Here is a 46,114-nt window from a genome sequence, read left to right as displayed (position 1 = left end):
TCTGCAGCGCACCGCTGAAGTAGTGCTGCGCTGCGTCCGGGGCACGCGAGCGCAGAGTTCGCGTTGACGATGCCGAGACACCATCGCCCAAAATGAAAAGGGCACGCCTTCGCACGAAGGCATGCCCGTCAAAACTCTATTCGTGCGACGCGTGCGCTCGGTGCACGCTCACCGTCTGCAGCTCGTTGCTCCAGGCATTGGCGATAGCGGCTTCCCGGCTGTCGGTCAGCATGATCGGCGTGCCGTCGACCGCGAACGCGCTCTCCCGACCTTCTGTGGCGATGGAACGGCAAGGGCTCCGGTTTGTCGAATATCCCAACGCATGCGAATTGGGATGCTCGCCGCGACAAGACCAGCGTTGATGTCGTTGCTAAGTCGAGATCGCTTGCCGTTCCGTCCGATCTGGCCACGTCGCCAACATCCTGCCCGCACGAACGTAGCTGCCAAGAAACAGTGCTGATAGCGCAAGTTGCAGGACAAACGTCGGCACGACGGAAGCAAAGGGCAGGAATTCCGCACGGATGGCGGCGATCTCGCTCGCTGCGAGGCCGGCGATGACGGGAAACACGGTGAGTACCAAGACAAATCGTCGTTCCAGGGGGGCGCGATCTGCCCATACTAGGAGCGCGGTCCAGCCCAACATGAGAGATGCTGCCGATCCCATGGCGTAGCGATAGTCGGCGCCGGGCGTGAAATTGGAAAGACCGTAGACCATGCTCCCGAGGCTTGGAAACAACATGGCTATTGCAGCAAGAGCATCGGTCACCGCCCCGATCCAATAGCTGACCCTCAACAATAGAATAGTGCGACGCATCCCTTCCCCCGTATTGTTTTCCCGAGCAATTCACTGACGAGCTTGGCCACCGTGAAGCATCCGTACCCGCTTGATATGACACGGAGACGGCCTCTAGACCTGTGAGGAGACCTGAACACGATATGTCATGTCCCTCTGCATATCCGGTGGCGCCTCAGCTTGATCTCAATCAATACGCTCGAAAGCAGTCGTGCGCTCTCATGTGAAGAACACATGGCCCAGGGAATGTTCGTTTTCAGACACAATGGCATCTGTTGTCCAGGAAAGGAGGCACCTTTGGCTTCTCCGAACCCAAAGCTCGTCGATCGCCGCGTGCAGCGTACGCGACGAGCGCTCCGGGATGCATTCCATACGCTGATGGCAGAGCGCGGGTGGGACGACGTCAGTATCCAGAGCATCTGCGAGCGCGCGAATATCGGTCGCTCGACTTTTTACCTGCATTACGACAGCAAGGAGCAATTGCTGGAAGGCGGATTGGACGACCTTCGTCAGGCGCTGCGCTGCAGGCCAGCTTGGACAAGCGAGGGCGCCCCGATGTGCTGCCGTTCCTGCGCGGACTGATCGAGCACGCTCACGAGCAACGCAAGCTGCTTCGAGCGCTCGTCGGTCGGCGCAGCGGTCATGTGGTAAAGATGCGCTTCAAGGATATGGTGCTTGGACTCGTCCGAGAGGATCTGGACCGGCTTGCGGCGAGCTGGCGGCGAGATGCCGCAGCGCATTGTCTCACGGGTGCGTTGGTTGAACTGCTGGCTTGGCTCGCGGAGAAGAGGCACCCAGTTCGCATTGATGAAGTTGAGCTTCAATTCCGTCGATCGATCCGGCCGGTGATCGCCGGACTGGAGAAAGCCGGTCGCTAGAACCGATCGTCTATCTCCCGCGTTGAACGAGAGTGGGGCGCGTGTTTTCAGCTCTCGTGTCCCGGACAAAGCAGCAACGCGTAAGCGTTGCTGCGCAGAGCCGGGACCCCAGTGCCACACGGATTGTCATCAGCCGCATGGGCCCCGGCTCTGCAGCGCACCGCTGAAGTAGTGCTGCGCTGCGTCCGGGGCACGCGAGCGCAGAGTTCGCGTTGACGATGCCGAGACATCAAAATGAAAACGGGCACGCCCTCCTGCGAAGGCATGCCCGCCAAAACTCTATTCATGCGACGTGCGCGTGCTCAGTGCACGCTGACGGCCTGCAGCTCGTTGCTCCAGGCGTTGGCGACCGCGGCTTCGCGGCTGTCAGTCAGCATGATCGGCGTGCCGTCGGCGGCGTGGAGCGCGAAGAGCTTGAGGCCCGGCGCGATTTTCGGCGCTTCGGGAAACAGGCCCGGCACGTCCTCCGAGCGGATCTGCTTCACATAGGCGATATGGCCTTCGCCGAGGGTTGCCAGCGTCTCGGGCGAGACGTTCTTGGCTTCGTATTCGAACGCAACGTGACCTTCACTCATGGTCTCGACTCCTCTGGAACACTAAGCGGTCGAGTCCGCTACTCGTTCCATTATTCGTGCTCATTGATAGCGATTGTCTTAACGATCCTCTCCGGTTCAGGCCGGGCCAGATCGATCGACAACAGCCCGTTCTTCAGATCCGCACCCAGCACCAGCATCCCCTCCGCCAGCACGAAGGTGCGCTGGAAGTGGCGCGCGGCGATGCCGCGATGGATGTATTGCCGGGTCTTGTCGTCCTGCTGACGTCCGCGGATCACGAGCTGGTTTTCCTCAATGGTTACATCGAGTTGGTCGCGCGTAAATCCGGCGACCGCCAGCGTGATGCGCAAGCGCTCGGGCTGGCCGTCCGATCGGTCGCACCTCTCGATATTGTAGGGAGGGTAGCCGTCGGCGCCTTTGACGACGCGATCGAGCACGCGCTCAATCTCGTCGAAGCCCAGAAGGAACGGACTGGATAACGTGGGAACACGAGACATAGTTTACAAAGTCCTCGCAGAAGCGACTTTGGTGCATCAGGGCCCGCACGCGGCACCCCTTGCTCAGCAATATGGGCATGTTCCCGTGTGGGTTCAAGCAGGTAGCCAAGAGGCTGTGGATGCGCGATTCAGCCGCAGCGCAGTCACTCACCGCACCAGATGGTCCCGGATCGTCATGGCCGACATGATCAAAACGCGGTGCGATTTATCCCAATGAAAACAAGCCCCCTTCTACTGTGCATGGGGTTGTTTTCGCGCTTTGTGTTGTCAGGCCCTTCGGAACCGCTCAGGCTTCCAGGCGCTTGCGCCCGTCGCCGCTGAACAAATGCAGCTTGTTGCGCAAAGCCGCGACGCGGATCTTCTGGCCGATGGCGGGGGCCTCGGTTCCGGGAATGCGGACGATGATCTCGCCGGGCGGCAGTTCGCCGGGGGTTGCGGCGACACGCTCGCCTTCCTGCTCGCGGCAGCCATAGACGAAAGTTTCCGCGCCGACGCGCTCGATCGCTTCCACGGTCAACGGCAACGCGACGCCGCTGGCGGGGGTCTGGTCGGTGATGACGAAATCTTCCGGGCGGATGCCGAGAATGCCGGCGTCGGCAGCGTTGCTGCCGGCGAGCTGCGAGCGGATCTCCTCAGGCCGCGTCGACATCAAATTCATCGGCGGTGCGCCGATGAAGGAGGCGACGAAGGTGGTCGCGGGCTTCTCGTAGATCGCAAGGGGATTGCCGACCTGCTCGACCTGGCCGCCGTTCATCACGACGAGAATGTCGGCGAGCGTCATCGCCTCGAGCTGGTCGTGGGTGACGTAGATCGAGGTCGTGTTGAGCCGGCGCTGCAATTTGCGGATCTCGACCCGCATCGCGATGCGCAGCTTGGCGTCGAGGTTGGAGAGCGGCTCGTCGAACAGGAACACCTTCGGCTGGCGCACGATGGCGCGGCCCATGGCGACGCGCTGGCGCTGGCCGCCGGAGAGCTGGCGCGGCTTGCGCTCCAGCATCGGCGACAGCTCGAGCACGCGCGCGGCTTCCTCGACGCGGGTCTTGATCTCGGTCTCCGCCATGCCGCGGTTGCGCAGGCCGTAGGCCATGTTGTTGTAGACGCTCATATGCGGATAGAGCGCGTAGTTCTGGAACACCATCGCGATGTCGCGATCGGCGGGCTCGATCTGGTTGACGACACGACCGCCGATGTCGATCTCGCCGCCGGTAACGGTCTCGAGGCCTGCGACCATGCGCAGCAAGGTCGACTTGCCGCAGCCGGAGGGGCCGACCAGCACGCAGAACTGTCCGTCGCCGACATCGACATTGACGCCCTTGATGGCCTCGAAGCCGCCGGGATAGGTCTTGCGGACGTTGCGCAGGGTGACGTTAGCCATAAAAACTCGCTTCTTACTTTTCCGTCTCGACCAGTCCGCGCACGAACAATTTCTGCATCACGACGACGACGAACACCGGCGGCAGCATCGCGAGTACGGCGGTCGCCATCACGATCGGCCATTCGGTCAGGGCATCGGTGGTGGTGATCATCTTGCGGATGCCGACCTGGATGGTCTGCATGTCGTCGCGGGTGGTGATCAGCAGCGGCCAGAGATATTGATTCCAGCCGAGGATGAACAGGATCACGAACAGCGCCGCCATGTTGGTGCGCGACAGTGGCAGCAGCGTATCCCAGAAGAAGCGCAAGGGACCGGCGCCGTCGATGCGCGAGGCTTCTAGCAATTCATCCGGCACGGTCATGAAGAACTGGCGGAACAGCAGCGTTGCCGTGGCCGAGGCGATCAGCGGCAGCGAGAGGCCGGCATAGCTGTCGAGCATGTGCAGGTCGGCGACGATCTTGTAGGTCGGATAGATGCGCACCTCGACCGGCAGCATCAGGGTGATGAAGATGAGCCAGAAGATCGGCATCCGGAACGGAAAGCGGAAATACACGATCGCATAGGCCGAGATGATCGAGATTGCGATCTTGCCGACCGCGATCGCCAGCGCCATCACCAGCGAGTTCAGCATCATGTTGCCGACGGGCTCGCGGGTCGAGCCGCTCGTGCCGACGAAGATGGTCTGGTAGTAGACCTCGAAGAAGTGGCCGCCCGGCAGCAGCGACATCTGCCCGTTCGCGATCAGCGCGTTGTCCTGGGTCGAAGCGACGATCGCGATGTAGACCGGGAAGGCGACGATCGCGATCCCGATCCAGAGGATGACGTGGGCGACGTAGCGCCGGAAGCCTTCTTCCTCGACCATCAGTAGGTCACCTTGCGTTCGACGAAGCGGAACTGGATTCCGGTGAGCACGATGACCATGATCATCAGGACCACCGATTGCGCCGCCGAGCTGCCGAGATTGCCGCCGAGCAGGCCGTCGGAATAGACCTTGTAGACCAGCGTGACGGTCGACGTGCCGGGTCCGCCGCGGGTCATGGTGTCGATGATGCCGAAGGTGTCGAAGAAGGCGTAGACGATGTTGACGACCAGCAGGAAGAAGATGGTCGGCGACAGCAGCGGGAAGGTCACGGTCCAGAACCGCCGCATCGGGCGGGCGCCGTCGATCGCGGCAGCCTCGAGCACGCTTCGCGGGATGCTTTGCAGGCCGGCGAGGAAGAACAGGAAATTGTAGGAGATCTGCTTCCAGGCGGCGGCGAGGATGATCAGCGCAGCGGCCTGGTCGCCGTCGAGCATCGGATTCCAGTCGATGCCGAGGGTGCGCAAGTATCGCGAGAGCACACCCAGCGAGGGATGCAGCATGAAGATCCAGAGCACGCCGACGATCGGCGGTGCCACCGCATAGGGCCAGATCAGCAGGGTGCGGTAGAGCATGACACCGCGCAGCGGCTTGTCCGCCATCACGGCGAGCAGCAGGGCAAAGGACAGCGACGAGACCGCGATGGCGAACGAAAAGAAGAAAGTGCGGAGGATCGCCTCGAAATAAGCGGGATCCCTGAACAGCTCGACGTAATTGTCGAACCAGACGAAGGTGGTCGACAGACCAAAGGCGTCCTGAAGCAGGAAGGACTGGATCACGGCCTGCAGGGCCGGCCAGTAGAAGAAAATCAGGACGATCGCGAGTTGCGGCGCAACCAACGCATACGGCAACAGCTTCGATTGGAAAATGGCTTGCTTTTGCATGATGCCCGCAGGAGCGGCAGGCCGGCTTGCCGGCCTGCCGTCCGTCACCTTACTTGACGGCGGTCTTTTCGAACTGGCGCAGCATGGTGTTGCCGCGCTCGACGGCCGCGTCCAGCGCCTGCTTGGCGGTCTTCTTGCCGGCGAGCGCCTGCTCGATCTCTTCCGACCAGACGTCACGGAGCTGGACCATGTTGCCGAGGCGGAGGCCGCGCGAATTCTCGGTCGGCTCCTTGTTGGTCAGCTCGAGCAGCGGGGTCTCGAGATAGGGCTGATCCTTGTAGAAGCCCTCAGCCTTGGCCTTCTCGTAAGCCGCCTTGGTGATCGGCAGATAGCCCGAGGCCTTGTGGATGTAGACTTGGCGATCGGTGTCCGAGAGGAAGCTCAGGAACTTGGCCACGCCCTTGTAGTCGTCGGCCGCCTTGCCGCCCATCACCCAGAGCGAAGCACCGCCGATGATCGAGTTCTGCGGCGCGCCCTTCGCGTCCGGATAATACGGCATCGGCACTGCGGTGAAGTTGAACTTGGCCTGCGCCTTGACGTTGCCGAAGAACGCCGAGGAGGTCAGGTAGAGCGGGCATTCGCCCGAGGTGAAGCGGCCTTCGCCGGTGTTGGTGCGGCCGGCATAGTCGTAGGTCTTGTCCTTCTGGAGCTCGACCAGCTTCTCGAGGTGCTTGACCTGGAGCGGGCCGTTGAACTCGAGCACGGTGTCGAAGCCGTCGAGACCGTTGGCCTTGGTCGAGAGCGGCACGTTGTGCCAGGCAGAGAGCTGCTCGAGATTGACCCAGGTCACCCACGAGTTGGAGAAGCCGCAGGTCGCATGACCGTTGTCGTGGAGCTTCTTGGCCGCGGTGAACACGTCGGGCCAGGTCTTCGGGATCTCGACATTGGCCTTCTTTAGCTCGTCGAGGTTGACCCACATGACGGTCGACGACGAGTTGAAGGGGAAGGACAGCATCTCGCCCTTCGAGGTCGAATAGTAGCCGGTGATCGCGGGCAGATAGGCCTTGGGATCGAACTTCTCGCCGGTCTCGGCCATCAGCTTGTAGACCGGCTTCACGGCGCCGGTCGCAGCCATCATGGTGGCGGTGCCGACCTCGAACACCTGCATGATGTGCGGCGCGTTGCCGGCGCGGAACGCCGCGATGCCCGCGTTCATGGTGTCGGCGTAGTTGCCCTTGTAGGTGGGGATGACCTTGTAGTCGCTCTGCGCGGCGTTGAAGTCGTTCGCGAGCTTGACGATGACGTCGTTGTTGGCGCCGGTCATCGCGTGCCACCACTGGATTTCAGTCACGGCCAGAGCCGGCGAGGCGCTCATGCCGACCGTGATTGCAAATGCGGCAGCCGCGCCAAAGTGTCGAAGAGTCATCAAGAAAACCTCCCTTGCCCGTCACTAAAGAAGCGCTTGCGCTAGCAGCGCCATATGACGTTCACATGACTGTGTAAGCGGCCGAAACGAAAGCGGCAAGCGCTGGAAAAGGGAAGCTGTCAAATAGGCGAAGACGAAGCGGGCAGCCTCCTCCGTTCGCGGTGCACTATCGTGCCCGCGCCGCAGTGCGGCATTACTTATGTGAGCTGACGATCAAGCCGCGGGCCCCAAACCTCTCCCGCGTGCGTGCGGGAGAGGGCGGCGCGAAGCGCCGGGTGAGGGCTCTTTCCTCTTGGGGACTGTCCCATTGCGGAGACACCCTCTCCCCAACCCTCTCCCGCAAGCGGGAGAGGGCGCGCACCTGCGCCGCCGCTTGATCTCTGTCCTAGCTTAGCGCTTGCGCTCGGGGCCGCAGACCGTGCCCTTTTCGACCATCGCGTCGATCTCGGCCTTGGAGTAACCGAACTCGCCCAGCACCTCGGCCGCGTGCTGGCTGAATTTCGGCGGCAGCCGGCGCAGGCTCGGCTTGCTGCGGTCGAGCCGGATCGGCGAGGCCACGCCTTTGTACCAGTCCTTCTCGATAATATCGCCGCGCGCGATCGTGTGCGGGTTGGTCAGCGCCTGGTCGATCTTCTGCACGGGCCCTGCGGGCAGGCCCGCGGCAAGCAGGCGATTGCACAGCGGCTCGGCTTCGTGCTGGCTGAACACGGCGGCGAGTTCGGCGCGCAGCGCCTCGCGGTTGGCGATGCGGTCCTTGTTGCGCGCAAAGCGCGGATCGGTGCCGAGCTCCGGCTTGCCGATCTCCTTGGCGAGCTTGCGGAAGGTGCCGTCATTGCCGACGCCGATGAAGATGTTGTCGGTTTTCGTCGGGAAGATCGCGTAAGGCACGAGGTTCGGGTGCTCGTTGCCGGTGAGCGAGGGCGGCTTGCCATGCATGAAATAGTTCGCGGTGTGCGGATGCATGATGGCAAGGCCGGTCTCGTACAGCGTCGTCTCGAGGAATTGGCCCTGGCCCGAGCGCTGCCGCTCCGACAGTGCCATCAGGATTCCGATCGCCGCGTAGAGTCCGGTGGTGATGTCGACCAGCGGCACGCCGATCCGCATCGGCCCGCTCTCGGGCGAGCCGGTCGCGGCGATCATGCCGGTCATGGCTTGGATGATGGCGTCATAGCCGGGATTGCCGCCGCGCGGACCGTCGGCACCGAAGCCGCAGATCCGGCAATGCACGAGGTGCGGAAATTTCTTGCGCAAGGTCTCGTTGCCGATGCCCCATTTCTCCAGCGTGCCCGGCTTGAAATTCTCGATCAGGACGTCGGCCGTCTCCAGCATCTTGAGCAGCACGACGCGGCCGCCCTCGGAGGCGAGGTCGAGGCCGATCGAGCGTTTGTTGCGGTTGATGCCGACGAAATAGGCCGCGTCCTCCTCGTGGAACGGAGGACCCCATTCGCGCACCTCATCGCCTGCAGGCGGCTCGACCTTGATCACGTCGGCGCCATGGTCGGCGAGGATCTGGGTGCAGTAGGGACCGCCGAGCACGCGCGTGAGATCGATGACGCGCAGTCCGCTCATTGCGCCCGTGGCAGCTCCAGAACTGACGGCTTCAGAACTCATGCCTTCGCTTCCCTGTGTCGACGTTTGGTCACAGGCCTAGCGAGGTTTGCAGGGAGCAGCAATGGCTCCCGGCGTAGGGCCGCATGCGCCCGCCATGCGTCAATCCCGCGGCGTGGCAAATGCGGATTCTAGCGGAAGCGGCCGGCCCGAGGGGGATCCCGGGCCAGCCAATCCGCCGTTCGATCAGACGACCGTCAGGCGAACGTCGACATTGCCGCGCGTGGCGTTGGAATAGGGGCACACCTGGTGGGCCTTCGCGACCAGCGCTTCGGCCTCGGCGCGGGCGACGCCCGGCAGCGAGACCGCGAGGTCGATATCGAGACCGAAGCCGCCCTCGGAGCGCGGGCCGATGCCGACGGTCGAGGTGACGGAGGCGTCCGCTGGAACCTTCGGCCCGCCCTGCGAGGCCACGAACTTCATCGCGCCGATGAAGCAGGCGGCATAGCCGGCCGCGAACAGCTGCTCGGGATTGTTGCCGGCGCCGCCGCCACCGCCGAGCTCCTTCGGCGTGGTGAGCTTGACGTCGAGCGCGCCGTCGAGGGTCGCAGCATGGCCGTCGCGGCCGCCGGTGGCCTTGGCGCTGGTCTTGTAGAGCACGTTCACTGACATTGTCGTCTCCCTTGGGGGTTCGATGGGTGCAATCTTTATTGCAGGCAATTAGATTGTGCGCAATTGAAATTGCGAAGCCTCACATTTAATTGTTCGCAATTGAATGTGCCGGCGCGCGGCGCCAGAATGAGACAAATCCAAAGAGAGTCTCCATGCCCCGAAAATCATCGGCAGCGGACGCGCCGCTGCGGCTCGACAACCAGATCTGCTTCGCGGTTTATTCGGCCGCGCACGCCTTCAACCGCGTCTACAAGCCGCTGCTGGACCGGCTCGGCCTGACCTATCCGCAATATCTGGTGATGCTGGTGCTGTGGGAGCGCGACGATGTGCCGGTCAAGGACATCGGCGAGCGGCTGTTCCTGGATTCGGGCACGCTGACGCCGCTGCTGAAGCGGCTGGAGGCCGCCCATCTCGTCAGGCGCACCCGCTCCAGCGAGGACGAGCGCCAGGTGTTGATTGCACTGACGGCGCAGGGCCATGCCTTGAAGGAAAAAGCCCGCAGCGTGCCGCAGTCGATCCTGGCGGCCTCGGACTGTTCGGTGCCGGAACTGGTCGCGATGAGGGACGAGATCGTGGCGCTACGGGATCGGCTGAATGCGGTGATCGGGGAGTAGGGGAGCTTAGAGGCGCTTCTTGGCGAAGGCGCGGCCGGACGCTGATTTCAGGTACTCGAATGCGACGGCCTGCTTCTCGTTGCTGAACGCAACGTAAGTCTTGAGACGCCAAGGTCCGTACTTCGAGGTGTGAGGCACCTCGCCAGCATTGTGTTTTGTCAGTCGGGCGCGCAAGTCGTCGGTTATCCCGACATAGAAGTGAAGGGAATCGAGGCTCTCAAGGATGTAGACGTACTTCACGGCACGCTCCCCGGCTGTCGAGGGAGAACTTACACCCGCTTTCGATCTGCTGAAGCCCGGCTTCGCCCTCCGGGCTAAGCCGCGGCAGCCTTCGCTACGATAGAGTTCGGCGTGGCTTGCCGAGCCGTAGCTGGCGAAGCCAGCGAAGGCTGGTGGAGCCAGGCGGGATCGAACCGCCGACCTCTTGCATGCCATGCAAGCGCTCTCCCAGCTGAGCTATGGCCCCTTAGTCCTTAACGGGGTGAATCTGGTGGATCACCCCAACCGGCGAGTCCTGGCGACTCGCGCGGTGCACCCTTTTTCACAGATCAGGGCTGATCTCAAGTCTCTTCATCACCTCCGACATCACCAATGATGTCGGTCACGTCCTCATCGCCCTCTTCTTCGTCGGCAATGAAGGTCGAATCATCGTCGTCGTCATCGTCGAGGGTCTCGTCGACCTCGATATCCTCCTCGGATTCGGGCACCACGGCCTTGACCTTGCCGGTGTTCTCCTCGGCATCGGCCTCCTCGAGCGAGACCTCTTCGACCTCTGCCGGCTCGGGCGTAGCGTCCGCTGTCGCCGCGTGCCGGGCTTCGGCGCCACGGGGCATACGCGCTGGCGCCACCGGGGCGATCGGCACCACTTCGCCGGTGTAGGGCGAGATCACCGGATTCTTGTTGAGGTCATAGAACTTCTTGCCCGTGGTCGGGCAAATACGTTTAGTTCCGAGTTCGGACTTGGCCACGGCAGGAATCCTGGGAATGTCTGAAAAGCGGTGTTTCACTTGGCTAGTTGGCGGCCCGCTGTCAATAGCGCATTACGGGAGAACGACATGCCCGTGACGGGGCGCGGACCATGTGGTACCTGCGCCGCAGTCCCCTCAGGGCTCATCCAAGGACACAATCTTGACTCATTCCGACCAACCGAGGCCGCTTCAGTCTCGCGCCAGCGGTCCCCTGACCGGGAAAGTACGGGTGCCCGGCGACAAGTCGATCTCTCACCGCGCGCTGATCCTGGGCGCGCTGGCGGTCGGCGAGACCAAGATTTCGGGCCTGCTCGAGGGCGAAGACGTCCTCAACACCGCCAAATCCATGCAGGCGCTGGGCGCCAGGGTCGAGCGCACCGGCGATTTCGCCTGGAAGGTCAACGGCGTCGGCGTCGCGGGCTTCGCCACGCCCAAGACGCCCCTGGATTTCGGCAATTCCGGCACCGGGTGCCGGCTGGTCATGGGCGCCGTCGCGGGCTGCCCGATCTCGGCGGTGTTCGACGGTGATGCCTCGCTGCGCAGCCGCCCCATGCGCCGGATCCTCGATCCCCTGGAAAAGATGGGCGCGAAGGTCATCTCTGGTGGTGAAGGCGGCCGTCTGCCCCTGACCCTTCAGGGCGCGCGCGATCCGCTGCCGATCACCTACACGACCCCGGTCGCCTCCGCCCAGATCAAGTCGGCGGTGCTGCTGGCGGGCCTCGCCGCACCCGGCATCACGACTGTCATCGAGACCGAAGCCAGCCGCGACCACACCGAATTGATGCTGAAGCATTTTGGGGCCGATATCTCCTCGGCGCGGGAGGGCGTGCACGGCCGCCGTATCACGCTCAAAGGCCAGCCCGAGCTGCACGGCGCCACGGTGGTGGTGCCCGCCGATCCCTCCTCGGCGGCTTTCCCGGTGGTCGCAGCGCTGATCGTCGAGGGCTCCGATGTTGTCCTGCCTGACGTCATGACCAATCCGCTGCGCACCGGCCTGTTCACCACGCTGCGCGAAATGGGCGCCTCGATCGAGGAAAGCGAGGCGCGCGGGGACGCTGGCGAGCCGATGGCGAAACTGCGGGTGCGGGCCTCGAAACTGCGCGGGGTCGCGGTGCCGCCGGAGCGCGCGCCGTCGATGATCGACGAATACCTGGTGCTGGCGGTGGCGGCGTCTTTCGCCGAGGGCACCACCATCATGCGCGGCCTGCACGAGCTGCGCGTCAAGGAGTCCGATCGGCTTGAGGCCACCGCGGCCATGCTGCGCGGCAACGGCGTGAAGGTCGAGATCTCCGGCGACGATCTGATCGTCGAAGGCCGAGGTCACGTTCCCGGCGGCGGCACCGTCGCCACCCATATGGACCATCGCATTGCGATGTCCGCGCTGGTGATGGGCTGCGCCTCCGATCAGCCCGTGACCGTCGACGACACCGCCTTCATCGCCACCAGCTTTCCGGACTTCATTCCGATGATGCGTTCGTTAGGGGCCGAGTTTTCATGAGGCCGCGGCCATGAGCGCAGCCTTCGGCCGCTATTTTCCGGTGAGCGCGGCGTCCTCGGAGACGCAGCGCTTCCTGAAGAACATGGATCTCGGGGGAGGAGCGGATGCGCCCAAATACCCTCGCTGAAGCCGTCGGCCGTATCCGGGCCGGGGCGCCGCAGGATACGACGTTGGCCGAATTCGTGGACACGTTCGATCTGGCCGGCTCGAGCGAGGCTCAATACGAGACGATCAAGGACGAGCCGGTGCTGACGCAGGACGACCGGCTCGACGCGCTTGTCGGCGCGATCGCCGAATATCTGGCTAAGCAACGTCGTCTCGGCCGGGTGCCGGCGTGGGTCTGCGATCCCGCGCGGCGGCTCGCCGAGCCATGGTTCACCACATCGTCGCCGTCCGACGCGATGCGCGAATATCTCACGTTTGCGAGTCCCGCGGAGTTCGCGTCTCGCAACATATTTACCGAAGAGCGGCCCCTGCGACGCGCCCGCGGGCCCCAGACAGTCAAGGTTTGAGTGACATGATCATCGCCATCGACGGGCCCGCGGCCTCGGGCAAGGGGACGCTCGGCAAGCGTCTCGCGCACCATTACGGCTATCGTCATCTCGATACCGGCGTGATCTACCGCGCGGTGGCCTACGCCCTGATGCAATCAGGTCATGATCTCCGGGACGAGGCCGCGGCCGTCGCGGCGGCGTTGGAGCTCGACCCCGAAAAGTTCGGCAATCCGGCCCTCAAGACCCAGTTGGCCGGCGAAGGCGCCTCCATCGTCTCGGCGATCCCGCGCGTCCGCGAGGTCCTGCTCAATTTCCAGCGGCAATTCGCCGCCGACCCACCGGGGGCGGTACTGGACGGTCGGGACATTGGAACCGTGATCTGTCCGCATGCCGATGTGAAGATCTTCGTGGTCGCCGACCCCAGGGTCCGCGCCCGCCGCCGGACCATGGAAGCCAAAGCGAGGGGCGAGGAGGCGGACGAGGCGGCCGTGCTCGCCGACATCATCCAACGCGACGAACGCGACAAGAACCGCCCGATTGCGCCTTTAAAGCCGGCCCCGGATGCTTACTTGCTAGATAACTCCCAACTGGATATAGAAGGCGGCGTCCGGGCCGCCATCGACATTATCGAGGCCGTCCGAGCGGGCCGGTCGCGGGGTTAAGCCGCTGCCGTCATTGGAGGAAGTGCCCGCTCCCGCTCTTTGAGGTCGATACGTCAGGTCCCTCCGTTTTGGGACCGGCGCGATCCAGGCTCCGGACACAAGATTTCCACGTATCGAACGCGCGGGCCTCAGCCGGCCCGCTTCCGCCGTTCCGGCGCCGAGCCGGGACAGCGAGCGGTCGCTCGAAGGTCTTGCGGGCCTTCCGACACTGCGTGTGCGATGCGCCCATGAACCCAACGGCCGGCACGACATCCGCAACTGGAGAACAAATGGCTTCGACTTCTGCTGATACCTATAGCCCGTCGCGCGACGATTTCGCCGCGATGCTCGACGAGTCCTTCGCAGGCGGCAACCTGCAGGAAAGCTCCGTCGTCAAGGGCAAGGTGGTTGCGATTGAAAAGGACATGGCCGTCATCGACGTCGGCCTGAAGACCGAGGGCCGCGTCGCCCTGCGCGAATTTTCCGGCCCCGGCCGTGACAGTGAACTGAAGGTCGGCGACGAGGTCGAAGTGTTCCTCGATCGCATCGAGAACGCCCTCGGCGAAGCCGTGCTCTCGCGCGACAAGGCGCGCCGTGAAGAGAGCTGGGGCAAGCTCGAGAAGGCGTTCCAGAACAACGAAAAGGTCAACGGCGTCATCTTCAACCAGGTCAAGGGCGGCTTCACTGTCGACCTCGACGGTGCCGTGGCCTTCCTGCCGCGCTCGCAGGTCGACATCCGTCCGATCCGCGACGTTGCGCCGTTGATGAACAACTCGCAGCCGTTCCAGATCCTCAAGATGGACCGCCGCCGCGGCAACATCGTGGTGTCCCGCCGCACGGTTCTCGAAGAGACCCGCGCCGAGCAGCGCCAGGAGCTGGTGCAGAACCTCGAAGAGGGTCAGGTCATCGACGGCGTGGTCAAGAACATCACCGATTACGGTGCGTTCGTTGATCTCGGCGGCATCGACGGCCTGCTGCACGTCACCGACATCGCGTGGCGCCGCGTCAACCACCCGACCGAGGTGCTCTCGATCGGGCAGACCGTGAAGGTCAAGATCATCAAGATCAACCACGAGACGCACCGCATCTCGCTGGGCATGAAGCAGCTGCTGGACGATCCGTGGCAGGGCATCGAAGCCAAGTACCCGCTGGGTGCCCGCTTCACCGGCCGCGTCACCAACATCACCGACTACGGTGCGTTCGTCGAGCTCGAGCCGGGCATCGAAGGCCTGATCCACGTCTCCGAGATGTCGTGGACCAAGAAGAACATGCACCCCGGGAAGATCGTTTCGACCTCGCAGGAAGTCGAAGTGCAGGTGCTGGAAGTCGATTCCGTCAAGCGCCGCATCTCGCTCGGCCTCAAGCAGACCATGCGCAACCCCTGGGAGGTCTTCGTCGAAGGTCACCCGACCGGTTCGGTGGTCGAGGGCGAAGTCAAGAACAAGACCGAGTTCGGTCTGTTCCTGGGCCTCGAGGGCGACGTCGACGGCATGGTCCATCTCTCCGACCTCGACTGGAAGCTTCCGGGCGAGCAGGTGATCGACAACTACAAGAAGGGCGACATGGTGAAGGCCGTGGTGCTCGATGTGGACGTCGAGAAGGAGCGCATTTCGCTCGGCATCAAGCAGCTCGAAGGCGACCCCTTCGCCGAGCCGGGCGATGTCAAGAAGGGCGCGGTCGTGACCTGCGAAGTGCTCGAAGTGAAGGAGAGCGGTATCGAGGTGAAGATCGCCGGTACCGACTTCTCGACCTTCATCAAGCGCTCCGAGCTTGCCCGTGACCGCAACGACCAGCGCGCCGAACGCTTCGCCGTCGGCGAGAAGGTCGATGCCCGCGTGATCCAGTTCGACAAGAAGGCCCGCAAGGTCCAGGTGTCGATCAAGGCGCTCGAAGTCGCCGAAGAGAAGGAAGCCATCGCGCAGTATGGCTCCTCCGATTCGGGTGCGACGCTCGGCGACATCCTGGGCACCGCGCTCAAGAACCGCGACAGCAAGTAAGCGAAACGCGTCTCGCTGCATCAAAGCCCCGGCTCGCGCCGGGGCTTTTTTGTTGTCGCATACTCCGTTGTCGTCCCTGACAAGCGGGGCCCTAGACAACGCGTCGCGTTGTCCAGGGCGGAGCGCAGATCAGGGACCCATAACCACCGGCAGTGGTGTGGCGAAGACTCGGAGTTGCCGGTCTCCGCGACGACTTCTCCCTGTGGTTATGGATCCCCGCGTTCGCGGGGATGACGACTGAATTTGTGGCGACTTGCTGGGCCTCACGAGGCCTTGTTTTCTTCAAATTGCGCCGCAATTGATGTATCCAGATAAGCCGTCGGTCATCTCGTGACGGCACAACGCGTCCAGTCTTTTATTTGGAGATATTCCGATGTCGCTCGATTCGGACATCATCGTCGATCGCCGCCGGATCCGTCGCAAGCTGACGTTCTGGCGCGTCATGGCCGCGCTGATCGCGATCGCGGCGATCGCAAGCTTTGCGCTGATTGCGACGCCCGGCGCGCGTGGCAGCTTCGTATCCGCCGGCTCGATCGCGCGCGTTCATATCGAGGGATTGATCCGCAGCGATTCCGATCGCACGCAGGCGCTGGAGCGGCTCGAGAACTCGCACGCCGCCGCCGTCATCGTTCACATCAACTCGCCGGGCGGTACCACCGCCGGCTCCGAGCAGCTCTACGATTCGCTCGTCCGGTTGAAGGCGAAGAAGCCGCTCGTCGTGGTGGTCGAGGGCCTGGCTGCCTCCGGCGGCTACATCACTGCGATCGCGAGCGATCACATCATCGCCCAGCAGAGCTCGCTGGTCGGTTCGATCGGCGTGCTGTTCCAATATCCCAACGTCTCCGAGCTCTTGAAGACGATCGGCGTCAAGGTCGAGGAGGTGAAGTCGTCGCCGCTGAAGGCCGCGCCCAACGGTTTCGAGCCGACCAGTCCCGAAGCGCGGGCCGCCCTCGATGCGCTGGTGAAGGATTCCTACGCCTGGTTCAGGGGATTGGTGAAGGAGCGGCGTGGCATGGATGACACGCAGCTCGAGAAAGTGGCCGATGGCCGCGTCTTCACCGGACGCCAGGCGATCGATCTCAAGCTGATCGACCAGATCGGCGACGAGAAGACGGCGGTGTCCTGGCTTGTCGAGAACAAGAGCGTCAAGAAGGGTCTGCCGGTACGCGACTACAAGCTCGAGCCGCGCTTTGGCGATCTGACGTTCCTCAAAACGGCGGCCGCCGTCACGCTGGAAGCGCTTGGTTTGGGCTCGATTGCGCATCAAATCGGGCAAACCGGCGTTGCGCAGGCGGTCGATCGGTTCGGAATGGATGGAATGCTGGCCCTGTGGCAACCGGCCACCTCAAACTGAGGGCTTGGGCGAGCGTCCCAGGGTTTTCCCGTCTGACGAGCGCCGGGGCAGCCCGGTTTTTCGGCATTTGTCACGCATTTTCACGACGCTCAATCTTGATTTAGCGTCTTGACAGATCACGGTATTTTCACGGAAATGGTCATCCGCACGCTCCCGGGTCCTATCTCTCGATGATCAAATCCGAACTTGTTCAGCGTATCGCCGAGCACAACCCGCATCTGTACCAGCGGGATGTCGAGAACATTGTGAATGCGATTCTCGAAGAGATCGTAGCGGCCCTCGCACGCGGTGATCGCGTCGAGCTGCGCGGCTTCGGTGCCTTCTCGGTCAAGCATCGCCCTGCACGCGCCGGGCGCAATCCACGCACCGGCGCCCATGTGCCCGTCGACCAGAAGAGCGTTCCGTTCTTCAAGACAGGCAAGGAAATGCGCGAGCGGCTGAACCGCGACCATCCGGATCCCGGCGCCCCCGATTAAAGAAGCCGCTGTCGTCCGGCCTTAACCGAACGGCCCCATGGTACGGCAGCAAGCTTGATTCAAGACGAGCGATCGCGATGCGAAAGTTCCTGACCGCGCTGATCGTCATTCCGCTGGGCCTGATCCTGGTGGCGTTTGCCGTCGCCAACCGGCATTTCGTCACGGTCTCGTTCGATCCCTTCATTGCGAACGACCCGTCACTGGAGATCACGCTGCCGCTGTTTCTGCTGCTGATCCTGGTGGCCGCCATCGGGGTCTTCGCCGGCGGCTGCGCGGTCTGGTTCGGCCAGCGCCACTGGCGGCGCGCCGCGCGCCGGCACGAGGCGGATGTCCGGGCCGCAAGGGGCGAACTGGCCGATCTGCGGGCCCAGGCGGCCGCGGCAAGGCCGGAATCCCAGCGCCTTCCCACCCCGATCGGGGTGGGGCTTTACGGGCCCGTCGGGCGAGACAAGCAGCGCGCGACGTTGTAGAAGCGGCCGCAACCGAAAGCCCCGTTTTCCGGCCGCGGACCCGCGGCCTCCATTTGCTTTGAGACCATGTCCCTGCTCGTCAAAATCTGCGGCCTGTCCACGCGCGAGACGCTTCAAACGGCGCTCGAGGCGGGTGCGGATATGGTGGGCTTCGTGTTCTTCCCGCCTTCGCCGCGGCACCTGTCCCTGGAGCTCGGCCGGGATCTCGGCCGCCAGGTGAGCGGTCGCGCGCTCAAGGTGGCGCTCACCGTCGATGCCGACGATGCGACGCTCGACAACATCATGGACGCGCTGTCGCCGGACATTTTCCAGCTCCACGGCAAGGAAAGCGTCGCGCGGCTGCGTGACATCAAGCAGCGGTTCGGCCGCCCGGTGATGAAGGCGGTTCCGGTCGCGACCTCAGCCGATCTCGCCGTGCTGCCGGGCTATGCCGCGGTCGCCGACCGCATCCTGTTCGATGCGCGCGCGCCGAAGGAGGCGACGCGGCCCGGCGGTCTCGGGGAACCGTTCGACTGGCACCTGCTTGAAAACCTCGATCTGAAATTGCCCTACATGGTCTCGGGCGGGCTTCACGCCGACAACCTCGCCGAGGCTCTCCGTGTCACCCGCGCCGGCGGCGTCGACGTCTCCTCCGGTGTCGAGAGCGCCCCCGGCGTGAAGGACCCCCAAATGATCAAGGCCTTCATTCGCGCCGCGCGCGCTACCCAAGATGCAAGTCAAGAGTTGAGCGTCAGATGAACATCGCCAAGCCAAATTCCTACCGCAGCGGCCCCGACGAGCGCGGCCATTTCGGCATTTTCGGCGGACGCTTCGTCGCCGAGACGCTGATGCCGCTGATCCTCGATCTGGAGAAGGCCTACACCGCCGCCAAGGCCGATCCGGCATTCCAGGCCGAGATGAACGGCTATCTCAAGAACTATGTCGGCCGGCCTTCGCCGCTCTATTTCGCCGAACGCCTGACCGAGCATCTCGGCGGCGCCAAGATCTACCTCAAGCGCGAAGAGCTCAACCACACCGGCTCGCACAAGGTGAACAACGTGCTCGGCCAGATCATGCTGGCGCGGCGCATGGGCAAGAAGCGCATCATCGCCGAGACCGGCGCGGGCCAGCACGGTGTCGCCACCGCGACGCTGTGCGCGCGCTTTGGCCTCGAATGCGTGGTCTATATGGGCGCCGTCGACGTCGAGCGGCAGCAGCCCAACGTCATCCGCATGGAGATGCTGGGCGCCAAGGTGATGCCGGTGCAGTCGGGCACGCGGACGCTGAAGGACGCCATGAACGAGGCGCTGCGCGATTGGGTCACCAACGTGCACAACACCTTCTACTGCATCGGCACGGTGGCGGGCCCGCATCCCTATCCGACCCTGGTGCGCGACTTCCAGTCGATCATCGGCAACGAGACCAAGGCGCAGATGCAGGAGGTCGAGGGACGCCTGCCGGATTCGCTGGTCGCCTGCATCGGCGGCGGTTCGAACGCGATGGGCCTGTTCCATCCGTTCCTCGACGATCCCTCGGTCGAGATCTTTGGCGTCGAGGCCGCCGGCCACGGCCTGACGCAGCTGCACGCAGCCTCGATCGCCGGCGGACGTCCCGGCGTTCTGCACGGCAACCGCACTTATCTCTTGATGGACGCGGACGGCCAGATCCAGGATGCGCATTCGATCTCGGCCGGCCTCGACTATCCCGGCATCGGGCCCGAGCATTCCTGGCTGCACGAGGTTGGCCGCGTCAACTATCTCTCCGCGACCGATGACGAGGCACTCGCCGCGTTTCAGCTGCTGTCCAAGCTCGAAGGCATCATCCCCGCGCTCGAGCCAGCGCATGCCATCGCCAAGGTGATGGAGCTCGCGCCGAAGCGGCCCAGGGATCACCTGATGGTCGTCAATCTCTCTGGCCGCGGTGACAAGGACGTCCCGCAGGTCGGCGACATCCTGAGGGGCAAGAAGTGACCACGCGTATCGACACCCGTTTTGCCGAGCTTGCGAAGCAGGGCCGCTCGGCCTTCGTGACCTTCCTGATGGCCGGCGATCCCGATCCCGCGACCTCGCTCGCGATCATCAAGGCGCTGCCGAAATCGGGCGCGGACGTGATCGAGATCGGCATGCCCTTCACCGATCCGATGGCCGATGGCCCGTCGATCCAGGCCGCGGGCCTGCGTGCGCTCAAGGCTGGCATGACCTTGAAGAAGACGCTGGAGCTGGTGCGCGGCTTCCGCAAGGACGACAACGCAACGCCAATCGTGTTGATGGGTTACTACAACCCGATCTACATCTACGGCGTCGACAAATTCCTCGTCGATGCCAAGAGCGCCGGTGTCGACGGTCTGATCATCGTCGATCTGCCGCCGGAGGAAGACGACGAGCTCTGCCTGCCTGCGATGAAGGCCGGCCTCAACTTCATCCGCCTGGCGACGCCGACGACCGACGACAAGCGCCTGCCGGCGGTGCTCGCCAACACCTCGGGGTTCGTCTACTACGTCTCGATTACCGGCATCACCGGCGCCGCTGCGGCGGACTCTTCGGCCGTCAGCGAGGCAGTGGCCCGCATCAAGCGGCACACCAAGCTGCCGGTCTGCGTCGGCTTCGGCATCCGCACGCCCGAAACTGCGCGCGCCATCGCATCGCATGCGAACGGGGCGGTAGTCGGCACCGCGCTGGTCGATGCACTCAAGAACAGCCTCGATGCCGAGGGGCGGGCGACCGGCAAAACCGTTAACGCCGTGGCTGAGCTGACGGCGGCCTTGGCCCAGGGCGTCAAGGGCGCGCAACAGGCGGCCGAATAGGCCATAATTCCGCTTTTGAGGCGGGCGACACGGCGGCTTGCCGGGCAGGGGCCTGGCCGCCATATACCCTTTCAGGCGATCCGCCAGGCGGCATCGCACATCGGAGCAAACCATGAACTGGCTTACCAATGTGGTCCGGCCGAAGATCCGCAACATGCTGCGGCGGGAGACGCCGGAGAACCTGTGGATCAAATGCCCGGATTCCGGGCAGCTCGTGTTCTACAAGGACGTCGAGGCCAACCAGTTCGTCATCCCCGGTTCGAATTACCACATGCGCATGGGCGCGGTGGCGCGCTTGAAATCGATCTTCGACAACGAGACCTGGTTCGACGTCGCGCTGCCCGAGGTCACCCCCGACCCGCTCAAGTTCCGCGACGAGAAGAAATACGTCGACCGCATCAAGGACGCGCGCGCGCGCACCAACCTGAATGACGCGGTCAAGGTCGGCTACGGCAAGCTCGAAGGCTCCGCCGTCGTCGTCGCCGTACAGGATTTCGACTTCATGGGCGGCTCGCTCGGCATGGCCGCAGGCGAAGCCATCGTGCGCGGGATGGAGCTTGCGGTCGAGAAGAACTCGCCGTTCATCGTGTTTGCAGCATCGGGCGGCGCGCGCATGCAGGAAGGCATCCTGTCGCTGATGCAGATGCCGCGCACGACGGTCGCAGTGCAGATGCTGCGCGAGGCAAAGCTGCCCTACATCGTCGTGCTGACCAATCCGACCACCGGCGGCGTCACCGCCTCCTACGCGATGCTGGGCGACGTGCAGATCGCCGAGCCCGGCGCGCTGATCGGCTTTGCCGGCGCGCGCGTGATCGAGCAGACCATTCGTGAAAAGCTCCCGGAAGGTTTCCAGCGCGCCGAGTACCTCAAGGAGCACGGCATGGTCGACATGGTCGTGCATCGCCACGAGTTGCGCCCGACCCTGGCGCGGCTCTGCCGCCTGCTGACCAAGGCGCCGGCGCAGGAAGGCGCATCGAAGCCGACGCAGGCCGTCACCAGTCCGGCACAGATCGTATCGGCCGCTGAGACGGCGCCGGCTGCGCCCCACGCGTGAACGCGTCCCCTGACAGCACCAAGACCCCGCTCGGCGAATTGATCGGGCGGCTGTCGGTCCTGCATCAGAAACGCATCGATCTCGGGCTGGAGCGGATGCACCGGCTGCTCGCGCGGCTCGGGCATCCTGAAGCCAAGCTGCCGCCGGTGATCCACATCGCCGGCACCAACGGCAAGGGCTCGACGCTCGCTTATCTGCGCGCGACGCTGGAGGCCGCGGGCTTGCGCGTCCACGCCTATACCTCGCCCTATCTCGTCCGCATCAACGAATGCTTCCGGCTCGGCCGCGTTGGCGGCGGCGTGCTGGTCGGTGACGACGAGTTGCGCGCGGCGCTGGAAGAGGTCGAGCGCGTCAATGCCGGCGAAGCCGCGACCTTGTTCGAGCTGAAGACGGCAGCCGCCTTTCTTTTGTTTGCGCAGAACCCGGCCGATGTGCTGCTGCTCGAAGTCGGCCTCGGCGGCCGGCTCGACTCGACAAATGTGGTCGAGACACCGGCGGCCTGCGTGATCACGCCTGTCAGCATGGACCACATGGATTTCCTCGGCGACACCCTGGCGTCGATCGCCGGCGAGAAGGCGGCGATCATCAAGCGCGGCGTGCCCGTGATTTGCGCGGAGCAAGCACCGGAGGCGATGGCCGCGATCGAGGCGCAAGTCAAACGCATGCGTGCGCCGCTGTTCGCCGCGAACGAGAGCTGGCACGTCAATGTCGAGCGCGGCCGTCTGGTCTATTCCGACGACCGCGGCTTGATGGATCTCCCGGCGCCGCGTCTGTTCGGCCGCCACCAATTCGCCAATGCCGGCCTTGCCATCGCGACGCTACGCGCGATCTCCAATTTCAAGGTGAGTCAGGCGGCATTCGAGGCCGGCATCGTCGGTGCCGAATGGCCGGCGCGGATGCAGCGCATCGCTTCGGGCGAACTGCTGTCGTGGGGTCCGCAGGGCTCCGAGATCTGGCTCGACGGCGGCCACAATGCCGAAGGCGGCCGCGTCGCCGCCGCTGCGCTCGGCGATCTCGAAGAGCGGGTGTCGCGGCCGCTGGTCGTCATATCAGGCATGATGGCCAACAAGGACGCGCAAGGATTTCTGGCCAACTTCGCCGGCCTCACCCGTCACATCATCGCGGTGCCGATCCCCGACACCGAGAATGCGATGCCGGCCGACCGCCTCGCGGACGCCGCGCGCAGCCTCGGCATGCGCGTCGAGCCCGCGCCCAGCGTCGAAGCCGCGCTACGCGCTTTGTCCAAGCTCGCCTATGAAGTGCCGCCGCGTATCCTGATCACCGGCTCGCTGTATCTGGCTGGTCACGTGCTCGCGATCAACGGCACGCCGCCTGCATAGACGGTCTCGCGTCCCGGATGCGCGAAGCGCGAGCCGGGACCCAGAATGCCGCACCATGGGCCCCGGCTCAGCAGCGCACCACTGCGTGATGCGCTGCGTCCGGGGCACGAGAGTAGGGATATGATATGCGTTTCGCCGCGATCGCCGACATCCACGGAAACTACCTTGCGCTTGAAGCCGTCCTCGCCGACATCCGCGCGCATGACATCGCCGACATCGTCAATCTCGGCGACATGCTGAGCGGCCCGCTCGATGCCCGCCGCACGATCGAGATCCTGATGAATCTCGACGCCGTGCACGTGCTCGGCAATCACGACCGCTATCTGCTCGACCGTCCGCCGGAGAAGATGGGCTCGTGGGATCGTCCTGCCCATGCAGCGCTTGACGCCGCGCAGCTCGACTGGCTGCGGGCGCAGCCGATGGCGCGGGTGTTCCACGACCGGGTGTTTCTCTGTCACGCGACGCCCGGCGATGACGAGGTGTACTGGCTCGACATTGTGCATCCCGACGGCGCGGTGGCGCTGTCGCCGCTGGACCGGATCGAGCAATTCGCGCTGGGGCTCACGCAATCGCTGATTCTCTGCGCCCACACCCATCTCGCCCGTGCCGTGCGCCTGCGCGACGGCCGGCTGATCGTCAACCCTGGCAGCGTCGGCTGCCCCGGCTTCCGCGACAAGCATCCGTATCCGCATGTCGTGGAAGCCGGCACGCCGCACGCACGCTATGCGATCCTCGAACTGGTGAAGGGTGCCTGGCAGGTGACATTCCGCCACGTCGCGTATGATCATGAGGCCATGGCGGCGCTGGCCCGTCGCAACAATCAGCCAGAGCTCGCGAATGCGCTCGCGACGGGATGGATCAGGTAGGGTGGTCCCGAGCTGCAGCTGCGCTCACTTCACCAGCTTCATCGGATCGGCCGCCTTCTGCTTCAGCTGCTCAAAGCTGCATTGCCGCGGCGCCTTGTCTGGGCGCCAGCGAAGAATCGAGGTGCCGTGGCGGAAGCGTTCGCCACTGAAATGGTCGTAGCAGATCTCGATCACCAGCTTCGGCTTCAGCGGGCACCATTTGGCCGAGCGATCGGTCGACCACCGGCTCGGTCCACCCGGTGCGTTGCCGGTGAAGCCGGGCTCGCCGATCAGCGCCTCCAGCCGGTCGGTCAGCGCGGGCTTCTCCTCCGCCTTGATCGCCGAGGTGAAGCCGACATGGTGTAACAGTCCCTTCGCGTCGTAGAGCCCGAGCAGCAGCGATCCGACGACTTTGCGGCCGGCGATCTTGTTGATGGCATAGCGGAAGCCGCCGACCACGCAATCGGCGCTGCGGAATTTCTTGATCTTCTGCATGCCGTCGCGATTTCCCGCCTGATAGGGCAGATCGATGCGCTTGGCGATGACGCCGTCCGAGCCGCCGCCGGACTGCGCCAGCCATTTCTTGGCCGTGGCATAGATCGTCGTCGTCGGCGAGAGATGGAAGAGGCTGCCTTTCAGATTGGCTTTGGCAAATGCCTCCAGCGCCGGCCGCCGGTTGCTCAGCGGCTTTTCGGCAAGCTGCTTGTCTCTGGCGCTCGCAAGCAGATCGAAAACGAGATAGAGCGCCGGCGTTTCCTGCGAGAGCTTCTTTACGCGGCTTGCAGCGGGATGGATCCGTTGCAGCAGCGCGTCGAAGGAAAAGCCCTTGCCGTGCGGCACGACGATCTCGCCGTCGAGTGTGAAACGGTCCGCTTTCAGCTTCAGCGCAGCGGAAACGACTTCCGGAAAATAGCGCGCGAGATCCTCGCCCGACTTCGAGCGCAGATCGACATCACGGCCATTCCGCGAGAGCAGACAGCGAAAGCCATCCCATTTCGGCTCGTACTGCCACTCCTTGCCGCGCGGGATCTCGTCGACCGACCGCGCCTCCATCGCAACCAGAGAGGTCGATCTTCGGGCGCGCTTCGCGGGAGGAGCAGGCAAGGGCGGGACTCGTCATACGCTGGACACGTCCCATCAACGCAGAACGGCCGGCTTTCGCCGGCCGTCGTCGAAAATAATCTAACGCGAGGCGGATCAGACCGCGGAGGTGATCCACTGCTGCAGCTTCGCCTTCGGCGCCGCGCCGACCTGGCGGGAGGCCATCTCGCCGCCCTTGAAGATCATCAGGGTCGGGATCGACATCACGCCGTACTTGGAGGCGGTCTTCGGGCTCTCGTCGACATTCAACTTGACGATCTTGACCTTGTCGCCCATCGCGCCGGCGATCTCGTCCAGCGCAGGTGCGATCATGCGGCAGGGGCCGCACCACTCGGCCCAGAAATCGACGACGACAGGGCCGTTCGCCTTGAGCACTTCGGCTTCGAAGTCGGTGTCAGAAACCTTGCCAACGGCCATTGGGAGTACCTCACTCGGTTGAAAGAGAATCGGCGCGCATGGGAATCGCGCCGCGGATCATGGCTTCAACCTATGAACGGCCCCTTGCCGGGTCAAGGACGCTCACACCGAGATGAAGAGATGCCAGCGCCGCGTCCAGCGCGGGGGCTGAAATCTCCATATATTCAAGGGCCTCGGTCCAGAGCAGGACCGCGCGGATGGGCTTTTGGGGATAAAGCCGCGCCAGCACGGCTCGGTACAGCGCCAGCTGCCGGACATAGGCGGCGGGCGCATCAGTGGCGCTCTTCGGCATGGCCTGGTTGGTCTTGAAATCGACGATCAAAACCTCATCCGATCGAACGATCAGCCGGTCGATCTGCCCCGACACCAATGCCGGGGGGCGACCGGGCCGCTCCAGCCGGCCGACGATGGCGACTTCCGCCCGGCTGCCGGCGGCAAAGACCGGCGCAAAGCGCGGTTCGGTGATCAAGGCGAGCACCTTGTCGGCCAGCGCGGTGCGGTCGGCCTCGGTCCAGTCCGAGGCATTGCGCGCCATGAAGCCGAGCGCCGCCTCGCGCCGCCGCTCAACGGCGATGTCGGGAAGGGATTGCAGCAGCCGATGCACCAGCGTGCCGCGTTGCAATGCGAGAGCGCGGGACTGGACCGATTCGCCGGATCGCACGGCACGCCCCTCCTCGGCCGGCTGACCGGACGGGCGCACCAGATCATCGTCGGTGGTCTCGCGTGGCGCCGCCTCCCGCAGCCAATCGGGGAGGGCGACGGTCTGATCCATGGACGCCGCCGGCGTACCCAGCGCCGCCACATCTTCCGGTCGGGCGAATTGAGTCACCTTGCCGAGGGGCGTCTCGATGACCTGCTTGTCCAGACCCGAGCCGGCGAGCCCAGTGTCGACCAAGTCATACCAGCTGAGCTTGCGGACGTCCTTCCTGTTGCCCGGTAGGCAGCCGCCGACAATCAGCCGGTCAGCCGCCCGCGTCATCGCGACATAGAGCAAACGGCGATATTCGTCCTCAGTCTCCTCCAGCATCGCATCGCGTGCTCCGGCGACCGGCTTGGGATCGTCCGCCTTGCGGCCGGCCCAGACCACGACCTCGCCGCCATTGCCGCGCGGCACGTGGATCAGCCGCAGACGCTGGGAGTCCGCGGGCGACGATGTGGTGTCCACCATGAACACGACCGAGGCCTCGAGGCCCTTGGCGCCGTGAACTGTCATCACCCGGACCTCGTCGCGCGAGATCTCCATGTCGCGCTTCACCTCGGTGTCGGCGGAGCGCAGCCAGGCCATCAAGCCCTGCAGCGAGGCCGGCGCCTTGCGCTCGTAGTTCAGCGCCAGCTCCAGGAACTCGTCGAGGGCGTCATTGGCCTCATGGCCGAGCCGGCGCAGGATGCGTGCGCGGCCACCGTCGCCGCCGAGCAGCCAGGCGTAGAAGGCAAACGGCGTCTCCTCGCGCGCACGCATCTCGCAGGCTTCCAGGCGGCGCAGCGCAGTCGCGAACTTGTCGCCTGCGGCCGCGTGCTCGCCGAGCGCGCGGCGCAGCGACCCCTTGCGGTCATGGGCCAACTGAAACAGGTCGTCGTCGTCGAGCCCGAACAGCGGGCTCTTCAGCGCCACCGCGAGCGCGAGATCGTCCTGCGGCAGCAGCAGCGCGTCGGCGAGGTTCATCAAATCGATAATGCCGATGTGCTCGGTGAGCTTGAGCCGGTCGGCGCCGGCGACGGGTACGCCAGCGTGTTTCAGCGCCTGGATCACGGCATCGAACGCGTTGCCGCGCCGGCGCACCAGGATCAGCATGTCGCCGTAACGCAGTGGCCGGCGCTCGCCTTCGTGTCCCGTCAGCGTGCCGCTTTCGACCAGCCGCTTGATCTCGGCCTGGATGCGGCGCGCGAGCTTGACCTCGGGGCTGGTGACGGCGACGCCGTCGAACGGCGCGCGCCAGCCCTCGATGTCCTGCCGATCGTCGGGCTCGGCAAGATCCCACAGCTCGATCACGCTGGGACCGGCGTCAGCGAGCGCATTGTGCAGGGGATGGCCGATCTCGACCGCATGAATGCTCTTGTAGATCGCGGGATCGCGGAAGACGTGGTCGACCGAGTGCAGGATCGTGGCGCCCGAGCGGAACGAATAGGTGAAGGCGACGGGATCGAATTTCAGTCCGGCGGCGGTGAACTTGCGGTGCAGCTCGCGCCGGCGCGCGTCGAATTCGTGCGGCGCTGCGCCCTGGAACGAGAAGATCGACTGCTTCTCGTCGCCGACCGCGAAGATAGTGCGGTTCAGCCCCTCGCGCGCGCCTTGGCCGGCCGTGAATTCCGAGATGATGTGCGCGACGATATCCCATTGCCGCGGGCTCGTATCCTGGGCCTCGTCGATTAGGACGTGATCAACGCCGCGGTCGAGCTTGTAATGCACCCAGCCCGAGGAGACGCGGTCGAGCATCGCCAGCGTCTTATCGATGAGATCGTCGTAGTCGAGCAGGCCGCGCTCCTGCTTCTCGCGGCGGTAGTTCGCGGCGGCCGCGGTCGCGATATGCAGGAGTGCCGCGGTGCGGTCGCGCATGGTCACGGCGCGGCGCTTCTCTATCAGAGCGCCGAGACGCTGCGCCTCTTTCTCTAAAAGATCCGCAACGAACGGATGGTCCTTGCAAAACTGCTTCGTCAGCAGCGCCTTACGCGGTTGCTTCTTATCATCGGTAAGGAATACGCCAAGATAAGCATCAACTTGCGCACCGCCCGAGGAAGGCTTCGCAGTCCGCAAGCAATCAGCATGGCCTTTTTCGGTCTTGTTCCCATTGTCAAGTACGAGGGCTATCTCGTCCCATCGCGATCGCGGCAGGAAGGGGCCGTCGAGAATCTCGGTCTCGACGTCCTCGATGCGGTCGCTGGCATCGACGCCCAGCGCCGCCGCCATCTGCGCGGCGGCCGCTTCGGCGTTGCCGGCTTCATCGGTCCAGGCCATGAAATGATCGCGGCTGAGGCACGCCTCGCGCACGACATCCTTGAAGGTGACGTCGGCGGCGCTCTCCATCGCGGTCATCAGCGCGCGGCCGGTGACGCTGTCAGGCGCCCGCGCGGCTTCCAGCAACACCTTCAGATTGGCGCGCTCCATCATGTCATTTTGGTCGCGCTCGTCGATGACGGCGAAGCGCGCGGGAACGTTAGCCTCGAACGGAAATTGCTGGAGCAGGCGCGTGCACAGCGCGTGGATGGTCTGCACCTTCAATCCGCCCGGCGTCTCCAGCGCGCAGGCGAACAGTTTTCGCGCGTCACGGCGCAGCCTTGCGCTCGGATGCGGGATGCCGACCGCGCGGATCGCCGCATCGAGCGCGGTGTCGTCCAGCGTCACCCAATGACCGAGCGTGGTGAAGACGCGTTCGGCCATGTTGGCCGCGGCGGCCTTGGTGAAGGTGATGCAGAGGATTTTTTCCGGGGGCACGCCGGAGAGCAAGAGACGAATCACGCGCTGCACCAGCACATGGGTCTTGCCCGAACCGGCATTGGCCGACACGAAAGCGGAGGCAATCGGATCGGACGCGCGCGCCTGCCTTGCGCGCACCTCGTCGGGAATGGGGCGCGGTGCCTTCACCATTCCTCGATCCCCAATCCGCCGGCCGCGGACCATTCCTTGATCCGGGCGAGATCGTCATAGGTGCCGTAGCGGTTGGTCCACATCGGCAGGTTCAGCGACGTGTAGGGCTGGTTCTCGTCCTCGAAGGCACGGATCAGCGTCTCCAGCTTGGCCCGTGCTTCGGCTGCCGCGGTGTCGGGCGGAATGGGTTCGTCACCTTTATTGACCTTGAGCTGGACGATGCGCTCCTCACCCGCCGGATTGTTACCACTTAGGCGGACATAGATGAGCTGGCTCACAGACGATCCAGCGTCGATATCAGGGAAGCCGCCCTCGCGCAGGATTGCCGCTTCCAGCGTTAGTTGCGGCGACAGGCCAATGCGCACCTGTTTATCGCTCGGCGGCTGCCCGGTCTTATAGTCGAGGATGGAGTAGCTGCCGCCCTGGCGGCGCTCGATGCGGTCGGCGCGCGCGGAGAGGTAGAACGTGCGCGCATTGTCGAGCCGGATCGAGATCTCGCCGCGGGTCTCCGCGGTGATCGCCTCGATCGCTTCGCGGCGCGCGGTCTCCCATTCGCCGAACCAGCGTGCGATACGCTGGAAGCGCGGCCACCACAGGGCTCGCGCCTCGGGACGTTCCATCAGCGGCAAGAAGTGCTTCTCGCCGATCGCGCGCAGCACGCGCGCGGGATCGTCGGGCAAACGGGTCGCATAGCGCTCCGTGAATTCGCCGATCGCCTCGTGGATCGCCGAGCCGCGATCGGCGGCCGACAGCGGCATGTCGACGGGGTCGAGGGCATCCAGCCGCAAAATGTGTTTTGCGTAGATCGTGTAGGGATCGCGTAGCCAGTCTTCGATCGCGGTGACCGACATCTTCAGCGGGCGCGTTGCGCGCGGCGGCCGTGGCTCGGGCTGCTTGATCGGCTTGACCTCGACGGGCTGGTCCAGCGCGCTCGCGAACTGCACGTATCTCGCACCGGTGCGAGTCGCCGCCTTCCAGAAATCATCTCCCGCAACCGCCTCCAGCCGGTGCAGGAAGCGCGAAGCCACGGCCGGTGCGCCGCCTGACTTGGCGGAATGGGTGAGAATGACCTCATCGCCGCCGAGCAGCTGCGCGAAGTCGTGCGCGGACAGGCCGATACGGCGTTCCGGCAGATCGAGACCAAGCTCGTGCCGCATCGGCCGGCTCAGCCAGGGATCGATACGCGGCGCCGGCGGCCAGACGCCTTCGATCAGGCCGCCGACGATGATGCGGTCGGCCTGCATCAGGCGCGATTCCAGCGGGCCGTAGATCTGCAAGCGCGCGCCCGGTCTGTCTGGCCGCCGCACCGCACGATCGCTGAATGCGGTCTGGAAGACATCGGGATAATCGGGCAGCGGCACCATCAATCCGCTGGTCGTGCCGCCGCGCAGGAGATCGTCGAAGGCGGCGGCGAGTGCGAGACCCTCGCGCTCCTCGAACGCGAGCGGAATGCCCTGCTCGTGGCGCGACAGCTCGATCATGATCTCGCGATGCCGGTGCGCCAGCTCGGCGAAGTCATATGGCTTCGATGATGCCAGGCTCTCGATCGGCGCCAGCGCTTTTTGCAAGGCATCGATCAGGCCCTGGATCCGATCGAGATCCTCGGCCTTGAGGCGTGCGCGCGGCTCGGCGCGGTGCAGCGCGGAGACCTCGCTGCGCCACAATTTTGCAAGCTCCTCGCGAAAGCGGTTGAATTCGCGCAGGAGGCCGGCCGTGCCGGCAGGCGGACGCGTGCCGCGCAAGACCGCGAGCTCGAGGCCTTCGACCGCCGCCTTCCACGCGCCGGGCGCGCGGCCGAGCCGGCACAACGGATGCTTCAGCAGCGCCAGCAGCGTTGGTGGCTCCAATCCCTTCGTCGCCGCCTCTGCCGCAAGGCGTGCGAAGATTCCGGCCGAGGTTTCCATCAAGACGTCGCCGCCGGAATCATCGAAATTGAGGCCCCACCGGGTCAGCGCAGCCATCACCCGTCGCGCCAGCGCGCGGTCGGGCGTCACCAGCGCCGCCGTTTTGTCGATATGCCGTGCTTCGCGCATCGCAATTGCGATGGCGAGGGCTTCCATTTCAGGATTAGGGGCTTCGACGACCGCGAGGTTTTTCATGGCGCCGGAGATCTTCTTGGCGACATCCGGCTGCTTCAGCCGGTCGTGCCAGATTTCCGTCTTGGCCGACGGCCGCATCGATTCCGAGGCGAGCAGGTCGCGGCCGCCTTCCGCCGGCAGCTGAAGGATCTCGACGTCGCTGCGCTTGATGCCGAAGCGCTGCAACAGTGCGTGCATGGCATATTGCGGATGGTTCGAGACCGGATGCTCCACGAATTTGCCGAGCGCATCGCGCACGCCGCCGATGGTCCGCCAGGCGTCCTCGTCGAGATCGGTATCGAGGCCCGGCAGCACCACGGCGCCATCCGGCAGCGACGCGACTGCGTGCAGGAACTTCGCGGTGGCCGGCATCGAGCCGGTCGATCCCGCCGCGATCACCGGCCCGTTCGGGTGCGCTGTCAGCCGTTTGGCTTCCGCCGCGATCAGGAGATCGCGCCGCGCCGCAGGCTCGATCCGGTTGATCTCGGCGAGATGTTGGGGCCAAGCGATGCGCGCGATGCGCAAGAATTCGAGCGAGTGCTGCCAGTAGCGATCGAGGTTATCAGGCACGAGGCCGTCGAGCGCGTTCCAGTCGACGCCGCGCGTGACCATGTCGTCGATCAGGCGCGTGAGGTCGCCGGCGAGCGCCAGCGTCGAGGCGGGCCCGCCGACCACCAGCGGCGCCAGCACCGGGCCCTTGGCCCAGGCAGCGACCAGTTGTGCCAGCGTCAGCCGCCGTTCGAGCTCGCCGAGCCGCGGCGGAATGTCGAGCGGCATCGCGCCGGAGAACTGCTCGCCTTCACCGGCGAAAGCCAGCTCGTCCTCGTCGATGTCGCCGAGCGCGACGATGCGCGGCAGCACCACGGCGTCCGCCTTCATCTCGTCGAGGAAGATCTCGCGCACGACGCGCATGGCGCGCCGGGTCGGCAAATACAGCGTGGCATCGGCCAGCCGCGCCGGTTCCTTGCGCGCCTCGAATCCCTCGACCAGGCGGCCGTCGAGCAGCGCTGTGACGACCGTGCGCAGGAACGGAACCGAGATGGGAACGCTGAAAACGCGCATGGGCTGCCTGATTCGAAGGATCAGGCAATATAGGGAGGCGGGGGCAAATGGTCATGGGTGCGCGCGAGTAGTCCCCGCTGTTCGCGGACCTCAACTCTCGTGCCCCGGACGCAGCGCAGCGCTCCTTCAGCGGTGCGCTGCAGAGCGGGGGTCCACTCGCCGCGCTTGCCGTGTAGCTTTCTGGGTCCCGGCTCTGCGGAGCGGCACTTCGCGCCGCACCGCGTCCGGGACACGAGAGTAGTCCTTATGCCACGCTCTCCAGAAACGCCTCTTCCGCGGCGTGCACGGCGTCGGGCGTGCCGACATGCATCCAGACGCCGTCAAGGCGGAGGCCGAACAGCCGCTCCTGCTCGTTGGCGCGGTCGAACATCTTGGTCAACGAAAATTCGCCCGCCGGCGCGCCTTCGAAGATCGACGGCGACAGGATCGCAGCGCCCGCATAGACGAACGGAACGACCTCTTTTTCCTTGCGCTTGCGTAAGGCGCCGTCGGGCAGCATGCCGTAATCGCCGCGGCCGCTATAGCCGATGCTGGTCGCGGTCGGCGCCATCAGCAGCAGGATGTCCATGCGCGCGGGATCGAAGTTTTCAGCGAGCCGCATCAGGTTCGAACGCACGCCGTCGATCCAGAGCGTGTCGGAATTGACGTGGAAGAACGGCGCGTCGCCGAGCAGTGGCAGCGCCTTGACCACGCCACCGCCGGTGCCCAGCACCTGGTCGCGCTCGTCCGAGATGGTCACGCGCGGATGCTGGCGCGATGCGACGTGGTCGATGATCTGATCCGGCAGGTAATGCACGTTGACCACGGCCTCGCTCACGCCGGCCAGGCCGAGCTTGTCGAGCACGTGGTCGAGCAGCGGCTGGCCGGCCACCGGCACCATCGGCTTCGGCATCTTGTCCGTCAGCGGACGCATGCGCAGGCCGAACCCCGCGGCGAGCACCATGGCTTTGGTCGGTTTGACGGACATCCTTCGCTTTCTCAGACCTTTCGCGTTCGCAGCAATCCTAACACGAGGTTCGATCAACCGCATCGCATCTCAACCGCCTTAGCCACCCGCCGTGACGGTTGTACGACGGGTGTTGCAGTCATGCCCCGACGGCTGTGGAACGGACCTTTTTCTTCTTGTCACGCACTTTCAGGAAATTGACACCGATCTGGTCGCCATTGACCCAGGCAAGCTCGCAGCGCCGGTAGGCCAGTCCGGTGGACGACAGCAGCAGAAAGAACTCTTTCAGGTGGAGGCCTTCGACCGAGCCGTCGATGGTCAGCTTGGCGCCGCTATCGGAGACGTCCTCCATGGTGCATTCGCGCCGCCAGGTCCCGTCGATTCCCATCATCTGGGCCGGAATCCCGCGCTCGAAAATAACCCTGCTATTTCCGCGCTGATCCGTTTTCGCCGCCATCTGCCTTGCTCCAGCCCCGTAAATGATCCGGCTGCCTCGCCGCCAGAATAGCGACATCTTGGCTAACGGCCGGTAAATCAGCCTTGAGGGGGTGGGACGTTGGCGAGATACCAGTCACGCAAGGAGCCCAGCGCGGGATGGGCCAGCGAGCGCTGGAGATAGGTCCAGATCCGGGGCTGGTGCCGCAGATAATGCGGCTTGCCGTCGCGGCGGTTGAGCCGGGCGAAGGTGCCGAGCAGGCGCGTGTTCCGCTGTGCCGACATGATCGCGTAGAGCTCGGCGAAGCCGGCCGGATCGAAGCCGGCATCGCCCGCGCGCCGCGCCTTGATGTAACGCGACAGCAGCGTCAGCTCGAGACTTTCGGGCACGTCGATGCGGGCGTCCTGGAGCAGCGACACCACGTCGTAGGATTGCGGACCGAGCACGGCGTCCTGGAAATCAATGACGCCGACGCGCTCGATGCCGGTGCGATTGCCGAGCCAGATCAAATTGGGCGAGTGATAGTCGCGGATGATCCACGTCCTCGGCGCGGCGAGCGGCTTCTTCAAGAGCTCGCGCCACATCGCAAAAAATTCCGCGCGCTTCTCGTCGGCCAACGGTGCGTTGCGGTCGGGCAGATACCATTCCGGCATCAACCCGATCTCGATCAGCATCGCTTCGATGTCGAAGACGGGAATGGCGTAGGTCTGCCCGTCTAGCGGCAGCGTCTCCGGCAGCGTCTTGCCGTGCAGCGCCGCCAGCAATTCGGTTGCGGCCTCATAGCGCTCGGCGATCGGGCGTGGCGGATCGCCTTCGATCACGCCTTCGCTGCCGAAATCTTCAGAGATCAGAAAGCCATGTTCGAGGTCGAAATGGTGGATCGCGGGCGCCGAGATCCCCTGCGCACGCAGGCCTTCGTCGATGGCGACGAAGGGCCTGACGTTCTCGGCGAGGTGCACCGCGGCGCTGTAGGATTTTCCGTTGTAGAGAGCAGCGCCATCTGGGCGTTGCGGAAAGTTCATGAGGATGACGATCTCGTCGTTGCGCAACAGCCGCGCATAGGAGCGGGTCGAGGCATCGCCGGCCATGCGCCGACGCGTCGCGTCGATATAGCCGGATGCGGCGAGGAACTCGCGCAGCGCCTTCAGCCGCGCGACTTGCGCGGCACCCTTGCCGTAACCGGTGATGTCGGCGGCGCGTGCGTTCGAGCCCAGCGCCGGCCGGTGCGTCAGCGCGATGTCGATGCGGTCTTGCGGCATCGCCGATGGTGCGCGCTCCGGCCATTCGATCAGGACCAGCGTGGCATCGGGCAGCGGCGACAGCCCGATCTCCTCGAGCTCGCTCTCGTCCTCGACCCGGTAGAGATCGGCATGCAGCACCGGGAAGGGCGGCAGCTCGTAGCCCTGCACCAGTGTGAAGGTCGGACTCGGCACTTCCAGCTCCTCGTCGCCGGCGAGGTAGCGGATCAGCGCGCGGGCGGCGGCGGTCTTGCCGGCGCCGAGATCGCCGGTGAGTGTGATGACGTCGCCGGGGCCGACCAGCAGCGCGAGATCGGCCATCAATTGTGCGGTGGCCGTCTCGTTGTGAAGCGCGACGGAGAGTTTGGTGGGTTCTGTCATTCGGCGGCGTCGCGATGCGCCGCCTGGTCGGTCGGGAAATCGCAGATCACGACCGTGCCCCGGCCGACGATCGAATCCACCCGCACCTTGCCGCCATGCAGCTCGACGAAGGAGCGCACCAGCGACAGGCCGAGCCCGGCGCCGCGGTGACGCGAGCCCTGCGAGCGGCTTTCGAACCAGTTGAACACCTTGTCCTTCATGTCGGCAGGTATTCCAGGCCCGGAATCTGTCACGGTGAAGACCACGCTGCGTTCGGTGCGCCGCGCGCTAATGCCGACGGTGGAATCCTGTGGAGAAAACCCGACGGCGTTGGCGAGGAGGTTATAGAGCACCTGCACCACGCGCTTCTCGTCGCCGACGAAGCTGCCGACATCGGGCGCGATCTCGACCTTGAGGCGGATGCGGTCGGTGGCGAGCCGGTCCTGGATGCCCTCGGCGGCGAGCTCGATGGTCTTGCTGACGTCGACCGGCCCGAGTTCCAGCTTCATCGCGCCGGCGTCGATGGTGGCGAGATCGAGGATGTTATTGGTGAGCGCCAAGAGCGCGTTGGTCGATTTGGTGACGTAGTCGAGATATTCGGCCTGTTTCGGCGTCAGCGGCCCGGTCGAGGGATCGCTGAGGAAATGCGCGAAGCCGATGATGGTGGTGAGCGGCGAGCGCAGCTCGTAGGAGACGTGGTGGACGAAATCCACCTTCATCTGGTCGGCGGCCTCCAGCGCCTCGTTGCGCTCGCGCAGCGCGCGCTCGACGTTCTCGGTGTCGGTGATGTCCTGGAACGTCAGCATGGTCGCGCCGTCGTGCAGCGGGCGGATCATGCCGTCGAGCACGCTGCCGTCCTTGCGCTCCAGCTTGAGCGGCACGTCGGCGCGGTTTTCGATCGAGGTGATGGCCTCGCGAATCTGGCGCCAGACCGCGGGGTCGTCGAACAGCTGATGACACCAGCCTTCCACCGTCTGGATGTGCGGCTCGTCGCGCATGGCATCGCTCGACAGCTTCCACATCCGGACGAAGGCCGGGTTGAACAGCTGCGCCTTGCCGTTGCTGCCGAACACCGCGACGCCCTCGGCGAGGCTGTCCAGCGTCTCGCGCTGGACGCGGATCAGGCCGTCGAAGCGGCGGGCGAGGTCGAGGCTCTCGGTGACGTCGTCGAACAGATAGGTGACGCCGCCTTCCGGGTTCGGGGTGGTGACGACCGAGAGCGCGCGGCCGTCGGGCAGATACCAGGTTTCCTTCGCGGTCTCGACCGCGCGATAGGCCTCGTGCAGCTTGGCCTTCCAGGCCCGGAAGTCCGGCTGCTCCGGCAGCTTGCGCGCGGCGCGGAGCTGGTCGAGCACGCTGGAATCGTCGGGGTTGGCGTCGAGGAAGCTGCGGTCGAGGTCCCACAGCCGGCGGTAGGAATCGTTGTAGAAGGCCAGGCGCCGCTGGCCGTCGAACACGGCAACGCCGGAGGAAAGCTGGTCGAGCGTGCGGCGGTGCGCCTCCGCCATCCGCACCAGCGCCGCGCTGAGCCCATCCGCCTCGCTGGCATCGATGGCGACGCCGACGCTGCCGCTGCCGACATTGACGGCACGCACGTCGTAAATACGGCGCTCGCCGCCGATCACGATCGGCAGCCGCGCGTTGAAATTGGCCGCGTCCTTCAGGCCCCGCTCCATCGCGGTGCGGTCGGCGCTGTCGAGCAGCTCGAGCTTGCGCTCCTGCGCGTCGGTGACGCTGTTCGCCTCGGTCGCACGGACATAGGCCGGGTTGGCGTAGGTCAGCGCGCCGTTCTCGCCCTTGGCCCAGATCGGCCAGGGTGCGGTGGCGGCAAACCCGCGCAGCATCTCGGTCTCGTCGGAGAGCGCGTTGTAGCGCAGATTGGTCTCGGCGAGCTCGCGCCGCAGCCCCGAGAGCTCGCGAATCCGGACGATGGCCTGGCCGCCGATGGCGCGGCCGATCGCTTCCAGCGTATGGCCATGCGCGGTGGTCAGTGTGAGCTGGAATCCGTCGCCGCGGTCACGCAGCGCGTCGACCGCGTGGTCCATCTGCAGCGCGGGTTCCGGCGGCAGCCAGGTTCCGAATGCGAGCACGCGTTGCGGGGAAGAATCCCGCGGCAGCACCATGGAGATGTCGCCGGAGATCTGGGCGCGATTATCGCCGGCCGGCCAGGAGATCAGAATCTGCGGTTCGGCGAACAGCAGCGCACCGAAGCGATCGGCCTGCAGCTGCAGTTCCCCGATCCGGGCGTGCAACCGCGCCTCGTTCTTCGCCGTGCGCACCCGCGTGCGCATCAACAGGATCGCGGCCATCACCGAGAAGCCGAGCAGGGCCAGCGCGGTGGCGAGCACCGCGAGTTCCTGCCGGTTGAAATCCAGCATGATGGAGAGGGTGTCGATGAGATCGGCGGCCTCAGCCGGCGCAGCCGGCAGCAGCGCTGCAAGAGCGCCTCCCAACAAGCCGTTGCGCGCAAGCGATGTGCACGACAACAGCGTCCGACGCATCGACACGATCACGCCTGACATAGTTGCCCCAAGACCGCACGAATCTACGCGCGGCGACCCCCGTCGCGCGCGAATCAAAAGACAATACCCTCACCGTGACTCCGCCGGTAAGAGTCCAGATCGTGAACGTAAAGGCGGCTCCAAAAAAATGCAGGCTGTGGGTGTTCCAACGCACGTAGTTCTTCGGATGATTCGGCTGGGATTGCCGTGTGTTAGCGGCCGGTCGAGCCGAAGCCGCCGGCGCCGCGATCGGTTGCCGACAAGATGGCGACGGGAACCAGCGCGGCCTGCACCACGGGCGCGATCACCATCTGGGCGATGCGTTCGCCGCGCTTGATCACGAACGGTGCCGCGCCGTGATTGATCAGGATCACCTTGATCTCGCCGCGATAATCCGCGTCGATCGTGCCCGGCGAGTTCAGCACGGTGACGCCGTGCTTGGCCGCAAGTCCCGAGCGCGGCCGTACCTGCGCCTCGTGCCCGGGCGGCAAGGCGATCGCAAGCCCGGTCGGCACCAGCGCATATTGGCCGGGCGCGAGCGTCAATGGCGCGCTGTCCGGCACCGCCGCCATCAAATCGAGCCCGGCGGCCTCTGTGGTCTGATAGGCCGGCAGCGGCAGGCCGTCGGCGTGTGCCAGTTGCTGCAGTTCGACGGTGACCTTCGTGCTCAAGATGCCGGCTCCAGGGATTTGCCGCTCACGCTTTTTGCGACATGCGCGACCAGTTCGATCGCGACCTGTTCCTTGGTCATCACCGGCCAGGAATCAACTGCAATCTCGCCGTCCTTCTCACCATTCTTGCGGCTTATCAGATGCACGGTGTTGCGGTCGCCGCCCATCACGCCGGTGGCGGGCGAGACGTCGTTGGCGACGATCCAGTCGCAGCCCTTGCGGGCCAGCTTGGACTTGGCGTTGTCGATGAGGTGCTCGGTCTCCGCGGCAAAGCCGATCACCAGCGGCGGACGCTTGTCGGTCAGCTTGGCGATCGTCGCGAGAATGTCGGGGTTCTCGACCAGCTGCAGCGGCGGCATGCCGGCGGAAGTCTTCTTCAGCTTCTGCTCACCTTCATTGGCAACGCGCCAATCGGCGACCGCGGCGGCGAAGATCGCGATGTCGGCGGGCAGTGCGGCCTGCACCTGCTCCAGCATCTGCCGGGCCGATTCGACATGCTTCACCGTAACGCCGGTGGGATCGTCGAGATCAACCGGGCCGCTCACCAGGATCACCTCGGCGCCGGCGGCCTGCGCGGCCGCGGCAATCGCAAAACCCTGCTTGCCCGAGGATCGGTTGGCGATGTAGCGCACCGGATCGATCGGCTCGTGCGTGGGGCCTGCGGTGATCAGCACGCGCTTGCCGGCGAGCGGCTTTGGCACCGGCGGCCGCAGCAGGCGCTCGGCGGCACTGGCGATCTCGATCGCCTCCGACATGCGGCCAACACCGGCCTCGCCCGCCTCCGCCATCTCGCCGGAATTGGGCCCGATCAGCACCACGCCGTCGCGCTGAAGCTGCGTGACATTGCGGCGCGTGGCCGCATTGGTCCACATCAGCGGGTTCATCGCCGGTGCCAGCAGCACCTTGCGATTGGTCGCGAGCAGGATGGCGCTGGCGAGATCGTCGGCATGACCATTGGCCATCTTCGCCATCAGATCGGCGGTGGCCGGCGCCACCACGATCAGGTCGCAGTCGCGCGCGAGACGGATGTGTCCGGCGTCGAACTCGCTCTGCGGATCGAACAGATCGGTGTAGACGCGCTCATGGGACAGCGCGCTCACCGCCAGTGGCGTGACGAATTGCTGTGCCGCCTTGGTCAGCACGCAGCGGACCTCGATGCGCCGCTCCTTCAGCCGGCGGATCAGGTCGAGCGATTTATAGGCGGCGATGCCGCCGCCGATGATCAGGGTGACGCTGGCCTCGGGAACGGCGCCGGTGCGCTGGGGCGTCGGGGCGGTGGATGGGGCTGGCGGCGCCGAAAACGGCGTCAGCGGCTCCTCGCGGCCCTCGATCAGCTCCCGCAGGATGACCCGGACCTCTTCCTCGACCGACCTGTGGTTCTTGGCCGAGCGCAGCCGCAAATAGGTTTTGACGCCCTCGTCGAGCTTACGGATGGTCAGGCTTGCCACGGCGCCCTCCAGCACGAAATGAGGGCGATGCTATCATTCGAATGATTGCAATGCAATCACAAATTCCGGACGGCTATCAGGATCCCGATGAAGGTCGCGGCGATGATCCAGAGCGCGACGGTCCGCCAACGGTTCTTGCGGCCCTCGCTGCGACCCATCGCGGCGATGCTCTCCGGCGACAGCCTGATGCCCTCCCGCGTCATGGTTTCGAGCTGCTCGAGCACCTTCACCGACCGCTCGGCGATCTCCGGCAGGCGCATCAGCACCCGCGCGACGTCCCCGGTTCCGGCGAGCGCGCCCTGCACCCGGCCGATCGGACCGAGATTGCGCTCGATCCATTCGCGCACCACGGGATCGGCGACCTTCCAGATGTCGAGCCTGGGATCGAAGCCGCGCGCCACGCCTTCGACCACGACCATGGTCTTCTGCAGCAGGATCAGCTCGGGCCGCGTCCTCATGTCGAACAGGCCGGTGACCTCGAGCAGCAGCGTCAAGAGCCGCGCCATCGAGATCTCTTCCGCCGTGCGGTTGTGGATCGGCTCGCCGATGGCGCGGATCGCTTGCGCGAAATTCTCGACCGAGTGATGCGCGGGCACGTAGCCCGCCTCGAAATGCACCTCGGCGACGCGGCGATAATCGCGGGTGATGAAGCCGAGCAGGATTTCGGCGAGGAAGCGCCGCTCCTTCATGCCGAGCCGGCCCATGATGCCGAAATCGACCGCGACGAGACGGCCGGCGTCATCGAGGAACAGATTGCCCGGATGCATGTCGGCGTGGAAGAAGCCGTCGCGCAGCGCGTGGCGCAGAAAACTCTGGATCACCTTGCGGCCGAGATCGGGTAAATCGACCTGTGCCTCTTCCAGGCGCTTGTGATCGTTCAGCGCGATGCCGTCGATCCACTCCATCGTCAGCACGTTGTGCGTGGTGCGGTCCCAGTCGACCGCGGGCACGCGGAAGTCGGGGTCGTCGCGCGTGTTCTCCGCCATCTCCGACAGCGCAGCCGCCTCCAGCCGCAGGTCCATCTCCATGGCGACCGAGCGCGACATGGTGTTGATGACTTCGATGAGGCGCAGCCGCCGCGCTTCCGCCGAGTAGGTCTCGGCCTTGTATGCGACGAAGAAGAAGTCGGCGAGATCGCGGCGGAAACGCGCGGCAACATTCGGCCGGAGCACCTTGACCGCGACCGACTTGCTGATGCCGTCGCGCAAGACCTCGCCGCGATGGACCTGCGCGATCGAGGCGGCCGCGACCGGAGGGCCGAAGCTCACGAACACGTCCTTCAGCGGCCGCTCCAGCGATATCGCGATGGCGGCCTCGGCTTCGTCCTGCGGAAACGGCGGCAGACGATCCTGGAGGCTTTCGAGGTCGCGGGCCATGATGACGCCGACGACGTCGGGGCGCGTGGCCAGGAATTGCCCGAGCTTGAGATAGGCGGGGCCCATCCGCGTCAGCGCGCGAGATATCCGCGGGCCGTGCTTGACGCCGCGGCGTTCGACGAGACGCGCCAGCTTCAGCGCGAGCTGTCCCGGCGGCGGCACCAGGCTCGGATCGACCGAGCCAAACACGCCCTCGCGGGCAAACACGAACGCGGCGCGGATCAGGCGCGAAATGTGGGTGAAGGCAGAGATCACAAACGCCAGCCCGAATGCAGTGCGACGATGCCGCCGGACAATGTCTGCCAGCTCACGCGGGAAAAGCCGGCGTCGCGGATCATGTCCGCGAAGGCGGCAGGCTTCGGAAACTTGCGGATCGATTCGACGAGATATTGATAGGATTCGGCATCGCCCGTAACCATGCGCCCGAGCGGCGGAATCACCTTGAACGAGAACAGATCATAGAGCTTGTCGAGCCCGGGCATCTCGACGGTGGAGAATTCCAGGCAGAGGAAGCGGCTGCCGGGCTTGAGCACGCGATAGGCTTCGCGCAGCGCCAGATCGATCCGCGGCACGTTGCGAATGCCGAAAGCGATCGTATAAGCGTCGAAGCTGCGATCGGCGAAGCCGAGCGCTTCGGCATTGCCTTCGACGAAATCGACCCGGGTTTCGAGATGCCGTTTGACGGCGCGCTCGCGGCCCACCGCCAGCATGTCGGCGTTGATGTCGCAGACGGTGGCATGGAAGCCCGCACCTGCGGCCTTGGCGGCGCGGAACGAGATGTCGCCGGTGCCGCCGGCAACGTCGAGCAGTGCGAACGGCCGATCGCTCCTGGGCGGATCGAGCGCCGTGATCATGATGTCCTTCCAGACCCGGTGCAGGCCGCCGGACATCAGGTCGTTCATTAAATCATAGCGCGACGCCACGCTGTGAAACACGTCGTTCACCAGCGTCTGCTTGTCCCCGAGGGGAACGTCCTTGAAGCCAAAATGCGTGGTTTCGCCCGGCCGATCCATTACTCTACTCCACTGGGCGGACCATAGCGCGCCCGCCGCAATGGCGCTATCACACCGCCCTCATAAGGTGAATGCCTGACCATGCCTGAATTGCCCGAAGTCGAGACCGTCCGCCGCGGCCTTCAGCCCGTCATGGAGGGCGCGAAAATCCTTGTCGCGGAGGCTCGCCGGCCAGACCTGCGCTTTCCGTTCCAGCCGGACTTCGTGGCCCGGCTCCAGGGGCAGGTCGTCACGGGGCTCGGCCGCCGGGCAAAATATCTCATGGCCGATCTCGCCTCCGGCGATGTGCTCTTGATGCATCTGGGCATGTCGGGCTCGTTCCGCGTCATCAAGCCGGACAACGACGCCGTGCCTGGCGAGTTTCACTACCCGCGGGGGAAGGATACCGTGCACGACCACGTGCTGTTTCGGATGTCCTCCGGTGCCGACATCGTCTTCAACGATCCGCGCCGCTTCGGTTACATGAAAGTGATCGCGCGCAACACGCTCGAAGATGAGCCGTTGCTGCGTGGGCTCGGTCCCGAGCCGCTCGGCAACGAGTTCGACGCCGCGATGCTGGCGCGGTCCTGCGAAGGCAAGACAACGAGCCTGAAGGCGGCCCTGCTCGACCAGCGCGTGGTCGCCGGACTCGGCAACATCTATGTCTGCGAGGCGCTGCATCGCTCGCATCTGTCGCCGCGCCGGATCGCCGCGACGCTCGCGACCAAGGGCGTCGGCGGGGGCGAGCCGACCGATCATGCGAAGAGGCTGGTCAGCTCAATTCACACCGTGCTGAACGATGCCATCAAGGCCGGCGGCTCCAGCTTGCGCGACCATCGCCAGACCTCGGGCGAACTCGGCTACTTCCAGCACTCGTTCAAGGTCTATGACCGCGAGGGCGAGAAATGTACGACACCGCGCTGCGGTGGCACGATCAAGCGGTTCACGCAGAACGGCCGGTCGACCTTCTGGTGTCCGAAATGTCAGAAATAGCTGCCCATGCAGACGCCGCAGCTTGAAACCGAACGGCTGATCCTGCGTCCGCTCGCACTCTCCGACGTGCCGGCGATCCAGCGCCATTTCGACAATTGGAATATCATCCGGCATCTCTCCACTGTCGTGCCCTGGCCGTATCCGGCGGACGGCGCCGAAACTTTCGTCAGGACGCAGCTCGACAAGGTCTCAGCCGGCCAGGAAATCCATCTCTGGGTGCTGGTGCTTAGGGGCGGTGACGGCGAAGCGATCGGAAACATCCATCTTCGGCCGCGCGCCGAAGGCCTGAAAGGCAATCGCGGCTTTTGGCTGGCAGAGCCTTACTGGCGCCGCGGATTGATGACGGAAGCGATCATCGCCGTAAGCGATTTTGCGTTCCTGACACTCGGCCTCGATCATTTCTACGTCTGCAATGCCGCAACCAACGAAGCCTCGCGGCGAGTCAAGCAGAAGACCGGCGCGGAGTTCGTCGGCTTCATCGAGCTGCCACATCACGGAGGGCAGTCGAAGGCCGAGAAATGGATCGTGCGGCGTGAGGCCTGGTTGCGAGGGCGCGAAGCGCATTCTCGGTGAGAGTTACTTCGTCATTGCGAGCGCAGCGAGGCAATCCAGGCTGCCACCGTGCTCCGCTCCTTCACCCATCGGCTGAGCACGGAGCCGTCAAGCCCGAGCTCCTTCGATACCGACTTCGCCGAGCGACCACTCGACAAAGCCAGATCAACTGCCTGTCGCTTGTACTCGTCCGAATAGGACCGACGTTGCCGTTTTGCCATCTGACACCTCTCGCTGCCTAAGCTATGTCCACCGATTTAGGGGAGGTCCAGCATTCCGTAAAAGCGTGAAGCGAAGCAATCCGACCGGGCTGGCGGCTGGATTGCTTCGTCGCTGGGCCCTTCCGGATGGCGAAGGGCCGACCTCCGTCTGAGCGATCGTCCGCTCAGGACGCCAGTGTCGTGGTGTCGTCCGTCGAAAGATCGGCGGCGACATGCAGCATGCCGTCTGCAACCGCCATCACCTGGTCGATCGGGACATTGGTCGTGGCTTCAAGCTCGAGCCGGGTCTCGATCCAGCGCCAGAGGCCGTGGATCTCGTCCGCAGATTTGCCGTTCGGCGCGAATTCGCTCACCGCAAGACCGCGCGCGAGCGAATCCTGGTGATCATTGCGCATCACGATCAGCGGGCGCGCGAGCACCTCTGCGAGATCGAGCGAAGCTTCCTCGGCGAGCGCGCCCGCGGCATTGTCGATGCGCTGGCCGCGGATCGGCGTCTGGTTGAGCACAAAGCTGTAGGTCCGCTTCCAGGCGCGCGCGACGCCGAGCGTCGAGGCCGTCGCCTCGATGTCGGCGACGCTCGGGCGGGCCGGGATCAGGCAGAGATCGGAATGACGGATCGCAGCGGTGGTGGCGGCGGACAGGCCTGCCGCGGTGTCGACGATCGCGAGCTGCAGGCCGCTGTCAGCCAGCATCTTCAGGCGCGGCTCGATGTCGGCGGCATGGTAGATCGGCTCGACGACGAGATCATCGGCGGTGCGGCGGCGCTGCCAGTTCGACAGGGTGCCCTGCGGGTCGGTCTCGATCAGGCGGACCGTGAAGCCGGCCTGCTTGGCCGCGAGCGCGAGGCCGATAGCGAGCGTGCTCTTGCCGCTGCCACCCTTTTGGGTAGCCAGTACGATCGTGTGCATTTGAAGTTCAATCCTTTGGAGTGCCTGGGTCAGGAATACGCCACGCGAACGTGCATCGATCTCGATGCCGAGCTCTTCTCGCTCAGGGACGTGCCGGCCCGATCCAAAGGGGATCGCGGAGGTCCGAATCAACGGCAACGATGATGGCGGAATAGCGAATGCCAGCTAATCCGTACCATTACTGGACCAGTAGTCGCACGTATGATGTGCTCGCTGCGGTGAACGGAAAGGGCAGGCGATGAGCGGCAACTGGCGCGACCGGACAACAACCACCTTTGACTGCCAGAAGATGCCGGCGGTCTCGAGCCGCGGCATGGTGGTCAGCAACCATCCCTTGGCCTCCAGCGCCGGCGCCGAGATGCTGGCCGCCGGCGGCAACGCCATCGATGCGGCGATCGCGACCCTGTTCACGCTGACCGTGGTCGAGCCGATGATGGTCGGCATCATCGGCGGCGGCATGGCGCATATCCGGCTGGCCGACGGCAGCCATCGCTTCATCGACGGCCAGAGCACCGCGCCCTCGGCCGTTCGCGACACCACCTACACGTCGAAGCCCGGCTCGGCGCATGACGTGTTCGACACCGTCGGCAACGAGAACCTCAACGGTCCGAAGGCCGTCGCGGTGCCGGGCTCGCTAAAGGCCTGGTGCGAGACCCTGCACCGGTTTGGCACCATGAGCCTCGCCGACGTGATGCAGCCCGCGATCAAACATGCAGCCCGCGGCTATGCGGCGACGCCATACCTCCACGAGTGCATCAGCGAGTGCGCTGACGAGATGCGCAAGGACCGGACGATCGCGGCGATCTTCTTGCCTGGCGGGGAGCCGCTGAAGGTCGGCGAGCGCGTGGTGCAGGCCGAATATGCCGACACGCTGCGCACCATCGCCGATCACGGCGAGAAGGCGCTCTACGAGGGATCCCTCGGCGATATCCTGGTCGACTACATGGAGAAGTCCGGCGGCTTCATCCGTCGCAACGATCTCACCGGTTACAAGACCGTCGAGCGGCAGCCGATCCGTGCCGATTATCGCGGCTGGACCATCCTCGGCCCGCCGCCGCCCGCCGCGTCCGGCGTTCACATCGCGCAGATGCTCAACATTCTGGAGGGCTACGACATCGGCGCCCTCGGCTTCGGCACGTCAGAGACGATCCACTATCTCGCCGAGGTGCTGAAGATCGCCTTCGCCGACCGCGCCGCGGCCAGCGGCGATCCTGACTATGTTGGCGTTCCCGTGGAAAAGCTGACCTCGAAAGCCTATGCCGAGGAGCGCCG

At 65.0% G+C, this 46,114-nt stretch carries 44 protein-coding genes, 1 tRNA gene and 1 pseudogene (1 of these 46 running past the window's edge); 19 read left to right on the top strand and 27 right to left on the bottom strand.

All coding sequences use genetic code 11. The features are described from left to right. Positions 1-136: 136 nt before the first annotated feature. Together UNPA324_RS20785 and UNPA324_RS20780 are read right to left on the bottom strand one after the other, a co-directional pair. Positions 137-253, bottom strand: a pseudogene (locus tag UNPA324_RS20785) (DUF1150 family protein); the annotation flags it as partial. Between the two features lie 117 nt (positions 254-370). Then, the gene (locus UNPA324_RS20780) at positions 371-766 is read right to left on the bottom strand and encodes a hypothetical protein (RefSeq protein ID WP_128921170.1); all 396 of its coding nucleotides are present in this window, start codon (positions 764-766) and stop codon (positions 371-373) included. Positions 767-1,027: 261 nt separating this feature from the next. Here UNPA324_RS20780 and UNPA324_RS36185 point away from each other — a divergent pair, with 261 nt between their 5' ends. Both UNPA324_RS36185 and UNPA324_RS36180 read left to right on the top strand, forming a co-directional pair. Then, positions 1,028-1,375, top strand: a complete 348-nt coding sequence (locus tag UNPA324_RS36185; RefSeq protein ID WP_430641927.1) for a TetR/AcrR family transcriptional regulator — start codon at positions 1,028-1,030, stop codon at positions 1,373-1,375. Continuing rightward, positions 1,351-1,671, top strand: a complete 321-nt coding sequence (locus UNPA324_RS36180; RefSeq protein WP_141935717.1) for a hypothetical protein — start codon at positions 1,351-1,353, stop codon at positions 1,669-1,671. The genes UNPA324_RS36185 and UNPA324_RS36180 overlap by 25 nt, the downstream gene beginning before the upstream one ends. Before the next feature lie 302 nt (positions 1,672-1,973). On the opposite strand, the gene UNPA324_RS20765 is transcribed toward UNPA324_RS36180, so the two are convergent. The 8 genes from UNPA324_RS20765 to UNPA324_RS20730 all read right to left on the bottom strand — a co-directional run bounded on the left by UNPA324_RS20765 (position 1,974) and on the right by UNPA324_RS20730 (position 9,426). After that, positions 1,974-2,246, bottom strand: a complete 273-nt coding sequence (locus UNPA324_RS20765) for a BQ00720 family protein (RefSeq protein ID WP_011083553.1) — start codon at positions 2,244-2,246, stop codon at positions 1,974-1,976. Positions 2,247-2,296: 50 nt separating this feature from the next. Beyond that, a complete protein-coding gene (locus UNPA324_RS20760) occupies positions 2,297-2,722 on the bottom strand; it encodes an Hsp20 family protein (protein ID WP_011083554.1) in 426 nt (141 codons plus the stop codon). A gap of 286 nt (positions 2,723-3,008) precedes the next feature. Further along, positions 3,009-4,097 (bottom strand): sn-glycerol-3-phosphate import ATP-binding protein UgpC, encoded by a 1,089-nt coding sequence (locus UNPA324_RS20755; protein WP_128921173.1) that lies wholly within the window; start codon positions 4,095-4,097, stop codon positions 3,009-3,011. Positions 4,098-4,110: 13 nt separating this feature from the next. Then, positions 4,111-4,959 (bottom strand): sn-glycerol-3-phosphate ABC transporter permease UgpE, encoded by an 849-nt coding sequence (gene ugpE / locus UNPA324_RS20750; RefSeq protein ID WP_128921174.1) that lies wholly within the window; start codon positions 4,957-4,959, stop codon positions 4,111-4,113. Further along, a complete protein-coding gene (gene ugpA / locus UNPA324_RS20745; protein ID WP_141935715.1) occupies positions 4,959-5,840 on the bottom strand; it encodes a sn-glycerol-3-phosphate ABC transporter permease UgpA in 882 nt (293 codons plus the stop codon). Before ugpA ends, ugpE begins: the two co-directional genes overlap by 1 nt. A gap of 49 nt (positions 5,841-5,889) precedes the next feature. Continuing rightward, positions 5,890-7,206 carry a sn-glycerol-3-phosphate ABC transporter substrate-binding protein UgpB gene (gene ugpB / locus UNPA324_RS20740; protein WP_128921176.1) on the bottom strand — a complete coding sequence of 439 codons (1,317 nt, stop codon included), beginning with the start codon at positions 7,204-7,206 and terminating at the stop codon, positions 5,890-5,892. A 390-nt stretch (positions 7,207-7,596) separates the two neighbouring features. Then, the gene (locus UNPA324_RS20735; RefSeq protein WP_128921177.1) at positions 7,597-8,817 is read right to left on the bottom strand and encodes a CaiB/BaiF CoA transferase family protein; all 1,221 of its coding nucleotides are present in this window, start codon (positions 8,815-8,817) and stop codon (positions 7,597-7,599) included. Positions 8,818-9,000: 183 nt separating this feature from the next. Continuing rightward, positions 9,001-9,426 carry an organic hydroperoxide resistance protein gene (locus tag UNPA324_RS20730; protein ID WP_141935714.1) on the bottom strand — a complete coding sequence of 142 codons (426 nt, stop codon included), beginning with the start codon at positions 9,424-9,426 and terminating at the stop codon, positions 9,001-9,003. A 152-nt stretch (positions 9,427-9,578) separates the two neighbouring features. On the opposite strand from UNPA324_RS20730, the gene UNPA324_RS20725 reads away from it, so the two are divergent. After that, positions 9,579-10,040 (top strand): MarR family winged helix-turn-helix transcriptional regulator, encoded by a 462-nt coding sequence (locus UNPA324_RS20725; RefSeq protein ID WP_128921179.1) that lies wholly within the window; start codon positions 9,579-9,581, stop codon positions 10,038-10,040. A gap of 6 nt (positions 10,041-10,046) precedes the next feature. Here UNPA324_RS20725 and UNPA324_RS20720 read toward each other — a convergent pair whose 3' ends face one another. From UNPA324_RS20720 to UNPA324_RS20710, 3 genes are all read right to left on the bottom strand, one after another. Then, a complete protein-coding gene (locus UNPA324_RS20720) occupies positions 10,047-10,280 on the bottom strand; it encodes a GIY-YIG nuclease family protein (RefSeq protein WP_128921180.1) in 234 nt (77 codons plus the stop codon). A gap of 150 nt (positions 10,281-10,430) precedes the next feature. Next, positions 10,431-10,506: transfer RNA gene (locus tag UNPA324_RS20715), tRNA-Ala, on the bottom strand. Between the two features lie 94 nt (positions 10,507-10,600). After that, the gene (locus tag UNPA324_RS20710) at positions 10,601-11,008 is read right to left on the bottom strand and encodes a TIGR02300 family protein (protein WP_128921181.1); all 408 of its coding nucleotides are present in this window, start codon (positions 11,006-11,008) and stop codon (positions 10,601-10,603) included. Between the two features lie 160 nt (positions 11,009-11,168). Between UNPA324_RS20710 and aroA the strand changes: the two genes are divergently transcribed. From aroA to UNPA324_RS20645, 13 genes are all read left to right on the top strand, one after another. Then, entirely contained in the window at positions 11,169-12,506 is a 1,338-nt protein-coding gene (gene aroA, locus UNPA324_RS20705; protein WP_141935711.1) for a 3-phosphoshikimate 1-carboxyvinyltransferase, read from the top strand. Between the two features lie 104 nt (positions 12,507-12,610). After that, entirely contained in the window at positions 12,611-13,018 is a 408-nt protein-coding gene (locus UNPA324_RS20700; protein ID WP_141935709.1) for a hypothetical protein, read from the top strand. A 5-nt stretch (positions 13,019-13,023) separates the two neighbouring features. Next, complete coding sequence (gene cmk, locus UNPA324_RS20695) at positions 13,024-13,662, top strand: (d)CMP kinase (protein ID WP_128921184.1); 639 nt, start codon at positions 13,024-13,026, stop codon at positions 13,660-13,662. A 269-nt stretch (positions 13,663-13,931) separates the two neighbouring features. Then, complete coding sequence (gene rpsA / locus UNPA324_RS20690) at positions 13,932-15,638, top strand: 30S ribosomal protein S1 (RefSeq protein ID WP_126256970.1); 1,707 nt, start codon at positions 13,932-13,934, stop codon at positions 15,636-15,638. Positions 15,639-16,011: 373 nt separating this feature from the next. Then, on the top strand, positions 16,012-16,992 hold the full coding sequence (sppA, locus tag UNPA324_RS20685) for a signal peptide peptidase SppA (RefSeq protein WP_128921186.1): 981 nt from the start codon (positions 16,012-16,014) through the stop codon (positions 16,990-16,992). 170 nt (positions 16,993-17,162) lie between these two features. After that, positions 17,163-17,468 (top strand): integration host factor subunit beta, encoded by a 306-nt coding sequence (locus tag UNPA324_RS20680; protein WP_007598410.1) that lies wholly within the window; start codon positions 17,163-17,165, stop codon positions 17,466-17,468. Positions 17,469-17,545: 77 nt separating this feature from the next. Next, positions 17,546-17,938 carry a lipopolysaccharide assembly protein LapA domain-containing protein gene (locus UNPA324_RS20675; protein WP_141935707.1) on the top strand — a complete coding sequence of 131 codons (393 nt, stop codon included), beginning with the start codon at positions 17,546-17,548 and terminating at the stop codon, positions 17,936-17,938. A 66-nt stretch (positions 17,939-18,004) separates the two neighbouring features. Further along, positions 18,005-18,676: a phosphoribosylanthranilate isomerase gene (locus tag UNPA324_RS20670; protein WP_141935705.1), complete on the top strand. Its 672-nt coding sequence runs from the start codon at positions 18,005-18,007 to the stop codon at positions 18,674-18,676. Then, positions 18,673-19,887, top strand: a complete 1,215-nt coding sequence (trpB, locus tag UNPA324_RS20665; RefSeq protein ID WP_128921189.1) for a tryptophan synthase subunit beta — start codon at positions 18,673-18,675, stop codon at positions 19,885-19,887. Before UNPA324_RS20670 ends, trpB begins: the two co-directional genes overlap by 4 nt. After that, a complete protein-coding gene (gene trpA, locus UNPA324_RS20660) occupies positions 19,884-20,720 on the top strand; it encodes a tryptophan synthase subunit alpha (RefSeq protein WP_128921190.1) in 837 nt (278 codons plus the stop codon). Before trpB ends, trpA begins: the two co-directional genes overlap by 4 nt. A 112-nt stretch (positions 20,721-20,832) precedes the next feature. Further along, a complete protein-coding gene (gene accD, locus UNPA324_RS20655; RefSeq protein ID WP_128921191.1) occupies positions 20,833-21,774 on the top strand; it encodes an acetyl-CoA carboxylase, carboxyltransferase subunit beta in 942 nt (313 codons plus the stop codon). Next, complete coding sequence (locus UNPA324_RS20650) at positions 21,771-23,114, top strand: bifunctional folylpolyglutamate synthase/dihydrofolate synthase (RefSeq protein ID WP_141935703.1); 1,344 nt, start codon at positions 21,771-21,773, stop codon at positions 23,112-23,114. Before accD ends, UNPA324_RS20650 begins: the two co-directional genes overlap by 4 nt. 125 nt (positions 23,115-23,239) lie before the next feature. Further along, on the top strand, positions 23,240-23,980 hold the full coding sequence (locus UNPA324_RS20645) for a metallophosphoesterase family protein (protein ID WP_141935701.1): 741 nt from the start codon (positions 23,240-23,242) through the stop codon (positions 23,978-23,980). Between the two features lie 24 nt (positions 23,981-24,004). Here UNPA324_RS20645 and UNPA324_RS20640 read toward each other — a convergent pair whose 3' ends face one another. The 12 genes from UNPA324_RS20640 to ubiE form a co-directional block, all read right to left on the bottom strand. After that, the gene (locus UNPA324_RS20640; protein ID WP_141938936.1) at positions 24,005-25,012 is read right to left on the bottom strand and encodes an ATP-dependent DNA ligase; all 1,008 of its coding nucleotides are present in this window, start codon (positions 25,010-25,012) and stop codon (positions 24,005-24,007) included. Between the two features lie 144 nt (positions 25,013-25,156). Next, complete coding sequence (gene trxA / locus UNPA324_RS20635) at positions 25,157-25,477, bottom strand: thioredoxin (protein ID WP_007598398.1); 321 nt, start codon at positions 25,475-25,477, stop codon at positions 25,157-25,159. Positions 25,478-25,547: 70 nt separating this feature from the next. Next, positions 25,548-29,060, bottom strand: coding sequence for a double-strand break repair helicase AddA (addA, locus tag UNPA324_RS20630; RefSeq protein WP_181769458.1), 3,513 nt, complete (start codon positions 29,058-29,060; stop codon positions 25,548-25,550). Continuing rightward, complete coding sequence (gene addB / locus UNPA324_RS20625; RefSeq protein ID WP_141935697.1) at positions 29,054-32,200, bottom strand: double-strand break repair protein AddB; 3,147 nt, start codon at positions 32,198-32,200, stop codon at positions 29,054-29,056. Before addB ends, addA begins: the two co-directional genes overlap by 7 nt. A gap of 244 nt (positions 32,201-32,444) precedes the next feature. Beyond that, entirely contained in the window at positions 32,445-33,167 is a 723-nt protein-coding gene (locus UNPA324_RS20620; protein ID WP_128921196.1) for a nucleotidyltransferase family protein, read from the bottom strand. A 118-nt stretch (positions 33,168-33,285) separates the two neighbouring features. Then, positions 33,286-33,603 carry a PilZ domain-containing protein gene (locus tag UNPA324_RS20615; protein WP_141935695.1) on the bottom strand — a complete coding sequence of 106 codons (318 nt, stop codon included), beginning with the start codon at positions 33,601-33,603 and terminating at the stop codon, positions 33,286-33,288. 77 nt (positions 33,604-33,680) lie between these two features. Next, a complete protein-coding gene (gene tsaE, locus UNPA324_RS20610; RefSeq protein WP_141935693.1) occupies positions 33,681-35,201 on the bottom strand; it encodes a tRNA (adenosine(37)-N6)-threonylcarbamoyltransferase complex ATPase subunit type 1 TsaE in 1,521 nt (506 codons plus the stop codon). Next, a complete protein-coding gene (locus UNPA324_RS20605) occupies positions 35,198-37,702 on the bottom strand; it encodes a PAS domain-containing sensor histidine kinase (RefSeq protein WP_141935690.1) in 2,505 nt (834 codons plus the stop codon). The genes tsaE and UNPA324_RS20605 overlap by 4 nt, the downstream gene beginning before the upstream one ends. A gap of 191 nt (positions 37,703-37,893) precedes the next feature. Further along, positions 37,894-38,352, bottom strand: coding sequence for a dUTP diphosphatase (gene dut / locus UNPA324_RS20600; RefSeq protein WP_141935688.1), 459 nt, complete (start codon positions 38,350-38,352; stop codon positions 37,894-37,896). Beyond that, entirely contained in the window at positions 38,349-39,800 is a 1,452-nt protein-coding gene (gene coaBC / locus UNPA324_RS20595) for a bifunctional phosphopantothenoylcysteine decarboxylase/phosphopantothenate--cysteine ligase CoaBC (RefSeq protein WP_141935686.1), read from the bottom strand. Before coaBC ends, dut begins: the two co-directional genes overlap by 4 nt. A gap of 56 nt (positions 39,801-39,856) precedes the next feature. Further along, entirely contained in the window at positions 39,857-41,431 is a 1,575-nt protein-coding gene (gene ubiB, locus UNPA324_RS20590; protein WP_141935684.1) for a 2-polyprenylphenol 6-hydroxylase, read from the bottom strand. Next, positions 41,428-42,189, bottom strand: coding sequence for a bifunctional demethylmenaquinone methyltransferase/2-methoxy-6-polyprenyl-1,4-benzoquinol methylase UbiE (ubiE, locus tag UNPA324_RS20585; protein WP_128921203.1), 762 nt, complete (start codon positions 42,187-42,189; stop codon positions 41,428-41,430). Before ubiE ends, ubiB begins: the two co-directional genes overlap by 4 nt. Positions 42,190-42,270: 81 nt before the next feature. Between ubiE and mutM the strand changes: the two genes are divergently transcribed. After that, positions 42,271-43,161 carry a bifunctional DNA-formamidopyrimidine glycosylase/DNA-(apurinic or apyrimidinic site) lyase gene (mutM, locus tag UNPA324_RS20580; protein ID WP_128921204.1) on the top strand — a complete coding sequence of 297 codons (891 nt, stop codon included), beginning with the start codon at positions 42,271-42,273 and terminating at the stop codon, positions 43,159-43,161. Between the two features lie 6 nt (positions 43,162-43,167). Beyond that, positions 43,168-43,734 carry a GNAT family N-acetyltransferase gene (locus UNPA324_RS20575; protein ID WP_141935682.1) on the top strand — a complete coding sequence of 189 codons (567 nt, stop codon included), beginning with the start codon at positions 43,168-43,170 and terminating at the stop codon, positions 43,732-43,734. Between the two features lie 11 nt (positions 43,735-43,745). Here the strand turns inward: UNPA324_RS20575 and UNPA324_RS20570 are convergent, their stop codons facing one another. Further along, entirely contained in the window at positions 43,746-43,934 is a 189-nt protein-coding gene (locus tag UNPA324_RS20570; protein WP_141935680.1) for a transposase, read from the bottom strand. 164 nt (positions 43,935-44,098) lie between these two features. After that, the gene (locus UNPA324_RS20565) at positions 44,099-44,842 is read right to left on the bottom strand and encodes a nucleotide-binding protein (RefSeq protein WP_141935678.1); all 744 of its coding nucleotides are present in this window, start codon (positions 44,840-44,842) and stop codon (positions 44,099-44,101) included. Positions 44,843-45,080: 238 nt separating this feature from the next. Between UNPA324_RS20565 and ggt the strand changes: the two genes are divergently transcribed. Beyond that, positions 45,081-46,114, top strand: the 5' portion of a protein-coding gene (gene ggt, locus UNPA324_RS20560; protein ID WP_141935676.1) for a gamma-glutamyltransferase. Its footprint extends 646 nt past the window's final position; the window shows 1,034 of its 1,680 coding nt (coding positions 1-1,034); the start codon lies at positions 45,081-45,083; its stop codon lies beyond the right edge, outside the window.

Source organism: Bradyrhizobium sp. UNPA324 (assembly GCF_006658635.1).
In the GTDB taxonomy this organism is placed as follows: Bacteria; Pseudomonadota; Alphaproteobacteria; order Rhizobiales; family Xanthobacteraceae; genus Bradyrhizobium; species Bradyrhizobium nanningense.
This window is presented reverse-complemented; position numbering and strand designations above follow the sequence as displayed.

Coding starts and splice junctions, on each gene's coding strand:
- UNPA324_RS36185 (WP_430641927.1), top strand. CDS start 1,028: ATGGCCCAGGGAATGTTCGTTTTCAGACACAATGGCATCTGTTGTCCA.
- UNPA324_RS20765 (WP_011083553.1), bottom strand. CDS start 2,246: ATGAGTGAAGGTCACGTTGCGTTCGAATACGAAGCCAAGAACGTCTCG.
- UNPA324_RS20760 (WP_011083554.1), bottom strand. CDS start 2,722: ATGTCTCGTGTTCCCACGTTATCCAGTCCGTTCCTTCTGGGCTTCGAC.
- UNPA324_RS20755 (WP_128921173.1), bottom strand. CDS start 4,097: ATGGCTAACGTCACCCTGCGCAACGTCCGCAAGACCTATCCCGGCGGC.
- ugpE (WP_128921174.1), bottom strand. CDS start 4,959: ATGGTCGAGGAAGAAGGCTTCCGGCGCTACGTCGCCCACGTCATCCTC.
- ugpA (WP_141935715.1), bottom strand. CDS start 5,840: ATGCAAAAGCAAGCCATTTTCCAATCGAAGCTGTTGCCGTATGCGTTG.
- ugpB (WP_128921176.1), bottom strand. CDS start 7,206: ATGACTCTTCGACACTTTGGCGCGGCTGCCGCATTTGCAATCACGGTC.
- UNPA324_RS20735 (WP_128921177.1), bottom strand. CDS start 8,817: ATGAGTTCTGAAGCCGTCAGTTCTGGAGCTGCCACGGGCGCAATGAGC.
- UNPA324_RS20730 (WP_141935714.1), bottom strand. CDS start 9,426: ATGTCAGTGAACGTGCTCTACAAGACCAGCGCCAAGGCCACCGGCGGC.
- UNPA324_RS20725 (WP_128921179.1), top strand. CDS start 9,579: ATGCCCCGAAAATCATCGGCAGCGGACGCGCCGCTGCGGCTCGACAAC.
- UNPA324_RS20700 (WP_141935709.1), top strand. CDS start 12,611: ATGCGCCCAAATACCCTCGCTGAAGCCGTCGGCCGTATCCGGGCCGGG.
- cmk (WP_128921184.1), top strand. CDS start 13,024: ATGATCATCGCCATCGACGGGCCCGCGGCCTCGGGCAAGGGGACGCTC.
- rpsA (WP_126256970.1), top strand. CDS start 13,932: ATGGCTTCGACTTCTGCTGATACCTATAGCCCGTCGCGCGACGATTTC.
- sppA (WP_128921186.1), top strand. CDS start 16,012: ATGTCGCTCGATTCGGACATCATCGTCGATCGCCGCCGGATCCGTCGC.
- UNPA324_RS20680 (WP_007598410.1), top strand. CDS start 17,163: ATGATCAAATCCGAACTTGTTCAGCGTATCGCCGAGCACAACCCGCAT.
- UNPA324_RS20675 (WP_141935707.1), top strand. CDS start 17,546: ATGCGAAAGTTCCTGACCGCGCTGATCGTCATTCCGCTGGGCCTGATC.
- UNPA324_RS20670 (WP_141935705.1), top strand. CDS start 18,005: ATGTCCCTGCTCGTCAAAATCTGCGGCCTGTCCACGCGCGAGACGCTT.
- trpB (WP_128921189.1), top strand. CDS start 18,673: ATGAACATCGCCAAGCCAAATTCCTACCGCAGCGGCCCCGACGAGCGC.
- accD (WP_128921191.1), top strand. CDS start 20,833: ATGAACTGGCTTACCAATGTGGTCCGGCCGAAGATCCGCAACATGCTG.
- UNPA324_RS20645 (WP_141935701.1), top strand. CDS start 23,240: ATGCGTTTCGCCGCGATCGCCGACATCCACGGAAACTACCTTGCGCTT.
- UNPA324_RS20640 (WP_141938936.1), bottom strand. CDS start 25,012: ATGGAGGCGCGGTCGGTCGACGAGATCCCGCGCGGCAAGGAGTGGCAG.
- trxA (WP_007598398.1), bottom strand. CDS start 25,477: ATGGCCGTTGGCAAGGTTTCTGACACCGACTTCGAAGCCGAAGTGCTC.
- addA (WP_181769458.1), bottom strand. CDS start 29,060: ATGGTGAAGGCACCGCGCCCCATTCCCGACGAGGTGCGCGCAAGGCAG.
- addB (WP_141935697.1), bottom strand. CDS start 32,200: ATGCGCGTTTTCAGCGTTCCCATCTCGGTTCCGTTCCTGCGCACGGTC.
- UNPA324_RS20620 (WP_128921196.1), bottom strand. CDS start 33,167: ATGTCCGTCAAACCGACCAAAGCCATGGTGCTCGCCGCGGGGTTCGGC.
- UNPA324_RS20615 (WP_141935695.1), bottom strand. CDS start 33,603: ATGGCGGCGAAAACGGATCAGCGCGGAAATAGCAGGGTTATTTTCGAG.
- tsaE (WP_141935693.1), bottom strand. CDS start 35,201: ATGACAGAACCCACCAAACTCTCCGTCGCGCTTCACAACGAGACGGCC.
- UNPA324_RS20605 (WP_141935690.1), bottom strand. CDS start 37,702: ATGTCAGGCGTGATCGTGTCGATGCGTCGGACGCTGTTGTCGTGCACA.
- ubiE (WP_128921203.1), bottom strand. CDS start 42,189: ATGGATCGGCCGGGCGAAACCACGCATTTTGGCTTCAAGGACGTTCCC.
- mutM (WP_128921204.1), top strand. CDS start 42,271: ATGCCTGAATTGCCCGAAGTCGAGACCGTCCGCCGCGGCCTTCAGCCC.
- UNPA324_RS20575 (WP_141935682.1), top strand. CDS start 43,168: ATGCAGACGCCGCAGCTTGAAACCGAACGGCTGATCCTGCGTCCGCTC.
- UNPA324_RS20570 (WP_141935680.1), bottom strand. CDS start 43,934: ATGGCAAAACGGCAACGTCGGTCCTATTCGGACGAGTACAAGCGACAG.
- UNPA324_RS20565 (WP_141935678.1), bottom strand. CDS start 44,842: ATGCACACGATCGTACTGGCTACCCAAAAGGGTGGCAGCGGCAAGAGC.